This window comes from Paenibacillus kribbensis (assembly GCF_001705305.1).
GTDB classification, from domain to species: domain Bacteria; phylum Bacillota; class Bacilli; order Paenibacillales; family Paenibacillaceae; genus Paenibacillus; species Paenibacillus kribbensis_B.
In genome coordinates this window covers 230,686-288,356 of the sequence record NZ_MCBP01000003.1, presented here as the reverse complement: position 1 = coordinate 288,356, position 57,671 = coordinate 230,686, and the positions used below count along the sequence as shown (strand labels likewise).

At 47.3% G+C, this 57,671-nt stretch carries 54 protein-coding genes, 1 riboswitch and 1 other annotated feature (2 of these 56 only partly in view); of the genes, 26 read left to right on the top strand and 28 right to left on the bottom strand.

Features of this window, described 5'->3' with window-relative positions:
* Positions 1-15 carry the beginning of a hypothetical protein gene (locus BAZ21_RS07235; protein WP_068498528.1) on the bottom strand. Its footprint begins 753 nt before the window's first position, so the window shows 15 of its 768 coding nt (coding positions 1-15); its start codon is at positions 13-15; its stop codon lies off the left edge, out of view.
* A gap of 224 nt (positions 16-239) precedes the next feature.
* On the bottom strand, positions 240-395 hold the full coding sequence (locus BAZ21_RS28890; RefSeq protein ID WP_176718115.1) for a hypothetical protein: 156 nt from the start codon (positions 393-395) through the stop codon (positions 240-242).
* 311 nt (positions 396-706) lie between these two features.
* On the opposite strand from BAZ21_RS28890, the gene BAZ21_RS07230 reads away from it, so the two are divergent.
* The 6 genes from BAZ21_RS07230 (at position 707) to queF (ending at position 5,131) form a co-directional block, all read left to right on the top strand.
* Positions 707-1,147 carry a hypothetical protein gene (locus BAZ21_RS07230; protein ID WP_068498527.1) on the top strand — a complete coding sequence of 147 codons (441 nt, stop codon included), beginning with the start codon at positions 707-709 and terminating at the stop codon, positions 1,145-1,147.
* 39 nt (positions 1,148-1,186) lie between these two features.
* Positions 1,187-1,891 (top strand): AIM24 family protein, encoded by a 705-nt coding sequence (locus BAZ21_RS07225; protein WP_068498525.1) that lies wholly within the window; start codon positions 1,187-1,189, stop codon positions 1,889-1,891.
* Positions 1,892-1,977: 86 nt separating this feature from the next.
* Positions 1,978-2,021, top strand: a riboswitch (PreQ1 riboswitch).
* Positions 2,022-2,155: 134 nt separating this feature from the next.
* The gene (queC, locus tag BAZ21_RS07220) at positions 2,156-2,839 is read left to right on the top strand and encodes a 7-cyano-7-deazaguanine synthase QueC (protein ID WP_068498524.1); all 684 of its coding nucleotides are present in this window, start codon (positions 2,156-2,158) and stop codon (positions 2,837-2,839) included.
* Positions 2,832-3,323, top strand: a complete 492-nt coding sequence (gene queD / locus BAZ21_RS07215; RefSeq protein ID WP_068498521.1) for a 6-carboxytetrahydropterin synthase QueD — start codon at positions 2,832-2,834, stop codon at positions 3,321-3,323. The genes queC and queD overlap by 8 nt, the downstream gene beginning before the upstream one ends.
* Positions 3,316-4,194: a 7-carboxy-7-deazaguanine synthase QueE gene (gene queE, locus BAZ21_RS07210; protein WP_068498519.1), complete on the top strand. Its 879-nt coding sequence runs from the start codon at positions 3,316-3,318 to the stop codon at positions 4,192-4,194. The genes queD and queE overlap by 8 nt, the downstream gene beginning before the upstream one ends.
* 439 nt (positions 4,195-4,633) lie before the next feature.
* Positions 4,634-5,131, top strand: a complete 498-nt coding sequence (queF, locus tag BAZ21_RS07205; protein WP_007429143.1) for a preQ(1) synthase — start codon at positions 4,634-4,636, stop codon at positions 5,129-5,131.
* Positions 5,132-5,279: 148 nt separating this feature from the next.
* Here the strand turns inward: queF and BAZ21_RS07200 are convergent, their stop codons facing one another.
* The 6 genes from BAZ21_RS07200 to BAZ21_RS07175 all read right to left on the bottom strand — a co-directional run bounded on the left by BAZ21_RS07200 (position 5,280) and on the right by BAZ21_RS07175 (position 15,689).
* A complete protein-coding gene (locus BAZ21_RS07200; protein WP_068498517.1) occupies positions 5,280-6,113 on the bottom strand; it encodes a helix-turn-helix domain-containing protein in 834 nt (277 codons plus the stop codon).
* A 226-nt stretch (positions 6,114-6,339) separates the two neighbouring features.
* Positions 6,340-7,716, bottom strand: a complete 1,377-nt coding sequence (locus BAZ21_RS07195) for a glycoside hydrolase family 32 protein (RefSeq protein ID WP_068498515.1) — start codon at positions 7,714-7,716, stop codon at positions 6,340-6,342.
* Entirely contained in the window at positions 7,709-9,967 is a 2,259-nt protein-coding gene (gene bglX / locus BAZ21_RS07190; RefSeq protein ID WP_068498513.1) for a beta-glucosidase BglX, read from the bottom strand. The genes BAZ21_RS07195 and bglX overlap by 8 nt, the downstream gene beginning before the upstream one ends.
* Before the next feature lie 18 nt (positions 9,968-9,985).
* The gene (locus BAZ21_RS07185) at positions 9,986-11,392 is read right to left on the bottom strand and encodes a sucrose-specific PTS transporter subunit IIBC (protein WP_068498512.1); all 1,407 of its coding nucleotides are present in this window, start codon (positions 11,390-11,392) and stop codon (positions 9,986-9,988) included.
* A gap of 320 nt (positions 11,393-11,712) precedes the next feature.
* Positions 11,713-13,482: an acid phosphatase gene (locus BAZ21_RS07180; protein ID WP_068498510.1), complete on the bottom strand. Its 1,770-nt coding sequence runs from the start codon at positions 13,480-13,482 to the stop codon at positions 11,713-11,715.
* A gap of 200 nt (positions 13,483-13,682) precedes the next feature.
* Positions 13,683-15,689 (bottom strand): stalk domain-containing protein, encoded by a 2,007-nt coding sequence (locus BAZ21_RS07175; protein ID WP_068498508.1) that lies wholly within the window; start codon positions 15,687-15,689, stop codon positions 13,683-13,685.
* Between the two features lie 231 nt (positions 15,690-15,920).
* On the opposite strand from BAZ21_RS07175, the gene BAZ21_RS07170 reads away from it, so the two are divergent.
* On the top strand, positions 15,921-17,189 hold the full coding sequence (locus BAZ21_RS07170; RefSeq protein WP_068498506.1) for an MFS transporter: 1,269 nt from the start codon (positions 15,921-15,923) through the stop codon (positions 17,187-17,189).
* Between the two features lie 50 nt (positions 17,190-17,239).
* On the opposite strand, the gene BAZ21_RS07165 is transcribed toward BAZ21_RS07170, so the two are convergent.
* Positions 17,240-18,130 (bottom strand): EcsC family protein, encoded by an 891-nt coding sequence (locus BAZ21_RS07165; protein ID WP_068498504.1) that lies wholly within the window; start codon positions 18,128-18,130, stop codon positions 17,240-17,242.
* Positions 18,131-18,289: 159 nt separating this feature from the next.
* Between BAZ21_RS07165 and BAZ21_RS07160 the strand changes: the two genes are divergently transcribed.
* The gene (locus BAZ21_RS07160; RefSeq protein ID WP_068498502.1) at positions 18,290-18,808 is read left to right on the top strand and encodes a GNAT family N-acetyltransferase; all 519 of its coding nucleotides are present in this window, start codon (positions 18,290-18,292) and stop codon (positions 18,806-18,808) included.
* A gap of 56 nt (positions 18,809-18,864) precedes the next feature.
* Here the strand turns inward: BAZ21_RS07160 and BAZ21_RS07155 are convergent, their stop codons facing one another.
* A complete protein-coding gene (locus tag BAZ21_RS07155) occupies positions 18,865-19,293 on the bottom strand; it encodes an Lrp/AsnC family transcriptional regulator (protein ID WP_068499019.1) in 429 nt (142 codons plus the stop codon).
* 161 nt (positions 19,294-19,454) lie between these two features.
* On the opposite strand from BAZ21_RS07155, the gene BAZ21_RS07150 reads away from it, so the two are divergent.
* Together BAZ21_RS07150 and BAZ21_RS07145 are read left to right on the top strand one after the other, a co-directional pair.
* Positions 19,455-20,207 (top strand): MBL fold metallo-hydrolase, encoded by a 753-nt coding sequence (locus BAZ21_RS07150; RefSeq protein WP_068498500.1) that lies wholly within the window; start codon positions 19,455-19,457, stop codon positions 20,205-20,207.
* A gap of 125 nt (positions 20,208-20,332) precedes the next feature.
* Positions 20,333-21,232 carry a glucose 1-dehydrogenase gene (locus BAZ21_RS07145; protein WP_068498498.1) on the top strand — a complete coding sequence of 300 codons (900 nt, stop codon included), beginning with the start codon at positions 20,333-20,335 and terminating at the stop codon, positions 21,230-21,232.
* Between the two features lie 105 nt (positions 21,233-21,337).
* Here the strand turns inward: BAZ21_RS07145 and mmsB are convergent, their stop codons facing one another.
* The 5 genes from mmsB to BAZ21_RS07120 form a co-directional block, all read right to left on the bottom strand.
* A complete protein-coding gene (gene mmsB / locus BAZ21_RS07140; RefSeq protein WP_068498496.1) occupies positions 21,338-22,501 on the bottom strand; it encodes a multiple monosaccharide ABC transporter permease in 1,164 nt (387 codons plus the stop codon).
* The gene (mmsA, locus tag BAZ21_RS07135; protein WP_068498494.1) at positions 22,485-24,035 is read right to left on the bottom strand and encodes a multiple monosaccharide ABC transporter ATP-binding protein; all 1,551 of its coding nucleotides are present in this window, start codon (positions 24,033-24,035) and stop codon (positions 22,485-22,487) included. The genes mmsB and mmsA overlap by 17 nt, the downstream gene beginning before the upstream one ends.
* Positions 24,036-24,069: 34 nt before the next feature.
* Entirely contained in the window at positions 24,070-25,155 is a 1,086-nt protein-coding gene (gene chvE / locus BAZ21_RS07130; RefSeq protein ID WP_068498492.1) for a multiple monosaccharide ABC transporter substrate-binding protein, read from the bottom strand.
* Positions 25,156-25,452: 297 nt separating this feature from the next.
* Positions 25,453-25,785, bottom strand: coding sequence for a nucleoside triphosphate pyrophosphohydrolase (locus BAZ21_RS07125; RefSeq protein WP_068498490.1), 333 nt, complete (start codon positions 25,783-25,785; stop codon positions 25,453-25,455).
* A 108-nt stretch (positions 25,786-25,893) separates the two neighbouring features.
* Positions 25,894-26,397: a hypothetical protein gene (locus tag BAZ21_RS07120; RefSeq protein ID WP_068498487.1), complete on the bottom strand. Its 504-nt coding sequence runs from the start codon at positions 26,395-26,397 to the stop codon at positions 25,894-25,896.
* Positions 26,398-26,722: 325 nt separating this feature from the next.
* On the opposite strand from BAZ21_RS07120, the gene BAZ21_RS07115 reads away from it, so the two are divergent.
* The gene (locus tag BAZ21_RS07115; protein WP_068498485.1) at positions 26,723-27,070 is read left to right on the top strand and encodes a helix-turn-helix domain-containing protein; all 348 of its coding nucleotides are present in this window, start codon (positions 26,723-26,725) and stop codon (positions 27,068-27,070) included.
* A gap of 64 nt (positions 27,071-27,134) precedes the next feature.
* Here the strand turns inward: BAZ21_RS07115 and hcp are convergent, their stop codons facing one another.
* The 4 genes from hcp to BAZ21_RS07095 form a co-directional block, all read right to left on the bottom strand.
* Positions 27,135-28,427: a hydroxylamine reductase gene (gene hcp / locus BAZ21_RS07110; protein WP_068498483.1), complete on the bottom strand. Its 1,293-nt coding sequence runs from the start codon at positions 28,425-28,427 to the stop codon at positions 27,135-27,137.
* Between the two features lie 96 nt (positions 28,428-28,523).
* Positions 28,524-29,804, bottom strand: a complete 1,281-nt coding sequence (locus tag BAZ21_RS07105) for a response regulator (RefSeq protein ID WP_068498481.1) — start codon at positions 29,802-29,804, stop codon at positions 28,524-28,526.
* Complete coding sequence (locus BAZ21_RS07100) at positions 29,776-31,824, bottom strand: cache domain-containing sensor histidine kinase (RefSeq protein ID WP_176718114.1); 2,049 nt, start codon at positions 31,822-31,824, stop codon at positions 29,776-29,778. The genes BAZ21_RS07105 and BAZ21_RS07100 overlap by 29 nt, the downstream gene beginning before the upstream one ends.
* Positions 31,805-32,812, bottom strand: a complete 1,008-nt coding sequence (locus tag BAZ21_RS07095; protein ID WP_068498479.1) for a substrate-binding domain-containing protein — start codon at positions 32,810-32,812, stop codon at positions 31,805-31,807. Before BAZ21_RS07095 ends, BAZ21_RS07100 begins: the two co-directional genes overlap by 20 nt.
* A gap of 206 nt (positions 32,813-33,018) precedes the next feature.
* Here BAZ21_RS07095 and BAZ21_RS07090 point away from each other — a divergent pair, with 206 nt between their 5' ends.
* The 3 genes from BAZ21_RS07090 to BAZ21_RS07080 all read left to right on the top strand — a co-directional run bounded on the left by BAZ21_RS07090 (position 33,019) and on the right by BAZ21_RS07080 (position 36,704).
* Positions 33,019-34,245, top strand: a complete 1,227-nt coding sequence (locus tag BAZ21_RS07090; RefSeq protein ID WP_068498477.1) for an acyltransferase — start codon at positions 33,019-33,021, stop codon at positions 34,243-34,245.
* 885 nt (positions 34,246-35,130) lie between these two features.
* Positions 35,131-35,586 (top strand): MarR family winged helix-turn-helix transcriptional regulator, encoded by a 456-nt coding sequence (locus tag BAZ21_RS07085; RefSeq protein WP_068498475.1) that lies wholly within the window; start codon positions 35,131-35,133, stop codon positions 35,584-35,586.
* 239 nt (positions 35,587-35,825) lie between these two features.
* Entirely contained in the window at positions 35,826-36,704 is an 879-nt protein-coding gene (locus BAZ21_RS07080) for a (Fe-S)-binding protein (RefSeq protein ID WP_084011536.1), read from the top strand.
* A gap of 233 nt (positions 36,705-36,937) precedes the next feature.
* On the opposite strand, the gene BAZ21_RS07075 is transcribed toward BAZ21_RS07080, so the two are convergent.
* Positions 36,938-37,450, bottom strand: coding sequence for a hypothetical protein (locus BAZ21_RS07075; RefSeq protein ID WP_068498474.1), 513 nt, complete (start codon positions 37,448-37,450; stop codon positions 36,938-36,940).
* A 337-nt stretch (positions 37,451-37,787) separates the two neighbouring features.
* Between BAZ21_RS07075 and BAZ21_RS07070 the strand changes: the two genes are divergently transcribed.
* From BAZ21_RS07070 to BAZ21_RS07055, 4 genes are all read left to right on the top strand, one after another.
* The gene (locus tag BAZ21_RS07070; RefSeq protein WP_068498472.1) at positions 37,788-38,873 is read left to right on the top strand and encodes a glycoside hydrolase family 11 protein; all 1,086 of its coding nucleotides are present in this window, start codon (positions 37,788-37,790) and stop codon (positions 38,871-38,873) included.
* Between the two features lie 85 nt (positions 38,874-38,958).
* The gene (locus BAZ21_RS07065) at positions 38,959-40,029 is read left to right on the top strand and encodes a polysaccharide deacetylase family protein (protein WP_068498470.1); all 1,071 of its coding nucleotides are present in this window, start codon (positions 38,959-38,961) and stop codon (positions 40,027-40,029) included.
* A gap of 237 nt (positions 40,030-40,266) precedes the next feature.
* Entirely contained in the window at positions 40,267-41,202 is a 936-nt protein-coding gene (locus tag BAZ21_RS07060; RefSeq protein WP_068498469.1) for a class 1 isoprenoid biosynthesis enzyme, read from the top strand.
* 75 nt (positions 41,203-41,277) lie between these two features.
* Positions 41,278-41,514, top strand: a complete 237-nt coding sequence (locus BAZ21_RS07055; RefSeq protein WP_068498467.1) for an NHLP leader peptide family RiPP precursor — start codon at positions 41,278-41,280, stop codon at positions 41,512-41,514.
* A 113-nt stretch (positions 41,515-41,627) separates the two neighbouring features.
* On the opposite strand, the gene BAZ21_RS07050 is transcribed toward BAZ21_RS07055, so the two are convergent.
* Positions 41,628-43,517: a sensor histidine kinase gene (locus BAZ21_RS07050; protein ID WP_068498464.1), complete on the bottom strand. Its 1,890-nt coding sequence runs from the start codon at positions 43,515-43,517 to the stop codon at positions 41,628-41,630.
* 312 nt (positions 43,518-43,829) lie between these two features.
* Here BAZ21_RS07050 and BAZ21_RS07045 point away from each other — a divergent pair, with 312 nt between their 5' ends.
* The 4 genes from BAZ21_RS07045 (at position 43,830) to BAZ21_RS07030 (ending at position 47,748) form a co-directional block, all read left to right on the top strand.
* Positions 43,830-44,066 (top strand): hypothetical protein, encoded by a 237-nt coding sequence (locus tag BAZ21_RS07045; RefSeq protein ID WP_068498462.1) that lies wholly within the window; start codon positions 43,830-43,832, stop codon positions 44,064-44,066.
* Positions 44,067-44,110: 44 nt separating this feature from the next.
* Complete coding sequence (locus tag BAZ21_RS07040) at positions 44,111-44,290, top strand: hypothetical protein (protein ID WP_068498460.1); 180 nt, start codon at positions 44,111-44,113, stop codon at positions 44,288-44,290.
* A gap of 189 nt (positions 44,291-44,479) precedes the next feature.
* Positions 44,480-44,753, top strand: a binding site (T-box leader).
* Positions 44,754-44,806: 53 nt separating this feature from the next.
* On the top strand, positions 44,807-45,889 hold the full coding sequence (locus BAZ21_RS07035) for a bifunctional 3-deoxy-7-phosphoheptulonate synthase/chorismate mutase (protein WP_068498458.1): 1,083 nt from the start codon (positions 44,807-44,809) through the stop codon (positions 45,887-45,889).
* 239 nt (positions 45,890-46,128) lie between these two features.
* Complete coding sequence (locus BAZ21_RS07030; RefSeq protein ID WP_068498457.1) at positions 46,129-47,748, top strand: DUF1593 domain-containing protein; 1,620 nt, start codon at positions 46,129-46,131, stop codon at positions 47,746-47,748.
* Between the two features lie 98 nt (positions 47,749-47,846).
* On the opposite strand, the gene BAZ21_RS07025 is transcribed toward BAZ21_RS07030, so the two are convergent.
* On the bottom strand, positions 47,847-48,698 hold the full coding sequence (locus BAZ21_RS07025) for a TrmB family transcriptional regulator (protein ID WP_068498454.1): 852 nt from the start codon (positions 48,696-48,698) through the stop codon (positions 47,847-47,849).
* A gap of 160 nt (positions 48,699-48,858) precedes the next feature.
* Between BAZ21_RS07025 and BAZ21_RS07020 the strand changes: the two genes are divergently transcribed.
* Entirely contained in the window at positions 48,859-49,761 is a 903-nt protein-coding gene (locus BAZ21_RS07020; protein WP_068498452.1) for a DMT family transporter, read from the top strand.
* A gap of 12 nt (positions 49,762-49,773) precedes the next feature.
* On the opposite strand, the gene BAZ21_RS07015 is transcribed toward BAZ21_RS07020, so the two are convergent.
* Complete coding sequence (locus BAZ21_RS07015) at positions 49,774-50,001, bottom strand: aspartyl-phosphate phosphatase Spo0E family protein (protein ID WP_068498450.1); 228 nt, start codon at positions 49,999-50,001, stop codon at positions 49,774-49,776.
* A gap of 145 nt (positions 50,002-50,146) precedes the next feature.
* Positions 50,147-51,382 carry an MFS transporter gene (locus BAZ21_RS07010; protein ID WP_068498449.1) on the bottom strand — a complete coding sequence of 412 codons (1,236 nt, stop codon included), beginning with the start codon at positions 51,380-51,382 and terminating at the stop codon, positions 50,147-50,149.
* Between the two features lie 131 nt (positions 51,383-51,513).
* On the opposite strand from BAZ21_RS07010, the gene BAZ21_RS07005 reads away from it, so the two are divergent.
* Together BAZ21_RS07005 and BAZ21_RS06995 are read left to right on the top strand one after the other, a co-directional pair.
* The gene (locus BAZ21_RS07005) at positions 51,514-51,771 is read left to right on the top strand and encodes a YqkE family protein (RefSeq protein WP_068498447.1); all 258 of its coding nucleotides are present in this window, start codon (positions 51,514-51,516) and stop codon (positions 51,769-51,771) included.
* Between the two features lie 333 nt (positions 51,772-52,104).
* Positions 52,105-52,782 carry a peptidylprolyl isomerase gene (locus BAZ21_RS06995; RefSeq protein WP_068498443.1) on the top strand — a complete coding sequence of 226 codons (678 nt, stop codon included), beginning with the start codon at positions 52,105-52,107 and terminating at the stop codon, positions 52,780-52,782.
* Between the two features lie 178 nt (positions 52,783-52,960).
* Here BAZ21_RS06995 and BAZ21_RS06990 read toward each other — a convergent pair whose 3' ends face one another.
* Positions 52,961-54,394, bottom strand: a complete 1,434-nt coding sequence (locus BAZ21_RS06990) for an N-acyl-D-glucosamine 2-epimerase (protein ID WP_068498441.1) — start codon at positions 54,392-54,394, stop codon at positions 52,961-52,963.
* 215 nt (positions 54,395-54,609) lie between these two features.
* Here BAZ21_RS06990 and BAZ21_RS06985 point away from each other — a divergent pair, with 215 nt between their 5' ends.
* A complete protein-coding gene (locus tag BAZ21_RS06985) occupies positions 54,610-54,822 on the top strand; it encodes a hypothetical protein (protein WP_007429094.1) in 213 nt (70 codons plus the stop codon).
* A gap of 90 nt (positions 54,823-54,912) precedes the next feature.
* On the opposite strand, the gene BAZ21_RS06980 is transcribed toward BAZ21_RS06985, so the two are convergent.
* From BAZ21_RS06980 to BAZ21_RS06970, 3 genes are all read right to left on the bottom strand, one after another.
* Positions 54,913-56,184 (bottom strand): methyl-accepting chemotaxis protein, encoded by a 1,272-nt coding sequence (locus BAZ21_RS06980; protein WP_068498439.1) that lies wholly within the window; start codon positions 56,182-56,184, stop codon positions 54,913-54,915.
* Between the two features lie 432 nt (positions 56,185-56,616).
* Positions 56,617-57,276, bottom strand: coding sequence for an SGNH/GDSL hydrolase family protein (locus BAZ21_RS06975; protein ID WP_068498437.1), 660 nt, complete (start codon positions 57,274-57,276; stop codon positions 56,617-56,619).
* 160 nt (positions 57,277-57,436) lie between these two features.
* Positions 57,437-57,671 carry the 3' portion of an aminoglycoside phosphotransferase family protein gene (locus BAZ21_RS06970; protein WP_068498435.1) on the bottom strand. It continues 569 nt past the right edge of the window, so only the last 235 of its 804 coding nucleotides appear in the window; its start codon lies off the right edge, out of view; the stop codon is at positions 57,437-57,439.

The window sequence follows — 57,671 nt, the reverse complement described above, 5'->3', positions numbered from 1 at the left end:
CATTGACTTTACCACTGGTAATTTCCCCCTAAAAGAACATGTAACTCTAAATTAACAGTGTTATCTGACACTATATTGTCAGGGAACGTACGTTTGCTTGTGAAAATTATACATGGTAATCTTTATGAAAGGGGACCTGCTTCGAAAAATAACAATTTAACCCATTAAAATTGCATAAAAACGCAAAAATAGCCCGACTTATGCCGGACTACATTATAGGCTGGTTCCATATTACAAACTTATGAATTTGGAGTTTCTGTTAATGAAACGTTCGTTTTTGTGCAAATGTCGGATATAGGTGCAAAAGTAGTGCTATCCACTATGAGTTCTTTCGATAATGGTTTTCCATTGACCGTGATTTTTAGAATTTTATAATCTTGCTCTCTCTTGTTCATCTTTCATTTCTCCTTCTATATCTTTCTTCCTATATTTTCAGTTCTGATATTCGTTTTAAGCGCGATCATTTATTGAAGGTTTCGGGTACACTCGGCGGGAAAAATGCTGGAATGCGGATGCTTCCTTGATATACCCGTTTTGAGGTACACTTAAACTTATATATCGACTTTTTATGAAAATCTTTTTCCCGTAATTATCGTCCGTTTATTCTAAAATCTGCATCCTAATCATTATATTGTACGTATCCATGAGATATGGGTAATGATGTGTACCATCTAACATCTTGGTGTATCAGAAGGGGGAACATCTCTTGGCACGACAAACTTGTCGCATTGCTTTCTACCGCCGTGTTGTCTATGCTGTTATAGCACTTCTGTTTATTTTTGGGGCAACTCATGTGCCCGGAGCATATGCTGCCTATTGGGACGATGTATATCAAGGCTTTGAGCAATTTTCCCGGCTGCCCGGCGATGTATATCAGCTCAAGGAAGGCTACCGACAGACTCAGGAAGAACTGCAAAAGGCCCGCAGCAGTATAGAGGCCTATCAAGAGCAAAATGCCCAACTGCTGGAGCAAAATCGCAAGCTGACCGACACGGTTACTGAGCTGAAAAATCTTCAAACCCAGCGCGATCAAGCTTCACACCGAAACAAAGTGCTTTTGATCACGGCTGTAATCCTGCTGGCTGGTTATTTTATAGGTATCCGCCTGTTGCGTTACGGGATGCGTCGACGTTCGGGAAGATACTAGATACTAGATGCTAACTGCCTGAAAGGAAGAAACGTCTGAATGGACATACAAGCAGGACAATACCATGATGAAAGCGTCGGTTCGGTTGTAACGCTCAATTTGGCGGAAGGGGAAAAGCTGCATGTTCTGCATCCGCAGCAAATTATCGCTTACCGTGGCCCCAGCTCAGGTCGCAGTGACAAGCTGATGAATATCAAAGGCATATACCGTAAGCACAAGCTGATTCAGGCCGATTTTACAGGGGCTTGTCGTCTGATTGCCGCACTTCCGCCCGGCTTTAGCCTCAAAATGATTGAGCTTGAAGGAGGCGATGATCTGCTATACGATTTTCGCAACCTGTTCTGGTACAGCTCTGGAATCCATATGCGTACCAAGCTGCTGAGCATGAAAAACATGCTGTTCAGCCGCGATGTTATTAAAATGAAATTTGACGGTGTGGGTCAAATTGGTCTTTTGACTCAGGGTTTGGTATGCCAGGAGCAGCTTCACCCGACAGAGCCGATATATGTCGATGCGAGCAGCGTCATCGCCTATCCCGAAAACGCCAAGCTGGAGCTGACCGTGTACGGCAACCATCTGGCCAGCCAGCATATGAACTATCATTTTAAAATGACTGGACAGGGTACCGTGCTTTTTCACGCCGGGGAGCATCATCGACGTCTCCAGCAGGACATGAACGACGATGGCGTGATCAAACGATTTTTAAGGGAAGTTATTCCCTTTGGCGGAGTGTTTATCAAATAGCCCTGCCATGCTATAATGGCAATGCTATCTGTATAGCAGCTGTCCACGTGGTCGGCATTATAATGAAGAAAATCCATGCATCATGCATGGGAGAGGTTCGCGAACTCCCTCTATAAAAAACTAACGATGCTTTGTCCTCCGTATGAAAAATGAACTCGCGGGGCAAGGCCTGTTTTTTGTTGAAGTCGGTTCAAGAACTCTCCTTCTTCCAAGTGACAAGACGCTGTGTCTTACACCATTCCAAGAAGATCGAGAGGTTTTTTTATGTTTGCAAACGAAAAAGCGGTCGTCGTATTCAGCGGCGGTCAAGACAGTACCACCTGTTTATTTTGGGCGAAAAAGCATTTTGCCGCAGTAGAAACCGTGACATTCGATTACGGTCAACGTCACAAGCAGGAAATCGAAGTAGCCGCAGGAATTGCTCACAAGCTGGGTGTTCCACAAACGGTGCTGGATATGAGCCTGCTCAATCAACTAGCCCCTAATGCCCTCACACGCACCGACATTGACATTACGCAAGAGGAAGGCGAACTGCCTAGTACATTCGTAGACGGTCGCAACCTGCTGTTCCTGAGCTTCGCGGCAGTGCTCGCCAAGCAAAAAGGAGCGCGCCACATCATTACTGGCGTTTGCGAGACGGATTTCAGTGGTTATCCTGATTGCCGGGATTCTTTTATCAAATCGCTGAACGTCACACTCAACCTTTCGATGGACTATCCCTTTGTGATTCATACTCCGCTCATGTGGTTGAATAAGGCTGAAACCTGGAAAATGGCCGATGAGCTGGAAGCTTTTGAATTTGTAAGAACCCGTACACTAACATGCTATAACGGCGTCATTGGCGATGGCTGTGGCGAATGCCCTGCCTGCAAGCTTCGCCGCGCCGGGCTGGAGCAGTATCTCGCGGTTCGCGGAACTTCGTCCCAAGGAGCTGAAGGCCATGCGTGAGCCGGGTACCTTTCATATTGTCGACAAGCTCCAGCAGTTCGGGACAGACATTGAACACGCTCAGCTGCGCTATCACCACAAACGCGTACTGGTCAGCAAACAATTTACGTTTGATGCAGCACATCATTTGCACTGCTATGAAGGCAAATGCAAAAATCTGCACGGACATACCTATATTGTCGTTTTTGGCATAAGCGGCATACCGGACGAGACGGGTCTGACGATGGATTTTGGCGATATCAAGACGATCTGGAAAGAACGAATCGAGCCATATCTGGATCACCGTTACCTGAATGAGACCCTGCCCCCGATGAATACCACTGCGGAAAATATGGTCGTCTGGATCTTTGAGCAAATGGAGTCCGCCCTGACCTCGGATGCATACCGTTCCCGTGTGGAGGGTGGACGTACCGAATTTGTGCGGCTGTTTGAGACACCTACCAGCTATGCCGAATTCCGACGGGAGTGGATGCTGGATGAATAATACGGTGACAGCTCACCAAACAACAACGCCCTCTCGTGTGACCCGAACAGCTCCCATCCCCGTACTGGAGGTGTTTGGTCCCACCGTTCAGGGCGAGGGTATGGTCATTGGGCGCAAAACGATGTTTGTTCGCACCGCAGGCTGCGATTACCATTGCTCATGGTGCGATTCCGCCTTTACCTGGGACGGCAGCGCCAAGGATCAAATCCGTCGTCTGAGTGCCGCTGACATTTGGCAGGAGCTGAAGGCCATCGGCGGCGAACGGTTTTCGCATGTGACCCTTTCGGGAGGCAACCCTGCCCTGCTGCCACAGCTCGGGGAGCTGGTCACCCTGCTGCGCAGTCAAGGCATTGCCACCGCTGTCGAAACCCAAGGCTCTCGTTGGCAGGATTGGCTGTACGATATCGACGAGGTAACCTTATCCCCCAAGCCACCCAGCTCCGGCATGACGACCAACTGGGATGTGCTGGATGATATCGTCGCCCGTCTGTCGAATCGGAAGAGGACTGATTGGAAGACGGTCGGAGAGTCCAGGTCCGCAACACACGTCTCAACCGCAGCATGCACAGAGGAAGCCGTTAATGAATCAGCGAAATTCTACCATGGAGCATGCAGCTTGAAGGTCGTCATATTCGATGATACAGATCTAGCATATGCACGCACCGTTCACGAGCGCTATCCACATGTACCACTGTTCCTCCAGACCGGTAACCCAGATGTGAACACCGAGAACACGGAACAGATTGCGGAATCCCTATTGCATCGTTATGAATGGCTTATCGACCGTGTCATGGACGATTCCCGGCTAAATGACGTAAGAATACTCCCGCAGCTCCACACCCTTGTATGGGGCAACAAACGCGGCGTATAACATTTACATGCAATATATTCCGTATGGGCTGTATGTGATACACAGACACGCCAAATTCGTCAAAGTACACCTCCGACATCTTATAAATCAAGAGAAACCCTCGTCCGTGAGGACGGGGTTTCTCACAAAATGACGCTCCTTAAATATAAGGAGCGAACACTATTCACTTCTGCCCCACCCCACATATAAACGAGTAGGGACTTTATGGTGTTGACGGCGGTCGGCAGCGGAGCGGAGGATTTGAAGCTGGAGAAGCGTTAGCGTTCGCCTTTGAAATGGGATTCTAACCTATACATCTTTCAACTATCAGAAAGAATCCCATTTCAACAGCGATCGGAAGCTCAAATCCTTCGCGGAGCGTCACCTAACCGAACCGAACCTTCACCACCATAACTCCCTACCCCTTTTACCAAACTAATCTTAAGGAGCCTAACCTAACATGACCGGAAGAAAACCCGAAGAAATGACCGACGTTACTCTGCTTGGCAATCAAGGCACTCAATACACCTTTGCTTATGATCCCGCAATTCTCGAAAGCTTTGATAATAAACACCCGTACCGCGATTATTTTGTAAAGTTCAATTGCCCGGAGTTCACCAGCCTGTGCCCGATTACAGGACAGCCTGATTTTGCAACCATCTACATCAGCTACATTCCTGATATTAAAATGGTAGAAAGTAAATCCCTCAAGCTGTACCTGTTCAGCTTCCGCAACCACGGCGATTTCCATGAGGACTGCGTCAACATCATCATGAATGACCTGATCAAGCTGATGGACCCGCGTTATATCGAAGTGTGGGGCAAGTTCACGCCGCGCGGCGGCATCTCCATAGACCCATATACCAACTACGGCAAACCAGGAACCAAATATGAGCAAATGGCCGAACATCGCATGATGAATCATGATATGTACCCGGAGACGGTGGACAACCGTTAAGCTCATTGCTCTCCTGACATAGCATAAAAATACCAAGGGGCTGTCCTGTAAAAGTCTTAAAATGACTCAGGGACAGCCCCTTGGTATTTACGAAGAGAGGGATGGGCTTCAGAGCATGAACTCAAGATGCCGGTCGTGCTTGTGGCGTTTACACACTCAGATCAAATTTTGATTTTTTGTATTCATAAGGTGTTTTACCCATAACTTCCTTAAAAGCTTTTCTAAAAGATTTCTCGTTGGGAAACCCGGCCTCGTAAGAAATTTCTGTAAGTGACTTATTGGTTGATTCCAATAAATCGATAGCCTTTTCCAAACAAAGAATTTGCTTGTACTCCGTAAACGTCTGACCTGTATATTCATGAAACATTCTCGACAAATAGGCCTCCGAATAACCGCAAATTCGAGCTGTTTTCGCCAAGCTAATATTTTCAGTATAATGCTCTTTCATAAAATCCATGATTGTCTTGATCTTTCGCTGCTTTTCACTAAATACCTTCGGCGGGATGTCTGTTACCTGACTAAAATGATTAACGAGCAAATACTTAAGTTCAATAATTCGGCTTTGCTCTAAAATGTAGTCGTATTTGCCTTTGGAGATATGTAGCTCATATATATCCATAAACAACCCTCTTAGTTTAGAGAGGATAGGTTCTTCAACTTGTTTCTCTTGCGTGTTTAATTGAATGATTACTTGTTCATTGGCAAAAAAAGTGTCTGGAAATTGCAGCACAACGACTTGGTTCTCCGTAATGCTCTGTGTGGAATGCGGCACATTGCTATTAATGAACAGTGCATCCTTTTCCATCAAAATGGTTATTTTCCCTTCATGCCACACCTTGAGACTTCCACTTGTGCAGTAAATTAATTCCATATTGCTGTGAAAATGCATGGGGATGACTCTTTCCGTATCTGTCGATTGAAACATAAAGAGGTTAATCATTTTTCTTCTGTCTATTTCAATATGCTCATATATTTTTTTCATACGACACCTCATCAACCAGCTATGAGTAATCAACAGTACCTTATATTGAGTCACATACTCTAATACTCATACTATACCGATAGTAAAATGCCCAGACAAGCTGAAATCTATTCAGCAACTAAGACAAAAAAAGGCAGTTCCTCTCGCAAACGGAGTAATGAACAGCCTTTCCTTGCCTGCTTGCAGCTCTGCAGGTGAATCATTAAACAGAAGCTGCACTCCGCTCTTATGCTGTACGTTCCTGCAGCTGATATAGCTTAATTTCTCCTTCATTGTCTCCTGCCTCAAGCAGCATACTGCGTTGTTCCGTATCTTCCAGGAAATAACGCAGAGAAAACACTTCCTCGCCTTCGTTCACAAATATCTCCAGGCTTGAGCTTTCAATGAATATTTGCATGTCTGCAAGTCTATTCGTTAATGTTGCTTTTCTGTACTCCCTCTGGTTCGTCAACCAGTTTGTTCTCCAGACTGTCAGACTGTTTTGTTCCCAATCATAGTCAATCTGAACAGCTTCTCTTATTATCATTTTGAAACTTTCTGTAAGCATCGAAAAATGAACAATGAATTCCACTTGCAAAGAAGGCAGCAGCCACCCACCACTTTGAATGTTCCCCTTATAATGCGCTCCATCCAGTCTTAACAATTGTAATTCCGGCAATGGTTTCTGGTACAACACACCGTTAATCAGCACTATTTCTCTAGGGAGAGTCAATGCATGAATCCAGCCTTCCTGAATGGTCGGAACAGCCCTTTCCGTTTCTTCATTCATGGCGCTCATCCATCCGAACATAATGGTTCTATCATTCACCCTAAACGATTGTGGCGCATAAAAATCAAATCCTCGATCAAGCTCTTTAAAATCGGATAGGCTTCCGCTGAATTTCCCTGTCTCCAATAATTTCCCAACAATATATCCCGATTGATTAGGATTTTTATAATATTCGCCTACCTCCGGTAAACCCTGAGGCGAGAAAACAAAAATGTCATTTTCCGCAAAATTCAGTACATCCGGGCATTCCCACATATATCCGAACTTATTGTCATGCTCAAAAAATGATCCCTGGCATTCCCAATTGGACAAATCTGTAGATTTGTAGATAAGCGTATCTCCAGTCAAATCTTCTCTTTGAGCTCCAACGATCAGCCACCAATCCCCGTTATGGTCTCTCCATACTTTCGGATCTCGAACATGTCTGGTATAACCTTCGGGATGTTCAAACAAAGGGCCGATTTTTTGAAAATGCTCGCCATCCTCCGAAATGGCTGCGCATTGATAGCTTTCTTTTACTCCATCATCCCTGATTACATTTCCTGTGTAAAACAGATACAGCTTGTCATTATGAACGATGGCCCCGCCGGAATAAATGCCATCCTTGTCATACCATTCCGAAGGCTCCAGTGCGACACTTTTCCTTTGCCAATGCACCAGATCGCTGGAAACAACATGGCCCCAGCATTTATGTTTATGTTCGGTTCCTTTTGGATTCCACTGATAGAACACATGATATTGATGATTGAAAAAGGCAAGTCCATTAGGATCATTTAATAGCCCGTAAGGAGGGGTAATATGATATTTAAGGTTATAAGCGTCACTTTTATTCATGTTTATCCTCCGGTAAAAAAATAAAACTAATGCTCAGCAAAATTTCCTGTGAGCTTGAACCGATATAAACCTCAAATTCGCCAGGCTCACTCTTGTATTCCATTTCACGTCCATAAAATTTAAGCATGTCTTCATGAATTGAAAATTCCACAATTTTGGTCTCGCCACTTTGTAAAAAAACCTTTTTAAAGTCTTTTAATTCTTTAACTGGCCTTGCAACACTTGCAAATTTATCGCGAATATATAATTGGATCGTTTCTTTCCCATCATAGGTTCCAGTGTTGGATACAGATATACGGATATCCACTGACTCATTTGTTTTCATTTCTTTTTGACTGACGGTTAATAGACTGTATTCAAAGGAGGTATAGGATTTGCCATAGCCAAACGGATACAACGGTTCGTTCACTTCATCTATATATCGGGACGCAAATCGATAAGAGCCATTTTCCTTTAGATCCGGTCTGCCTGTGTTCAACTCATTGTAGTACACCGGAATTTGCCCAACGCTTCGTGGAAAGGTCATCGTTAATTTCCCTGACGGATTTACTTTCCCATACAATATATTGGCCAGCGCTTCTCCGCCCATCGTTCCCGGATACCAGGCTTGAACAATGGCATCAACTTTTCCAGCAACATCGGTAAGGATCAAAGGTCTTCCACTATATACGATTAGAATAATCTTTTTGCCCAATACACTTAATTCATGGAGCAGTTTCAATTGCGGCTCCGGAAGCATCGGGTTCGTTCGCGATCCCCCTTCTCCGCTCTGATATATACTTTCTCCCAAGGCAAGAATAATGATATCCGCTTCGTTAGCATTCCGGATCGCTTCGTGCAGCAGAACTTCCTCTTCGACCGTTTCAGCAGCCAGCTTGTCTGCATATTTGCCGAGGGCTTCCCTCGCATGAAGGGGCAGCATATATGCCCCTCTGCATACCGTGAGATTGTCGGGATCAACATGCTTTAACAGCCCTGTTTTCAAATTAACGGTATCCGCCTCATCCCCCTTAATGGCCCACATACCCAGGGTGGAGTTTTCTTCTGCATAAGGACCGATTAAGGCTACCTTGGTATGTTTCGACAATGGCAGCAGTTCATGTTCATTTTTCAGCAGAACAACGGATTCTTCTGCCAAGGACAGTGCTGCTTTTTTATGCTCATCTGACAAAATGCTGCTTGTTGAAAGCTTAACGATTTCCTGTAATCCGCGGAACGGGTCCTCAAACAGCCCCAAATCATTTTTCAGCTTTAAGACACGGTATACAGCTTCATTCAGAAGCTCCAGCATATGGTCGTTACCAGATATTACATTCTTCAATTGATTAGCGTAGACTGCCGTCTTCATATCCACATCCACACCCGCCAGCAGTGCCAGCCTTGCGGCGGAAGCCTCGTCTTCGGCATAACCATGCATGATTAACTCTTCTATAGCGGCGTAATCCGAGATCAACACACCGTCAAAATTCATTTCCTGTCTTAGCACATCTCGGTTAAGCCATTCGTTTCCAGTCGCTGGGATACCATTCAAGGTATTAAAAGCCGTCATGACGAGCTTTGCACCCGCTTCTATTGCAGCTTGATACCCCGGTAAATAATATTCCCGCAATGCATGCTCCGACATATCCACGGCATTGTATTCACGTCCGGCGACAGGCGCTCCATAAGCGGCAAAATGCTTAACGCAAGCGGCAATTTTATTGGCCGGCACGACTGTACTTTCCAAATTCCTTCCCTGGATTCCCAGAACCACGCTTTGCGCATATTTCCTCGCCAGCAATGTATCTTCTCCAGGGGATTCCATCACCCGCCCCCAACGGGGATCTCTAACGATATCTACCATGGGGGAAAAGGTCACGTGAACACCTTCCTCGTAGCATTCCCGAGCAGCAACCGACGCCGCATGTTCTATCCCCTCATAGTTCCAACTGCAAGCTTGTGCAATCGGAATCGGGAAGATGGTTCGATATCCGTAGATAATATCTGCCATGAACAGCAGTGGAATTTTATGAACCGATTTTTCCAAATAGTCCGTTTGCAGGCGGATAATTTTTTCCGGATTGGTAATGTTCAGTATAGATCCAGTATTATAAACATTGTAACTGGTGCTTAACCCTAATTTTTTGAGAGGACCCGTCACAACCGTATCCATATCGCCTTCAAAAAAATCACCGGTCAGTTGGATGAGTTGGCCAATCTTTTCTTCTATTGAAAGGCTATTCAATTTATCAAGCAGTGTTTTGTTGTCCATGATTCTCTCCACCAAATTTTATTTGTTCTCTATTTTTTCTTTAAACCCAAAGATCCACGTCAGTGCAAATGCTACACCAAAACCGATTAGACAAACTAAAATATACAGAAAAATCTGATTATTCAGATACAATAACAATCCAGGGATGGCTGTAATCGACATGCCCGTTGCTTGAACATTAAAGATACGTGCGAAAAATCCGCCAACCGCTCCTCCAATCAAGGCCATCAAAAATGGTTTGCCATATCGAATGTTCACCCCGAAGATAGCCGGTTCCGTAATGCCCAACAATGCAGACAAGGCAGAAGGGTAGGCAATAGATTTGGTTTTTAACCTTCTCGATTTTAGGCCGACGGCCAACGCCGCACCCGCTTGTGCACAAATCGACGCCGAACTGATCGGGTTGACCATATTCCAGCCGCTATCCACCAGCATCTGTATTTCTATCAGGTTCAAAGCATGGTGCAGCCCGGTAACGACAATAATCTGATTAATGCCACCATAAATAAACCCGCCAATGCCAAACGGCAATTTTAAAATAGCTGTAACTGCCGCTAATATTAAAACCTCAACCTCATGGAAGATGGGACCAATCACGAACAAGCCCAGTACCAGTGTGAGCAACAATGTCAGAAACGGTGTCAGAATCAAGTCCAATGCTTCGGGAACGGATTTCCTGATTCTCTTCTCCAGCATCGCCCCGACGATCCCTATAATGAACGCCGGCAGAACCGAGCCCTGATAGCCTGCAATTTTAATGAATCCCAAAAATAAAAGGGGCTCCTTAACATGTTGAGCGACATCCCAGGATGTAGGCAAGGAAGGACTTACCAGCATTAATCCGAGCAATATCCCCAAGATAGGCGACCCGCCGAACACTCTGAACGCTGACCAGCACACCAGCACGGGTAAAAAGGCAAAAGCGGTATCGGTCAGTATTTGCGTAAATAATATAAAATTCGCAGAAATCTGATCCGGTGTAAGCCCAAATAGCTGAAGCAATGCAGGCTGAGTTACCAAGCCCCTAACTCCCATAAACAATCCTGTAGCTACCAATGCAGGTATAATAGGAACGAATACATCCCCGAAAACCCGGATCATTCTTTTGAAAAAGTTGTCATCTTGCGCTGAGGCCTTCTCTTTCAGCTCTGCCTTTGATGTAGCGGATACGTTCTGGCCGACCATCGCTTCGTATACTTTATTTACGGTACCGGTTCCAAAAATAATTTGATATTGCCCGGATGTAAAGAAAACCCCCTTAGCCTTATCAATATTCTCAATAAATTCATCATCAATAATGTCCCTGTCTTTTACAATCAGTCTCAGCCGTGTGGCACAATGTGCCATGGAAATAATATTGTCTTCTCCGCCAAGCCCTTTAATTACATCTTGGGCTATTTTAACGTATTCTTTTTCAAGACTCATCAGTCTCTTCCTTTCCTCTGTTCCTCTTAGTTAGTCTAAACCATTAAAACTTTGACCAATTTGCTCCTTAAGAATATCATGACTACGCTTTCAAACAGCGCGATTATTTTACTACATTAAGGTCAAATTTTGACCTTTTTATACCCTTGGCTATAAATAATTCCGAGAAATGGGCTCAAGTACTGGAGCCTGTCTTTATTCGCTTCTGGAAACCAGCCCCCATCATTAAACAGCAAAATGCACCTCCAGAATGGGCACCGGATAACCTCATGGTTGATCCGGTGTATTCTAAAGGTGCATTTTTTAATCGTTCCGTTTGGTTATTTTGTAACTTTTAACTGAACGCTGTCCGCTTTATAGATAACCCTTACTTTATAGTGGCTTGGCAAACCTGACGTTTCAACGGAAGAAAATGCTCCATTTCGTTTACCATAAGTCAAGATCGTGGCACCGTTAGCCGGTACATATTTGTTTGAAAAATTCAGACGCAATTTTCCGTTGAGTACGGCTGTTCCCTTCGTTTTGAGCACGTCATTTTTACTGTCCAGATGAAGTTCAAGTGTTCCCTTGGCAGTTTGCTTGTAATTACCGCCGATCACCAGCTTACCAGAAGTATTGGTACGGAGGGTTCCTCCATTATTCGTAACATCACCACTTCCGAAGGCCGTCTCCGAGTTCCCCTCCAGAATGCCTTGCTCGAGCTGTGTACCACCGGAATACGTATTGTTGCCCATTAGCTTCAGCGTACCTGTTCCCTTTTTAGTCAGCTTGCCAACGCCGGAGATATTGTTGCGCCAGCGATCCAATGCATTGAAGCCGCCTTTGGAGGAATCCATAGTCACAGTAACATGATTGGCAAAGGCTCCATAACCGTCCGCGGCGGAAAACAGGTTGAGTCGTCCCCATCCTTCGGCATCGTCAAGCACGGGATAACCGGATGGAAGACCTGTCGTAGCCAAAACCCAGCGGCGTTGTGTGCTGTCAAGGTAAGGCAGACGTGTTTCCAGCAGCACCTCGGCTCCCTTAGGTACCGTCATTGGCGTAGTCGTCGGATTAATCTGGCTAAATCCGTAGGTCAATCGTTGGGTATAGTCTTTTTTATTGGCAGCGTAATTGCTGAACCGATCCGAGGCTGTCCCCTTTTGCGTTAACAATTTACTGTGTGCATCCTGATAAGCTGCTTTCTTCAAACTGCTATTGGCCGGATCAGACAGGATGGCAGCCGCCGTCGCCGTTGCCATGACGCGCCCTCCCATAACATCAAGCGGGGAGTGCATACCAGCAACAATACGATTGTTGCCCAGCTCCGAAGCTCGGGTAAGCAGTTCCTGGTAACGCTCTGGTGCGGCATAAGCCATCGCAATAGCAGTCAGATAGGCGGCATTGGTATGACCGCTCGGGAAGCCGCCATCCTTGCTCGGATCAGAATTTTGCGCGGGCAGCAGAGTCGGAACTACGACTGAATTGTCACTCCAGCGAAACGGACGAGGGTAGCTAAAGTAAGCCTTGGCCGAGCTCGTCGAAGAGTAATCACCACGCAGGGTATTGACCAATTTCACGATATTGCCAAGACTGGAGCTTGTACTCCCTGCATTGGTTCCTTCATCTTCATATTTTTTAGTCAGGGCATCTGCCGGAACGTCGTTGATTGTTGTAGTTGCCCCTGCATTCTTTCGATATACATCGGTAAGCGAACCCAGACCGTCAATCACACTGTAGCTCTGATTTCTGCGATCATCCAAATAAGCCGCATCGGCCTCACTGGAAGTGCGGCGGGCTGCTATATCAATCACTTTTTGAATATTGGCATCCAGCACGCTGCTATTTAGCTTGGTACCCGTATCCCAGGTTGCGCCAGGAGTCCAAAGCTTGGTAAATCCAGAAAGCAATCCGAGGGTCGGATTAGAGCTTTCTGTCTTATTTGCAGAGGTATTATTTTTATAGTGGTCTACAAAATATCCTCCGGACGGCTCGGATGGAGATACCGTTGTTGGTAGAGTTGCCGCACTCGCATAGCTTCCTCCCAGGGAACCTAGAAGTAATGGTACAGATAATAAAGCAGCAGATAATGGCTTTCTTAGCAATTTCATTGTGTAATCATATCCTCTCTTATGCTCTTCATACTTGCTTTGTGTTCATCCACACAACAGGTTGTACGGCATAAAAATCATAGCTTGCATTTGTTAAATAAAGAGCATGGTTTTGTTAAAACAAAAAAAGGCATCTCATAAGCCGCTTATGCGGCTCTTGAGACACCCTCGTTCAAGCTATTATGGAAACGTCATTAACCTTACAGCCATACCTCTATAACTTTGCCATTTACGAAACCCACCGCTTTGAAATAAAGACTGCGGTTGCCGTATACCCAGGCTTCGACTTGGGTTCCGTTTGAAGCAGTTCCCTTTTCTCTGACTGTTGGGTTTCCCCATGCGAACTGCACTTGCGTCGTATTCATGCCCAAGCTGACTTCATTATTTTTAATCTTGTTCCAAATGGCTTGAGACCATTGATATTTCTTGTAGGGATCGTAAGTCAGGAATTGATCGGAATCGGACAGCATTTGTGGGATGCGTGAAGCTCCAATCATGGAAAACGTGTTATAAGTTACGCCATTGGCACCCTGAAAAATAACTTCATACGATTTAACACCATTCGGGTCCGTGCTGACCTCGATATCTTTAACAGTTACTTTGCCAAAACGCTCTCCAGCGCTATAGAAGTTATTGACCCAATAGGTTTTGCCAATGAGTTTGGACAGGCTACCCAGATCCATGGCCTTGATAATTTTTGTCGTTTCTGGCGTCTCGATCACAAGCTTGGTAGCACCCACAGATAATTCCCCCTGCTGCCGATCACGATTCCACTTGAATCCACCCAGCTTCAGATCGGTCAGCAGTGTTCCCGGGAACACCACCTGCCCATTGACCGTTTGAACCTTGCCTTTGAGCGCAACAGATTTTCCATTCACCATCGCAGAGGAACTCCCTTTTTGGAGTACGATATTATTATTCCCCAGCTTGATCGTAAAAGTTTGGTTGGTCACCGTAACCGATCCGCCCAGCATCTTGAACACAGACTGCACAGGCAAATACACACTGCCGTTCAGCATAGCCGCCCCAGTCAATGTTTGATCAGACGCTATTTTCAAGGTAAAAGATGATGGTAACCCTTCGGTCCGCAGAGATACGGCTGTGCTGCCAATGCCCCGTACTTTGAGTTTGCCTGAGCCATCCTGCTGTAGCTCGGCAACCTGAGGCTTCTCTACTTCGATTTCACTGGCTTCGGGATGCCGTGTGAGCCGATAGCCATTGGAATACGTCTCCTGTACATTCAATTGAATACTGTCACCGATCGCACCCTCTTTGGAGGTCGTCAACAGAGTCATCCCTGTTAATGTAGGTAAACTTAAAGGAGTCGTGATACCGTCCTTATAGCCGACCCATGTACCATCCTTTAATTGTGCAAAAAGCTCATCAGGCGAATCAACCAGCCGCACAACATCAGACAATCCGCTAAGCTGCACCGCCGGATACTTTTTCAGCCGATCATAGCTCCACACCGTCCCGTCCTGATGTACGGTAATCAAGACATGTGTGCCTTTTTTCCATAATATCGAGGAAATATCACTTCCCACTTCACGCGGCGGTTCATTCGTCAGCATATCCAGCATCGTGACATGACCATCCGCCTTGAGCACCGCAGCATACGCTGTACTCATTTTGATATCGAGCGCATGGTCTACATGTCCTATCTTGCGCGGCTTGGACCCTGTGTAACCTGTGGAATACCATACATCACCGGATCGAGTAAGAACGGTAAAGTAGGTACTCACCTTATCGCCGTCGATGGCATCAGATATTCCCTCGATCTTTGTTCTTCCCCAAGAGACCGTCCCATCGTTTTTAATAGCCAAGCCCTCTCCGGTAATCTCTTTAACTCCTGAGGATTGAGACGCTACTGTTGCATGGTCGGAAATATTATCCCAATTAGCTACCCTTCCGTCCTGAGTCCAGCCGTAATAGTCTACACTTTCATCCTTGCTGCCTATAATTCCCTTCAAATTCAATTTTTCAATCACTGGGCCATCTATACTCTTTCTCCATAAAGAACCGTCATCCAGTAGGTAGTTATCCCGGTCGACCACATCAATGATTTTAGCTGTTTTCCAAGAATTGTTCGTGATTACATCCGTCGCTGTCTCTGCCGCTACCGCTTTTGATCCGTTGTTTAATGTAGTGCCTGCTATCGTTCCACAGACCATCGCTGCGGCTAGTGCAATTATCCCTGTTTTTCTCATGCTAGCTCCCCTTTTCTTTCTCTATTCCATTTATATCGGTTTCAAAAATGATAAACATTTGGATTTCCATAAGACGCAAATAAAATCCGGACTAAATCATGCAATGACGAGTATGCAGCCGTATGAGTTAGCAGCACCGAGCAAAGACAGGCTTTATTCCACTTTCAGCCATTTGCTGCAAACGGATCGCTTCCTATATCTTAAAACATACATACATAACCGGAGGTTGCCATGACTACTAAATCTGCAGCAAAAAAAGAAACGGGTCAATCGCTCCCGCTTCAGGGACCGCAAGCGAAGGGCACCGTTTTTGCAATTCTGATTGCAATCAGCTTCGTCCATCTATTCAATGACTCGATTCAATCGGTCATTCCTGCGATCTTTCCGATCTTGAAGGAATCCATGAGCCTGAACTATACGCAGATCGGCTGGATTTCATTCGCCATTAATTTTACAGCTTCCATCATGCAGCCCGTGATTGGCTTGTTTTCGGACAAGAGACCTACGCCCGCTATCCTGCCCATCGGTATGGGCTTTACCCTGACAGGCATGCTGCTTCTTGCCTATGCCGCGGATTACAAAGCAGTGCTGCTCGCGGTTATCTTCGTCGGGCTGGGCTCAGCGGCTTTTCACCCGGAAGGCTCGCGGGTATCCCATATGGCGGCTGGATCACGCCGCGGGCTGGCCCAATCCATTTTCCAGGTTGGCGGCAATGCAGGCCAGTCGCTGGCACCGATGCTTACAAGCTGGATTTTTATCCCGTTGGGACAATTTGGCGCCATCTGGTTCACAGGTATTGCGGCAGCCGGGATTGTGGTACAATCGTTCATCGCCCGCTGGTATGGTAACGTCCTGCGTACAGAAGGCATCACTCGTAAAAAAGCGGTGGCACGCCGTATGAAGCCCGAAGTACGCAACCGCATTATGTTTGCCATGATTGTCCTCATTCTACTGGTATTTGTCCGTTCGTGGTATTCGACCTCGATCGGAAGCTACTATTCGTTTTACCTGATGGAAGTGTTTAAAATGCCACTGGCTGATGCACAGCTGTATATTTTCCTGTTCCTCGGAGCTGGTGCGCTAGGCACCTTCTTTGGTGGCCCGCTGGGGGACCGGTTTGGCAAACGGAACATGATTTTCCTGTCCATGGTACTGGCCGCGCCTCTTGCACTGTTGCTGCCTTATGCCAACCAATTCTGGACTGCTATCCTGTTGCCAATTATCGGTTTTATCATGCTGTCAAGCTTCTCCATTACCGTTGTATACGCGCAGATGCTCGTGCCTGGCAAAATCGGAACGGTGTCCGGTCTGATCACGGGCCTCGCTTTTGGCCTTGGCGGAGTGGGAGCGCTGGTGCTCGGCAACTGGATCGACAAATTAGGCATCACGAACATCATGTTCCTGTGTGGCTTTTTGCCGCTGCTCGGCATTTTGACCTTCCTGCTGCCTACAGATAAAACCCTGAACCGCTGGGCCGAAGAAAATGGAGCCGAAGTGTAGCAGGTAAATGTGCAGTGGCTAAGATGGCCGCTGCACATTTTTATAGCAAACTAACGTGATTCACTAACGAACCAATCAATTTGGGCTTCAGCCAGACGCATCAGAATACGACGCTTTTTGTACAGCATTTTACCTGCCTCAGCTACGTCTCGAATCGCGCTTCGATTGGCGATGGAGCCAAACAGAATACCCGCAATCGGGACCATCTGAAGCAGCTTTTTCCAGCCAAACTGGTCGCGGTACGTATTTACGACTTCTCTCCATCCCTGCATCTGGGAAAAGACCTGTGCCTGACGTGAAGGATCATCAAACAAGGCCAGTTCCTCCAGCACAGCCTTTTTTCCCACGATGTCGGATGAAGCGAATTGCATACACTTAATGATAAATATGCGTTCCTGCTTATCATCGGGATTGAAGCCGTAGCATAGCGCCATTTCTTGCAGTACTTTGAGCGACAAGCCGAGCAAAATAGGAATATCCGCTGCGATGGTAAATACACCGCCAATTCCCGTTGTCGCTCCCTGAGCGGTGGCAAAAGTAACACGACCTGATATTATTTCGTCAGCGGTCTGATCCATGATCGTGAGCGGCAGCTCAGCCGACTGCTTTAGCCCCCATGCCAATTCAGGGCTGTGGTCCAAATCAGTATCATTTTGCCGAGTGATATGTTCATCAGCCGTCTGTTTCAGCTTGTTCAGCACGGTTTCTTCTTTCACCAAATACTTGCCGCCGTTTTGAATGAAGCTTCCCAACTCGTTAAGCAGTTGCTCCAGCTTGTCTTTAATGATTTTAGGCGTCAGCCGATCCAGTAGCATAAAAGGCCATCTGCCGATTTTTTCCCAGAAAAAAATGTCCTTTTGCTCTTTCTCCCACGCCTCAATGTTTTTCAGCTCATGACGCAATTGGTCCTCACCTTCACGATATTGTGCTGCCTGCTTCATAGAAGTACACGTCTCCTTTTTAACCATGCTTGTTTATGTATGGGTAATACGTAAGTAAGATGAGTTCAGGTTTCTCTTTTTGTATATTTTTTAGTTCAGCTTGTATGGCCCATGAGATGTTATAGTATGTTAAAAAAATGTACAGATTGGAGTGTAAGCATGAATAAACCCACATGCACCTCACAGGCTGCTTCTACCACTGGCGTAGAGCTTGTCCCTTATCATTGTAAGCATGATGCCATTTTACATACGTTTTATTTGCCTGAAGAACAGCGGCAGTTTACCGGAATGCCGGATGAAATGCTGGGACTGGCCAAGCAAGATCCGCACCGTCATCCTGTCGTCATTACGGCTGCTGGCAGACCGGTGGGATTTTTCATTTTATACGATGGAGATGAGCTAGCGGACTATACGAATGCTTCCGAGGCTCTGTTACTGCGTGCTTTCTCTATTCATTATGCAGATCAAGGACAAGGGTACGCCAAGCATGGGCTGCTTCAACTGCCCCAATATATCTCTAAACACTTCCCAAATGTTCGCGAAGTCGTACTGGGTGTCAATGCCCGTAACCGCCCTGCTCAAAAACTCTACCTCAAATGTGGCTTTCAAGATGAGGGCGACACCAAGATGGGCTCACACGGATTGCAGCATATTTTAAAAATGAGCCTGTATCGCTAACCTCTATGCGTCCTCACCAAAACAAAAATTCCCGGCGCTAGCACCGGGAGCTTGTATCATTCGATTTCTCCTAACGAAAAGCTTAGTTTGTAATTGCCGTACTGCGTCAGCTCATCCAGCATGGAATTAAGCTCTGACTGTGACGACATACGCAAGCGCATCCAGTAACAGCCTTCACCACTGACCCGATGAATCTCAACAATAGAGGGATGCTTCCGTGCGAAAGCCAGGAAAGCACTATGAACGGTTCCCGAATTCAAAAATACCGTAATAAAAGCGTGAATGGTCTGCCCCATTTTTTCAGGGTTCCAGCGTATAGTATAGCCTTCGATGATGCCTGCATCCTCCATTTTCCGAACACGCGCTCCTACCGCTTGACCCGTAAGATGAACAAGCAGACCAATCTCCTTGTGGGATAAAGAGCTGTCCTCAATCAGATGATGAAGAATGCGCAGGTCAATCTCATCGGGCACAAATAGTTCCATAGCCATTTTTCCTTTCATCATGAAACGAGAATTCTTGTTTTCCTTTCAGCAGACCATAGCCTGCATCTTTTGTGTCAGATATGATTGTAACAGAAACAATGAACTGCCGAACATATCCGGCTAAAAAATTCTATCGACTATACAAAAGGAGCTATCAATATATGAAAATCACACTGATCCGCAATGCGACCCTATGGTTAGAATATGGTGGAGTAAAATTTCTGATCGACCCGATGCTGAGCGAGCCTGGCGTAAATCCGCCTATTCCGAATACGGCGAATGATCGTCGCAATCCGCTGGTTCCCTTGCCTCCACAATGGGAAACACTCGGGCAGCCTGACGTTGTGATCGTTACGCATTTGCACCCGGATCATTGGGACCCGGCGGCAGTACAATGGCTGGACAAGCAAATTCCCGTCTTCTGTCAGCCCGGTGATGAAGAGCAAATTGCTGCTAACGGTTTTACACAGGTTACTCCGATTTGGATGGTTGGATCTATGGGAGAAATCGAGATCATCCGCACAACTGGACATCATGGTACCGGAGAAATCGGGGAGCAGATGGGGCCCATATCAGGCTTTGTGTTTCAAGCTCCTGGTGAGCCTGTCGTCTATTTGGCCGGGGATACTATCTGGTGCAGTGAAGTTGCGAAAACACTGGACGAATATCGTCCTGACTGGACAATTGTAAACGCTGGAGGAGCGCGTTTTACAGTGGGTGATCCCATCATTATGACTGCCCAGGATGTGACGACGGTAGCGCAGCACGCCCCCTATACACAAGTCGTGGCTATCCACATGGAAGCCATCAACCATTGTCTGCTAACTCGCTCCGAACTTGCGGAACATATCAACCGTGAAGGTTTGGGGAAGCGTGTCCATATTCCGGCGGATGGAGCGACGATTTCGGGATAGTTTGTGATTTGTACACGACTCGCAGTTAACGGAAGCTGCCCGCTTACTGGAAACCGTCGTGAGTCACCGTTTGCGCCCATTTCGAATATATTGGATTTCAAAACGCCCAAAGAAGGAGATTAACAATGAATTGGCAGTATCCTAATTACGGTACAGAAACCCAATGTAAAGAAGTTCCGATTGCTTTTCCTCCCCAGCATCAATACAGACAACCGGGGTTCGAATATCTGATGGTTCCACGCCCTATTTTTGATAATCCAAAATATATCGGCACTGGAAAGCTTCAGGATCGGGTAGCGATTATTAGCGGCGGTGATAGCGGTATTGGTCGTGCGGTTGCTGTGGCTTTTGCCAAAGAAGGGGCCGACCTGGTCATTGCCTATCTCGATGAGCATCGGGATGCGATGGAAACCCGCGATGTGATTCACAGGCTTGGCAGACGCTGTTTGCTAATTCCGGGTGATCTGAGACAAAAAAGCAACTGCTGTCTGGTTGTCCAAAAAACGATGGAAGCCTTCGGACGTATCGACATCCTCATTAACAACATGGGGGTTCAGTTTATACGAGAATCGTATCTGGATATCAGCGAACAGCAGCTTCGTGATACGTTTGACACGAATATTATTTCCTTCTTTCATATGACCACAGAGGCACTGCCGCATATGCGGGCTGGAGCAAGTATTGTCAATACGGCTTCGGTTACAGCTTATGTCGGGCAAAAGAATCTGATCGACTATTCAGCTACCAAAGGAGCCATTGTCAGCTTCACCCGTGCTCTGGCTAATAATCTGGTCGATCAGGGCATTCGTGTGAACGCCATTGCTCCCGGTCCCATCTGGACTCCGCTGAATGCCGCCACCCAGTCGCCTAAAGCCATTCGAACCTTCGGCACCAATACACCGATGAAGCGTGCCGGGCAGCCTTATGAATTGGCCCCCGCCTATGTGCTGCTGGCTTCGGATGACGGCTCCTTCATTACGGGCCAAACGCTGCATGTCAATGGCGGACAAATGGTGACAACTTAAATACGTATGATCGTGTCCTACAAGGTCAAACAAACAAGGAACCTCCAGTATCCACATTTCAAGTGGGACTGGAGGTTCCTTTTATACGACAATGGAATATGAAGCTTAAGCCGATCTTTTGTTTTTGTTGTAAATATCGAAGGCAACCGCCAGCAACAGCACCAAGCCTTTGATACCTTGCTGCCAGTCAATGCCCAAGCCGATCAGAGACATGCCGTTATTCAGTACGCCCATAACCAGACCACCGATAATCGCTCCAAAAACGGTCCCGATCCCACCGGATGCCGAGGCACCACCGATGAAGCATGCCGCGATGGCATCCAGCTCAAAGTTCGTACCTGCTCTCGGCGTAGCCGCATTCAGACGTGCAGCGAAGATCAGACCGGAAATGGCGGCCAGCACGCCCATGTTTACAAATACCCAGAACGTTACTTTTTTCGTTTTGACACCGGACAGACCCGCCGCCTTTTCATTCCCGCCCAGCGCGTACACATGGCGACCCATAACCGTGCGATTCATCACAAAGGAGTAAACGACAATCAGAATGAACAGCAGTACGAGAATGTTCGGAATTCCCGCATAGCTTGCGAGCATAAAGGTGAACAGATTGATGACAGCAGCCACCACAATCAGCTTGAGTACAAATAAAGTCTGTGCCGGAACCTCAAAGCCGTATTTAAGCTGGGAACGACGCTCGCGAAGCTCATTGACGATATACCACACCGTGAGCGCGATGCCGACAATGATGGATACCAGGTTATAACCGGAGGATGCAAAATCCGGCAGGAACCCTGAACTGATTTTTTGGAAGCCCCCCGGAAAAGGAGAGATGGATTGGCCTTCCAGCACAATCATCGTCAATCCGCGGAAGAGCAGCATTCCCGCCAATGTCACGATAAACGCCGGAATCCGCACGTAGGCGACCCAGAACCCTTGCCATGCGCCAATCAGCGCCCCAACCACCAAAGCTGCAATCACGGCGATCCACGCCGGAAGCTGCCAATCGACCATCATAATGGCGGCAACTGCGCCGACAAAAGCAGCAATCGAGCCGACTGACAAATCAATATGTCCTGTGATGATAACCAGCACCATCCCGATGGCCAGCACAAGAATGTAGCTGTTTTGCAGAATCAGATTTGTAATATTAATCGGCTTTAACAGCAGCCCGCCCGTCAGCACCTCGAACAGGATCATAATAACGACCAGTGCAATCATCATGCCATACTGGCGGATGTTATTTTTAAATAATTTAGTTATGGTTTCCATGCTTCACGCCTCCTGACTTGGTCATATATCTCATCAACGTTTCCTGCGACGCGTCCTCACGGCTAACCTCTCCGGTGATTCGCCCTGCATTCATAACGTAAATCCGGTCACACAAGCCCAGTACCTCTGGCAGCTCGGATGAAATGACCAGTACGCCCTTGCCTTCAGCGGCAAGTCGGTGAATAATCGTGTAAATTTCATACTTGGCGCCCACATCAATACCGCGCGTCGGCTCATCGAGAATCAGAATATCCGGCCCGGCAAAAATCCATTTGCTCAGTACCACCTTCTGCTGATTGCCGCCGCTCAGATTGCCCGTTTTCTGTAAAATGCTCGGCGCTTTGATGTTCATGCTTTTTTTCATATCCTCGGCAACGACAACTTCCTCCTGCTCATTGACGACAACACCCTTGGTCAGCTTGTTCAGGCCCGTCAGTGAAATATTGCGCTTGATATCATCCATCAGAATCAGGCCATATTCCTTGCGATCCTCCGTCACATAAGCAAATCCGTTGTTAATCGCGTCCGTGACCGTGTTATTCTGGATCGACTTGCCGTCCTTGATCAATTGGCCCGAGATGTTGCGTCCGTACGATTTGCCGAAAATACTCATCGCCAGCTCGGTCCGTCCCGCCCCCATCAGTCCGGCAATACCGACAATTTCACCACGCCGGATATTCAAATTCACCTGATCCAGCACCTTGCGTTCCGCATGATGCTCGTGATAGACCGTCCAATCCTTCACTTCCAAAATGACTTTGCCGATCTCTGCATGGCGCTCTGGATAACGGCTGGTCAAATCTCGTCCAACCATCCCGCTAATAATCCGGTCCTCGGTGACCTCATCCTTTTTCATATCCAGCGTCTCAATCGTCTTCCCGTCCCGTAAAATCGTGATGGAATCCGATACCTTCGCGACCTCATTCAGCTTGTGGGAGATCAGAATACAGGAAATACCCTGTTTCTTAAATTCCAGCATCAGATTAAGCAGATTTTCGCTATCATCCTCATTCAGTGCCGCCGTGGGTTCATCGAGAATGAGCAGCTTCACCTTTTTGGAAAGCGCTTTCGCAATTTCGACCAGTTGCTGCTTCCCGACTCCGATATTCGTAACGAGTGTATTGGGATTTTCGCTCAAGCCGACCTTGGCCAGCAGCTCGCGTGTACCCACAAAAGTCTCTTTCCAATCAATCACGCCGCCGCTGGCGCGTTCGTTGCCCAGATAAATATTTTCTGCAATCGACAGGTACGGAATCAGCGCCAGCTCCTGATGGATAATGACGATGCCCAATTCCTCGCTTTGCTTGATATCCTTGAACTCACACGTTTTGCCCTGGAAAACAATATCCCCTTCGTAGGTTCCATGCGGATATACACCGCTCAGTACCTTCATTAGCGTCGATTTGCCCGCACCGTTCTCACCGCACAGGGAATGAATTTCGCCTTCCTTGATCTTGAGATTTACATTTTCCAATGCCTTCACGCCGGGAAAGGTTTTGGTAATTCCCTTCATTTCCAATATGATTCCAGTCATGGGATACGCTCCTTTCGCTTTAGATAGCCTGCTCTTATTTCAGTCCAATTTGCTCTTTGGTGTAATAATGGCTGCCGACAATATCCTTTTCGACATTCGTGCGATCTACCGAGATTGGATCAAGCAAATAAGCAGGAACTACTTTGATCCCGTTGTTGTATGATTTAGTGTCATTCACTTGCGCTTGCTTGCCCTGTAAAATGCTGTTGGCCATCACAACCGTCTGCTCAGCCAGCTTGCGGGTATCCTTGAATATGGTTTGCGTCTGCTCTCCGGCCACAATCGACTTGATCGAAGCGAGCTCCGCATCCTGTCCCGTAATGATCGGCAGCGGCTTGTTCGCTGATCCGTAGCCAACCCCTTTGAGAGACGAAATAATACCAATGCTGATTCCGTCATAAGGAGATAACACCGCGTCCAGATTGGCCCCCGAATAGTAGGCACTCAGCAGATTATCCATCCGTGACTGGGCCAAGGCTCCATCCCATCGCAGCGTGGCAATCTGCGCCATCGTCATTTGCTTGCTGCGTACAACCAGTTTGCCTGAATCGATGTACGGCTTGAGGACCGACATCGCGCCGTTAAAGAAGAAATAGGCGTTATTATCATCCGGCGAGCCGCCAAACAGCTCGATATTGAAGGGGCCTTTGCCTTCCTTGAGCCCCAGCTTCTGCTCAATATACGCCGCCTGTAGCACACCTACTTTAAAGTTGTCGAAGGTTGCATAATACGTCAGATACGGCGTGTTCCGAATCAGACGGTCATAGGAAATCACCTGAATCCCCCGGTCATGCGCCTTCTGGATGACGTCCGTCAGCGTGTTTCCGTCCACCGAAGCGATCACCATCACATTGACACCCTTGGTGATCATATTTTCGATTTGGGAAATTTGGTTTTCCACCACGTCCTCGGCGTACTGCAAATCCGTTTTATAGCCTTGCTCCTGAAACAGCCGGACCATATTCTCCCCGTCTCCTACCCAACGCTCGGATGATTTGGTCGGCATGGAAATACCCACATAGCCTTTTTCCTTGCTGCCCGTTCCACTCTCCGCCAAATTACAGGCCGAAAGCATTAAGGCTAAAACCAGAAGCCATATAGCGACAGCTCCTTTTCTCATGTGAAGCTCCCCTTTCCTCATGTGATGCGGGTCATTTTGAAGGTAAGTGCTGATTAGAATAAAAGTTAGATAGCGCTTACAATAGAGCGGCGATGAACGCCTCTCCTTTTCTTATGTGCAACCACATGGTATCATTCCAGGCCGGGAAAGGTCTTTGCAGGTTTTGAACTTTTTTTATAAAATTTTAACCTTTGTGTGGGGGGGAGGGTTCATCGGGTACTCATATATCTTTAAAACGAAAAAAAGACTTTACCTTTTTAACAATGGCAAAGTCCTGGCAACACAGTTATTAACACGCTACATTTCAGCCTCATCGACATCGATTAAAAACACCCGCTCCTGAAAGCCACCTCGTGCCTCGGCTTTGTCTGCCCGCAGTTTGTCCAGCTCTGTCGCATTCGCTCCATGTACTTCTGCCAGTGCCCGGATGACTTCCAGCATATCCGCCAGTTCTTCCAGCGCATCCTGATCTTTTGCCGATTCAAAATACTCCTCTGCTTCTTCAAGAAGCTTCATTCTAAGCGCCTGCTTATATTCCTCTGGCTCCAAAATGCGTACGCTGCATTCCTTGCCCTGAGCTTTAATCATGTGCGGAATCTTATCCCGCACCAGCTTATTGTATGTAGGCATCTGTAATAACAACCCTTTCTGCTATGGAACTTTTAGGCCGCGGCCAATCTCTCCCTTCTCGCCATTATATCACTGGAGGGAGTAGGAGCAGCTATAATCAACAACGATTTAATTGAGCGGTTTTTCTTTAAAAATAGATAGATACTGCTCGGTTGGATGAGCTACCATTCTCCGTGATAAACGCTTTAAAATTTGATCTGTTTTATAAAGCAACATGTCTATTTCCTCCGGCTTCATCGTCTCCTTGGATGCTTCATCCTCTCCGGAAACAAGATAATGCACGGTACCCATAAAAAGCACCATATCTAAACACGGCTCAGTATCCGTGCGAATCAATCTGAGCAGATCATTCATGGATAGGCTAATGGATAAAGGAATGATTTGATTTCGATGAACATACATAGCCTTCCCCATAGAAAACATCGCTCGATCACAAAGAACGAGGCAGTTATAAAACTGCATATGGTTGCGCATGAGCTGGGCAAGCTTCATCTGATATTGGGCAAGCTTTTGAAGATCCATCACGCAATTCAGCAGGTTAGTGTCGCTATAGGTGTGGAATGTGAAATCTGAATCACTATGTAAGCGTGGACTTAAGGAGTCATTTTTCATGAGGAATCAACTCCTGAATTAAATATTCACAAACAGTACGAGTACGTAGTATAATTCGGAACCATAAAAATGTATAATTTTCTATCTATCGGTAAATCCTTATAACAAATATTACTACATAGTAGTTTTTAAATCAATTTACTTACTATAAATCATTAATTAGATGTAACACTTTCTCTACACTTCTAACTAGAGGGTTTTGCAAAAATCCAATACTTCCAATAAACAATATCTAAGATCGAAGTAGTCTAGTTCGTCAATATATTGCGCTTTGGAGCGACTGGAATCCAATTTTGTAAAGTCCTTACTAAAGAGAGGTGTAACCATGTCTGAACTTCTGGAATTAGTCGGTACACGTATTCGCGATATTCGGAAATCCCAGGGGCTTTCTCAAGAAGCTTTAGCCGAAAAAGCAGGATTCAATTCGAGTTATATCGGTTTTATCGAGCGTGCGGAGAGAAATATATCCTTAAAAAATTTGGAAAAAATAGCAAAAGCGTTGAACGTGAGCGTTAATCAATTACTTACATATGTGAAGGAAAATGATGAGCTTACCGAAGAAGATTTGAGTATCAAACATATTTTGTCCCTGCTGAGAACGCGCGAAGCCAAAGATACGGAAATGGCCTTAAAAGTTCTTACGGACATATTTATAAGATTTGATGAACGATGAATCATAAAACAGTAAATCGTAACAAAAAAGGAACTGCGTTTTGCAGTTCCTTTTCTCAATCTCCTTACGACAACGACAGCATCGCCTTCATATCTTCCTCCGCTGTTGTAATCAGCTTCAAGCCAAACATCTCCACCAGCACATCCAATACACCAGATGAGATAAATTCGGGTGGTTTAGGTCCGATGCGGATGTCCTGAATGCCAAGGCTGAACAAGCCTAACAGGATTGCCACCGCCTTTTGCTCAAACCAGGATAACACGATGCTGACCGGCAGCTCGTTCACTGTGCAGCCAAAAGCATCGGCCAATGCCAAAGCAATTTTCACCGTGGAACCGGAATTGTTGCATTGTCCCAGATCAATATAACGCGGAATGCCGGTATCTCCAACGGTGCCGTAATCTACATCATTGAAGCGGAATTTACCGCAGGACGTGGTCAGAATGACCGTATCGTTCGGCAAGGATGTGGCCAGCTCACGATAATAATTGCCGCCTTTACCCGGTGCATCACAGCCTGCAATGACGAAGAAACGGCGGATATGTCCGTCTTTAACCGCCTGAATAATCTCGGGAGCCAGCCCGATGACCGTCTCATGATGGTATCCTGTCGTAAGCACCTGTTCAGACTCTACATCTGCGGCTGGCAGTGCCAATGCGCGCTCAATCAGTGGAGAGAAATCGTCGTTCACAATTTTGGCAACACCCTCCAGCCCGGCTACTTCATAAGAGAAGAAGCGGTCTGCATACGTGCCTTTAATCGGCATGACACAGTTCGTCGTGGCAAGGATCGCGCCCGGGAACTCCTCGAACAGTCTGCGTTGATCGTACCAGGCCTTGCCGATATTACCTTTGAGATGTGCATATTTCTTCAACGCCGGATAACCGTGCGCCGGCAGCATTTCCGAGTGGGTATAGATATTGATGCCCTTGCCTTCGGTCTGCCGCAGCAATTCCTCCAGCGCATACAAGTTATGTCCGGTCACGACGATGCATTGACCTTCGATCTTATTCTGGCTGACCGTAATCGGCTGCGGAATGCCAAAACGATCTGTATGCGCACGATCCAGTACATCCATGATCCGTACGGCTGCATTTCCGACCTTCATTGCCATCTCCAAATGCTCTTGTACATTAAAGTTAGAATTGGTTAAGGTCATATATAACGCTTCGTGCGTAATACGATCCACCTCAGGATCAGTATAGCCCAACTGTCTGGCGTGGGTCGCATAAGCGGCAATACCTTTTAAGGCAAAAATCATCGTATCCTGCAAGCTCGCTACCGTTTCATTCTTGCCGCACACCCCGACTACCTTACAGCCGCCACTCGGCGTCTGTTCACATTGATAACAAAACATATTGTTTTCCTCCAAATATTGATAGGTATTTGTTCGTTATCCTCAGCGTAACAGACCCTCAAATGCTCAGGTGTGATTACACACACATTTTTCATGTCATTCCTGATCCGACACGCTGCCCCCGATTCCACCACCCTTGCGGTACTGAACCGGGGAAACTCCCATCGTCTTTTTAAAAGCGGTGCTGAAATAGTGCTGGCTATCGTATCCGGTACGCTCTGCTATATCGTAGATGGACAACGTGGTGGAATCCAGCAATTGCACCGCTTTGCGGATACGGGCGCGCGTGACGAGGGTCACGAAGCTATCATTAAGCTCCTTTTTGAGCACGCGGCTGAGATACACAGCAGATACCTGTAGCCGCGAGGCAAGGGTCTCCAGTGTCAGCTCCCGATCGGCATAGCCTTCCTGAATGAGCTGCCGCGCCCGGCGCACGAGTGGAGATAGCTGCGATTCGCCGTACACACGGTCACGGCACACCCGGAACGCGTCAATCGCACCTTCCAGCTCTCCGGCGTTGTGCTCCACATGCGTATGAACCGCTATATTCAGATAGCGCCCAATAGCCTGCTCGATGGAAGCACCGATCGTCTCAGGCGCCTCCTGCCACAGGCATATGCCGATCAGCCCGTTTGCATCGCGAAACAGGACATGGGGACGGTCCTCCAGCAGCTCGGCAATGATATTTTCAGCGGCATAAAGAAACAACTGGCGGTCATTTTCGCGCATAATCGCCTGTCGTTTCTCTACTGCAGGCCACCGCACCACACCGATCTGAACAGGCGCCCGGGATGGAAGACGTAAAAACGCCAACTGCTCCATGACGTCTTTTCCTGTATGCTGCCCTTCCAGCAATTCCAGACAAAAGCGCTGGCGCAGCAGCGGAATATTGCGCTGTATCTGCTCGGCAGCCTGTTCTACATAGGCGGCACGCTTGCGCTCTTCACCCAGCCGCTGACTGAGCCGCGACAGCGCAGCGTGAAGCTGCTCTGCATCTACCGGCTTCAAAATATAGTCCTCTACGCCAAGTCGCACAGCCTCCTGTGCATAAGCGAATTCATCATGCCCGGAAATGATCAGGCAGCGACATTCGGGACGTTCTTCACGCAATCGCCGGATCAGCTCAATTCCGTCCATGATCGGCATATTCATATCGACCAGCAAAATGTCGATGTCAAGCCGAACCGCCAGCTCCAGCGCTTCTTCACCGTCCTCCGCCTCATCTGCAACCTCCATGCCGAGAGCCGTCCAGTCTACGCAATCCCGTATCCCTTCACGGATAATCGGCTCATCGTCTGCGATCAGTACCCGATAACGTTCTTCACAACGTTTTTCCATGTGACGTTTTTCAGTCCCTGTAGTCATTGATTTTGTCATCCTGATCCTCTCCTTTTTCATGAGGCTTCCTCAGTTGTCCCATATCCCGCAGCAACGGATGAATGATCGTAACACAGGTACCTGCCCCTTCTTCACTCTCCAGTACAATTCCATATTCCTCACCAAAAGATAACCGGATACGCGCCTGTACATTCAGCATGCCGTAGCTTCTGTCGTTCATATTGTCTCTGCTTTGCTTCTGCTGCTGCTCCATCGCCTCCAGCGGCATTTCCAGCAAATTCTGCAGCTCCCGCAGCCTTGCTGCCGTCATGCCTGCGCCATCGTCACGAACCGTCAGCAGCAGCTTGTCGCCGTCGGCTTTCGCTTCCACCCGAATCGTGCCGGGACCGCGTCTGGCCTTGATGCCGTGATAAATGGCATTTTCCACCACCGGCTGAAGGATGAGCTTCAATACGAACAGCTTCTCCAGCTCCTCAGATACGATCAATTCCCAGCGAAGTCTGTCCCGATACCGGGTTTGCTGGATTTGCATATAGCTTGAAATATGCTCCATCTCCGAGCGAAGCGGAATGAAGTCATCGCCCTTGCTCAGTCCGAGGCGGAACAATCTCGACAGTGCCCCGACCATGTCTGACACGTCGTCTGCCCCATTTTTTCGGGCCATCCAATGAATCGTATCCAGCGTATTGTATAGAAAATGCGGCTTAATATGTTCCTGAAGACTGCGCAGCTCGGCATCCCGTTTTTGCCGCTCCCGGAGCTCGCTGAGCGACATAAGACGGCGAATCTGCCCCAGCATTCGATTAAAGCTCCGACCCAGCAATCCGATCTCATCCCCGCGATCACTCCATGGGCGAACCGTAAGATCCCCCGTCTCTGCCGTTCGCATATAGGACATCAGCCGAAAAATCGGCTGTGCAATGGAACGCGACAAGCGCAAGGATGCCGTTAAGCCAAACAGACATACAATGAAAACAAAACAAGCAACATAAAATTGAATTTGCCGAACCTCCAGCGTTGATTCCCCCGCCGGGAATACCCCCACCGTTCTCCAGCCCGTAAATTCGGAAGCACGGAACATGAACAGCAGTTCCCGACCTCCGGCCTGACGGGTAAACATCCCGCTGTCACCTGCCCCGAACCATTCCAGAGGAATACGCTCAATCAGCGGCATATCCGGCATATAGACGCTGCGCCCCTCAGCATCTGTCACCATTAAATACCCGGTTTTGCCCAAGGTCACGTCTCTGGCCGCCTGCGACACAGCCCTCCGCTTGAGATCAATCATAATCACGCCTAGCACGCGTCCCGTCTCCGAATCTGTGACCGAACGAACGACAGATACAATTTCACTGTCCTTATACCGGACATGAGTGGTCACATTACGGTGGATCGGCTGTCCCAGCACAGTGAAAATACCTGCATGCTGCGCCGCCTGCCGGTACCAGTCCTCTTCGGTCAGGCTGCGCGTGCTTTTCGCATACATTTCGTTGCTGATATAGTCACCGTTTTCGTTCACGATGAGAATCCCCGCAATTTCGGGATATAAGGTAGTAAAGCCCTGCAGAAATTGTTTCATACGATATAGCGTATCCTGTGCCTGTACAGAGCTTGCTGCCTGGTTGGGAAGGATTGCCGAGTTCTGTGCCTGTCCCCCCTGATTTTCCAGCGTTACTGGATTGGCATGACCTGCATGACCGTCGGCCAGCGTCCGACCTTGCCAAAACTTCCCGATGTCCGGATTAAAACCAATCAAATACGTCATGTTCTGCAAATTTTCCATTTTGGTATCCAGTGCCTCGTTCACCTTGCCAATCAACTGCATCGTATGGTCTTCCACCTGCCGCTCAATAATCCGCTCCACCGTCCAGTTGACCAGCAAGCCTAATCCGAGCGAAGGCACGATGCCAAACAACAGGAACAACAGCATGAGCTGATACCGTAAGGGCATATTGCGTAAACGCAAACGCTGCATCCTTTTCTCCGCTTCTGTATGGATGCGCTTCCATATTTTTGAGTTCCAGGTTTGTTGTCGATCATCATTTCGCATAATAATCATCTACATTCTTCCGTGTGACCACCGAAATTCCTGTATCCACCCGCACAGGCAGCGGAGCGTTATCACCGGAGGAGGAAGGTGCAGGAATCGTTAAATGATGATGCAGATGGAACAGGTATTGAAGCGACCAATAGCCCATATTCCACGTTCCCTGTGCAATCGTTGCCGAGATCGTCCCACTACGAATCATATCCAATGTCGCTTTATTCGTATCAAAAGAAATGATTTTCAGCGGGTGGCGGTTCTTTTGGCTCAATACCGCTTCCCCTACCCCTGTAGCTCCCGTCGACTCGGTGACAAACATCCCGGCCAGCTTCGGATAAGCTTTCATCAATCGGAGCGACTCATCCCGGGATACCATCGCGTCTGAGCGGCCGTCTGCCACTTCTACCACCTTCATGGCAGGGTACTGACGCTGGATAGTATCGCGAAAGCCACGCGTGCGTTCCTCATGATTTTGCTGGCCAGGTACTGTCAAAACGGCGACTTCACCTTCCCGTCCCAGCAGCTCTGCCATTTTATCCGCAGCGGTCACGCCTGCCTTATAATTATCCGTTCCCAAAAAAGAATACGCCCGGCTCCCCGGTGCTCCTGCATCAAACAGTACTACAGGAATGCCCGCATCCAATGCCTTGTTAATCGCCGGGATCAGGGAATGCGGATCAATCGCGGAAATCGCAATTCCTGCGGGTTTACGGGCAATCGCCTGCTCAATGACGGTCGTCTGCTCCTGTGCATCATAACGGGTAGCCCCTCGATACTCCACAGTTACTCCCAAGGCATCTGCAGCATCCTCAAAGCCCTTGAGACCGCTTTTCCAATACTCCAAACCAGACTGGAACGTAATCATCATATAGGTTTCTCCGATATTGCCTCGCAGTCCTTTTTCCTCCCAAGTGCCATTCAACGGACCAGATTGTTCATACCTGAACACATAGAGCGCAAAGGCCGCAATCAGCAGCATGTATACCAGTAGCGTTTTTTTCATTTGTCCACCTCTTCTCGCGCGTATCCTTAAGCTGTGAATTTTCTATGATTTTACTTAGATTGTAAACGCAATCATATCAAATTGGAACTACTTACACTCTTCCAACTTTCAGGTAACGTTAATCCTGCACTAATGTTTCTGCGTTACAATACCTACAATTGTGTTACAGGACCCAATACGTATCTTTTGGAAAAGGAGTGATATGGATGAGCAAGCCGCGTATCGCGGAGTGGACAGAACTGCGGGGTCTTGCCTACCTCGCTGTCGTGCTTCAGCATTGTATTGGCGAATATATTTATCGCAGCGACATCCAGCAGCCGGATTCCGTTATGCTTGCGATGCTGTACCATTTGACACGCTTTGGCACACCGACGTTCGTTTTCCTGTCTGCGGCGCTGCTTTTTTATAATGGAAACAAACCGATTAGCTATCCCCGTTACATTGGCAGACGGTTTCGAGATATTTATGTTCCATTTCTCTGCTGGACGGTCGTGTATTGGATATGTACTCAGAACTGGTCGACTGCGCAGTGGGGAAATATTTATTTTTACAAGGGCATGCTTGAGGAAATGATTATACCTGTCAGCGGATATCATTTATGGTTTGTGGTGATGATCTTTCAGTTTTACATTTTATTTCCCTTATTTGCAAAAGCGGCCGGGCAGGTTCAAGCGTTTCTACGTCGTTATAGCACGAAAAGACGCAAGCAGCTTGTTTTGGCTGTCATGCTGATCGCTGCTGCGGCTTATGCGCTGCTGCTACAATGGTCCTATTATGACATGACTGCATGGAGCACCCGGTTGCCGTCCTTTTGGCAGACCCTGTTAGATTACCGCACCTATAACTTTGTTATGTATTTTTTCTATTTTATGCTGGGGGCAGTGTGCGCTTATATGACGAACACCTGGCGGGGACTGGCCCAACAGACGTTGCCCTGGAATGTATTTGTCTTTATTGGTCTGTTCATGCTTATGGGTCACACCATGCTGATCCAGTCAGGCGATACCATCAATCTCAATATTTCCACCTATCTTAAGCCAAGCACCTTTGTGCTGATTGTCTCGCAACTGCTTTTGTTGTACGGACTGCTGCTCCATTTGCAAAAAGACAAGCGCTCCGAGCCGTTTCGCCGCATGCTGAACTGGATCGGACGTTATTCCTTCGGGGGATATCTGGCACATGCACTCGTGCTGTCCTTTATATCCTATTACACACGTCCGCTTTCGCTGGGCGACCATCATTTTACGGCTACGCTGATTACGTTTATCGTCGTGGCAAGTGTTTCGCTGGGCATTAGCTGGCTGTTTGCCCATTTGCCGGGAGGCAACTGGATTGTCGGCTCCAAAGGTCGCCAGCGATTGAAATGGCGTCCGTTTCGTTTTCAGTTCCCTTCGTCCAAACGTGCTTCCAAAAGCACGCAGGAGCTTGGCTAATAGAAAAGGAGGCTCCAGAAGAGCCTTCCAAAGCGAATACATTTTTTGTGGAAAGTTTCTTCTATATAAGTTGAACTTAAGTTACCTATCGTGCCACTACGCAGTCGGATGGTACTTCCCATCGCCACCGCCCCCTGATTTCTTGAATAAAGCCTAAGATCGGGGAAGAAATCAGGGGACAAAAGCGACCGCTTCGCTTGTACAGCACCATTCCGCCTACTCCGTTCCTTGGGTACATTTTTTAAATTCAGCTTATATGTATTTTCCAGTACGGAGTTCTGATTCAAACAAAATCCTATGTAAAAAATGCATACTGGATCTGAAAGGGGATATAGGTGTAAGTCCAATACCTGTCCCTGTTGTTAAGGAACCTACGCATAAAGAAAAACGAGCAAATCGGTCGTCTTCACAACATTTGGTTGAACAACTAAGAAAACTCATGCGCGAGCATCCAACAGCCAAGCATGGTGAATATGCTGAATGGCTTGGCGTATCCCAAGGCCGTATTTCCCAGCTAAAAAAGCTGTTATAGGCATCGCTCAGCTCGCATTCCAGCAAAACTAAATAACCAGTCGCTGTTTGATTTCAAGCGACTGGTTATTTCAACTTTTCATTAGCAGGAAGGACTACAGCATTTTTACTTGGCCAGCACTTCGTATAATGACAGTGTTCCTCTCCGGTTTCCAATCTACTTCTGCTTTAAAAGCTTCGCTGATAAAACGCAAAGGCTTAACAACCCGATAAGACCCGGTGTCCGTTTGCCGGATAAGAAAGAAGCGCCCAACTAGACCGACAGGGCTGACTGCTGTGACAAATCTCCCTGACAAAACCTGTTATTTCTGAGATCGTGTAGATACACGAAACAGTACAAAGAATGGAGAACCTATGGCAACGACAGGGAAGAATAAGAAATCTTCGCAGGAGCGGTCAGCCTCAGTCTGTACCTGCATCAATCTGCGCCGTTCCTCGATGGCTGTTACGGGACTGTATGACCGATATCTGGCCTCGAGCGGACTCAATATTAGCCAATTCTCGCTACTCAAGCACTTAACTGCGCTGGGACCGGCAAGTGTAAGCGAATTGGCGCTGGAGATGCGGCTTGACCGGACCACGATTGTGCGCAATTTGAAGGCACTGGAGCATAGCGGATATGTGGAGGATACATCTGCTGAGGGCAGTCGCAACCGCTGCCTTACTCTGACGGAGAGTGGAAGAACGGTATACAACGACGCGGCAGAGCTTTGGGAGGAGGCGCAGCGTTTTTTGCAGGAGTCATTGGGAAACGGGGAGCTGCAAATACTGACCTTACTCTTATCCAAAATTGAAAATTTGGGTTTGTGATTAGCCGCCTTCTCATACATGAGGTGTTTGCTCAATTCGTGTATATACACGAAAAAAATGAAATGTTTCGCGGTATCAAGGCTAGAGATGTCTTTGGATTGCACTTGGGCATTGTCGGCGGGTCATCGGAGAAATACCGCCAGCTGTAGTAAGAGGTCAGTGATATTCGTTAGCCCGCATAAGGCTTCCGAAAGGAAGCTTTGCTGTGAGCAATAATCACGGAGAGGGATGTGGATAGGATGCTTGAATCCGTACCGGATATGAGAGAAAACATCATAGCCGAGATGAAAACCTATGTGAGTGAAGACAAAGGCAATTTTTGTGAAGAATTACAGAGCCCTTATTACGAGGAGCCGATTATTCAATTTGCCGCGGCCAATGATCCTTTATTTGAGGAGTACAAAAGAGTGGTGGGGCCCGACCACGCCACGCCGCAGGAAGCATTTGAACGTTCCTTTGGAATGGGGAGTTTTGATGGAGGCACCGTTATCAGCGTTGTGCTGCCGATCAGCGAAACGATCCGCAAGGCTAATCGTGCGCAAAAAAATAGAGCCTCAAGGGAATGGGTGCTGCTGCGAACCTTTGGGGATGAATATTTTGTACAGTCTGCGAGGCAGCATTTGACGGGATACTTAGCAGGCCTTGGTTACCGTGCGGTTGCGCCGCTGGATACAGATTGGTACAGTATCCATGGTGCCGCAGGGGGGCCGATATCCAACTGGTCGGAGCGTCACATTGCATATGCTGCGGGTCTTGGCACCTTCAGTATCAACGACGGCTTCATCACCGAAAAAGGAATTGCCATTCGCCTGCTGTCCGTGGTGACCGATCTCAAGGTGACGCCTGATGCCAGAACATCTTCAGCCACAGGCCATACCGGAAACTGCCTGCTGTGCAGCAAGGGCATCTGCGGTGTGTGCATTACCCGCTGCCCTGTGCAAGCCATCAGCAAGGACGGCGGACATGACAAAATCGCCTGCATGAAATTTGTGTACGGCCAGGCATCACGGGACTTTGCGGTTCTAAACGGCGGCGAGGCCAAATCGGGTGCTGGCTGCGGACTGTGCCAGACCAAGGTACCCTGCGAGAGCAGGAATCCGATGCGGACCGCCCGGTGAATCAGTCTTTAAATTGTGGATAAAGACGCTTTGACTATGATTGTGGGACTGCTACCAAACAGACAACTCGCTGGATAATCCTTCAATTGTTGAACATCCACGTCCTAAGTATCGGCGGGTTGCGCATGAAAAAAGGGCGTTTTCCGGATTACTCCAGAAACGCCTATCTTTTGCTTGCCTATTTTTATCTGCGTTGTACTGCAAACAGCCTACCAAACATCGCTTTTTTTAGTTTAGTTTTCGTGAACCGAGGTTGAAGGTGTCCCTGACTCTTGCTTCAACTGAGCTTCATGTGGAGCTCCAGACTTACGCTCAAATGTAATCGGGCCTTTACGGTTAACGATCCGTTTCAGATCGACGGTCATTTCATTTTTCAGTTTATCAATGAGCTGCTCTTCTTTGATTCCTTTGCTTTTTGCAATATCGGCCAACGATTTCCCTTGTCCCAGCTCATTCTCCAACTGGGCAGGAGTGATGCCCAAAAGCTTGGCTACTTTTTCGTTCAAATGATGATTCCAGCCGCCAGGCCGTTGGCCATGCCCATGCTTGTGAGCATGCCCTTGTCGATGGCAGTCCTTTGGCTCCGTATTCCCTTGACCAGCCTGACCTTGAATCGAGTTGTTGGGAGTAGGAGCTTGCATCTGGAGACCCGTTTCTATATCGGAAGCTCCGGCCGTCCCCGCACTACCGTACATCATCACTCCTCCATACAGAGTAGCAGCGATCAATTTCCATTGTTTTTTCATGTTGCAGACCCTTCTTTCATTCTTTTTCATCTAATATTTTCTCTTTCCGCTATTTTTATTCGTTTTCACGCCTGTTACATCCATCCTTCAATCTACTCTGGCTCCTTTTTACCTTGGGCTCCTGATCATGAAGAGTGAGCAGGAATTAAATAACCTAAACTTTCTACAGTATATCTTTATTTTTTGCAGGTTAAATATTAAGGAATCTATGGTAAAATATTTTTCGTAATCGATTACAATTCAATTTATGGAAGTAAATGATGTATTAAGCTTACTACGGGCTGCACAGCATCATAGTCAGACTAAATGCAAATGAACCAAAAAGGAGGAATATCAAATGAAACAAAAAAGAATGAGGTTATTTTTGGCGATTTTAATTTGTTTTTCGCTTACATTACCAGCAGTAACCGCACAGGCGGCAACAACGATCACCTCAAATCAAAGTGGCACCCAAGACGGCTACTACTATGAGTTGTGGAAGGATTCCGGGACCACAAGTATGACTCTCAATAGTGGTGGCACGTTCAGTGCCCAGTGGAGTAACATCGGAAATGCGTTATTCCGTAAAGGCAAGAAATTCAACGAGACCCAGACACACCAGCAAATTGGAAACATATCCGTAAACTACAGTGCCAACTACCAGCCAAATGGCAATTCGTATTTATGTGTCTATGGGTGGACGGTTGACCCGCTCGTAGAATATTACATCGTCGATAGCTGGGGCAGCTGGCGTCCGCCCGGAGCAACGTCAAAGGGCACGATTACCGTTGACGGCGGGACATATGACATATATGAGACTATTCGAGTCGATCAACCTTCGATTAAAGGCACTGCAACTTTTAAGCAGTATTGGAGTGTCCGGACGTCGAAGCGCACGAGCGGAACCATATCTGTTAGCGAACACTTCAAGAAGTGGGAGAGCTTAGGAATGACAATGGGTAAGATGTATGAAACTTCGCTTACGGTAGAGGGATATCAAAGCAGTGGGAGTGCTACTGTGACTAGTAATACAATTACGATCGGCGGCAGCTCCGGCGGCGGAACTACTCCTCCTCCAAGCACAGGTACGAAAGTGGAAGCCGAGAGTATGACCAAAGGCGGTCAGTACACCGGAAATATCAGTTCGCCGTTCAACGGAGTCGCTTTATATGCCAACAATGATTTGGTGAAATATACGCAGAATTTCTCTAGCGGCACCCATAGTTTTTCACTCCGTGGTGCTTCAAACAACTCCAACATGGCCAGAGTTGACTTAAAAATCGGTGGACAGACAAAGGGCACCTTCTACTTCGGCGGGAGCAATCCTGCGGTCTATACCCTAAACAATGTCAGCCATGGAACCGGAAATCAAGAGATTGAGCTCGTTGTAACAGCCGATAACGGGACATGGGATGCTTACATTGATTATCTGGAGATCAACTAAAATACCTAATCTAGTAGAGAGTGAAGCGGTTCGGAGTGACTTGAACAACCATACTAGCTATTCAAAATTGCTGGGAGGTAGAACCATGTTTATGGCTAAAGCAGGAAAATGGGCGGTGATCGGGTCGCTCATCATGTCTTTGTTCATGGGCTCGTTGGTGATTTTCGACGACGAGGCGCTTGCAGCCGATTGTTCAAACGGCTATGTAGCATTAACCTTCGACGATGGTCCGAATTCCTACAACACCACAACGCTGCTTAACACACTGAAGCAAAATGGCTTGCGAGCGACGCTCTTCAACGTTGGACAGAATGCGCAGAATTACCCGTCGCTCGTACGCGATCAGCAGGCAGCAGGCATGTGGATCGGCAACCATTCATGGTCACATCCACATATGACTCAACTGAGCACCTCACAGATGTCATCGGAAATTACACGCACGCAACAAACGCTGCAATCCATTACCGGCACGGCACCGAAGTTGTTCCGTCCGCCGTACGGCGAGACCAACGCGACCTTGAAGTCCATCGAGACCCAAAACGGTCTTACCGAAGTGCTGTGGAACGTTGACTCCCAGGACTGGAACGGCGCCACCACCGCCCAGATCGTAGCCGCTGCGGGCAGGCTGCAAAACGGCGACGTGATCCTGATGCATGACCAGTATCAGACTACGCTCCAAGCGATCCCGCAGATCGCGCAGAACCTCAAGAGCCGGGGCCTTTGCTCTGGCATGATCTCGCCAAGCACCGGCCGGGCGGTCGCGCCTGACGGCGGAAGCGGTGGTACGCCAAGCACAGGTACGAAAATGGAAGCCGAGAATATGACCAAAGGCGGTCAGTACACCGGGAATATCAGTTCGCCGTTCAACGGAGTCGCTTTATACGCCAACAATGATTTGGTGAAATATACGCAGAATTTCGAGAGCGGCACCCATAGTTTTTCACTCCGTGGTGCTTCGAACAACTCCAACATGGCCAGAGTCGACTTAAAAATCGGCGGAGTGACAAAAGGGACCTTCTACTTCGGCGGGAGCAATCCTGCGGTCTATACCCTAAACAATGTCAGCCATGGAACCGGAAATCAAGAGATTGAGCTCGTTGTAACAGCCGATAACGGGACATGGGATGTTTACATTGATTATTTGGAGATCAACTAAAATCCCGAAGCGGTAGATGATCCTTTTGAGTTGTTGATTTGATTTCTGATCGTTTTTTCAAACAAAATCCCGGCGGGATGTTCCCTGCCGGGATTTTTGTCGGTATCCCCGGCATGAGTGATAGCTGACGGCAATGTAAAAATAACAAAATCTTGCAAAATCGCAATCTGTTATACAATGGCGGGTAACAACTAGAAATCGCTATAAATATATTCATAAGAGATGCAGGTGATAGCGATGGAATGGTATTTTGCATACAAACAGGAATTAGAGGACGTGTTTCGTCAAGCGGAGGAGCGAACAGCTACGTTCCCTGCTCCGTTTCAGCATCAGGGCCTGGACTATCTGGCCCGTTTTAACCCATTGCGGGAAGACAGCACACGGAACTACATATGCTACTTGCTTCCCTTTTGGCTGCAAGAAATTACCGGGCTGGCTCCCGAAATATGCCGAAAGCTCTCGCTTGGCAACGTGTTTGTCATGGCTCACTATTTAATTCAGGATGATGTGATGGACACAGCAGCAGACAACCGTAAAACACAACTCGCCTTAAGCCAGCTATTTTATACCGAATGTCTAAGCATTTATCGGGACCTTTTTCCCGCGTCCTCCCCTTTTTGGTTACATTCCAGGACGTATGTCGATGAATGGGCCGTTAGTGTGACATCCGAGGGGACAGAGGACTATTTTCAAGGGAAACGACTTCAGGTGGCTTTGAAAGCAAGCCCGCTAAAAATGGCCGGGACGGGCGCTTTGCTGCTTGCAGGCCGTGCCGACCTAATCGAGGTCATTACAAATATGACGGATACGGCACTGCTTGTACTCCAAATGTCAGATGATTGGGCAGATTGGGCGGAAGACTGGGAGGAAAATAGCTACAATTGCCTATTATCTCATATCAGTGCCGAACAAAAGACGGTTTATCGTGAAGGCTTGAGTCCAGAAAAGATTCAGGAGGCGATTTATGTACGCGGCATACTTGCCAGTTATGCAGGTATTGCTGATCAGGCAGTCCAGCAGTTGGAATCTATGGAGCCTTCCGTCCCAGACCTGCGTATGTTCGCACGTTCCATTGCGGAGGAACTGGGCGCAGCAGCCACAGAAATAGAAAGCGGGCGCTCGCATTTGAGAAGAGGCGGACTCGATTTTTGGCTCTCCAAAAATATGAAGTAATGCTAGATTTTGATGAGTCTTTCGTGGTATACTGACTAGGTAAATATAACCAATTGAATGAGAGGGTGATTTTTGATGGCTACTGAAGTTCTTCAAACACAAGTCATTCAAAAAGCTTGGGAGGATGCCAGTTTCAGAGAAAAACTAATGACAGATCCCAAATCTGCAATCCGTGATGTGTTAGGAGTCGTGATCCCCGATCATATCCAAATCAAAACGTTAGAGGAAACATCTGATCAGTTTTATCTGGTCATCCCTCCAGCCCCTTCTGGCGTGCTCGCTGCATCCCAGAAACCTCGCTCGATGTGGTAAACGGCTTTTGTAGTACATTTGTACCCTAGTTCTTAATAACAAGAGGCCTTCATTACAAGCGGGTGGGTCCAGCAAGCTTACTTCCGTTTTCTCCGAACGCAAAAAGCCGGATATTATCCGGCTACGGGGAAGCGGATGGTCGCTTCTGTTCCCACCCCTTTTGCACTTGTGAAAGATATTTTGCCATTCATCGTTTCAATAATCCGAAAGGTCACCATCATCCCCAAACCTGTGCCTTTTGTCTTATTCGAAAAATAAGGCTCACCTAGTCTGGATAAGGTCTGAGCATCCATTCCTTCACCATTATCCCGAATATGAATGACAGCTTCTCCATTGTCTACATATGCCCATATCTGAATATGACCCTGATCTCGCAGCGCTTCAATGCTGTTTTTGATGATATTGATGAACGCCTGCTTGAACTTGGAGGAGTTCCCGCGTACTTTGATTTCCTGGGGAATATCCAGCGTAATTTTACCGCCTTGCAAATTAGCCATCGGACTAATAATTCCTTCAATATGCTTGAATTCGTCCAGTATAGTCAGTGTTTTGGTTTGTTCAAATTCTGGCTTGGCAAAGGTTAGAAAGTCGGTAATAATCGCGGAAGCCCGATCCAGCTCCTCCAGCGCGATATGCAGATAATCTTTGTTTTTGCCATCCTCCTGCTTGCTCATCAACTGAAGAAATCCGCGGGTAACTTGAAGAGGGTTGCGTACCTCATGCGCTACAGATGCAGCCAGATCGCTGATGATCTCCATTTTCTCCGAACGTTGAAGCTCATTATTGAACATCTCCAGCTCTCTGGAATAGCGAACCACCTGCTTATGTTTTTCTGCCAGCCTTCTGCCCAAAATCGCAATCAACGCCAGCACAAAGCCGAACACGCCCCATTTCCACAGAAACATATTATAGTGTCCTTCCCGGATAAAGAACCAGGTCAGCTCACCAACGGAAATGACTGCGAAAAAAGCAAAGCCTATCGATAAAATAATCGCTTCGTAATCCCCCTTAAGCGCCCTACGAACCGAAGCAAACACCAGCAGTGCAAGCAAAGCCACGAGCAATACGTACAGAACGGTTACACTTAAAAAATAATATACATCGTTTAACCGCTCCTGTGCACCCAAATTCACAATCATCATGGTGAAGCAGAACAGGGAGTAAGCAGTTAACACCTTTCGAAACTTGCGAATCAGTAGAATCGAACTGATATTTTGTTCAAAGAAGTACGCTAATGAAGGCAACAAAATGAACATTCCCACATCAAAGAGCTGTAAATACAGCTTGCCAAAGCTGCGATAGAACGTGTATAGAAAAGGCGAATACGTCACAATCATCAGACCAATGGACAGTACAATCGCGCTGAGAGACAGCCACATGGCCATACTCGGACGAAACAGAAAGAACGAGCAGATCAGCAGCACCAGAGCAATAAAAATGAACGTACTGCCTAGTACGATATCCAAAACATCCATTCTGACCAAAGTTCCGAGCAAGTCACGATAATCGCCAGTGATCACATTTCCGATAATACCCAGTCTATTCCGGCTGCTTTCCGTCCATATGTATAATGTTTTACCGCTATCTTCCGGTTTCAGCGGAATCAGAATACGGTTGTTTTCATAGTTGTACCCACGGTAGGATTCGTAAAAATTGATGCCATCCTTATACAGCGTAATATGTCGGCCATAGATATTTTCAAAAAGCACCGCCGGCGTTTCATCATATAGCGATGGCAGCTGAATACGAATCCAGGCGGAGCCGATATTGCCGGGTTGCTTGGGCAACTGTGAATCGTCCTGAATATGCATCCAGGTCTTGCTAGAATCCCTTACTTCATCTAAAGATCCATCCTCCCCTTCCGCTCCCCATCTCATATCCCACGAGGGTATCTCATATTCTCTTTCCGGGGTCGTCTTCGCCGCATAGGCGGGGTGGCCCAGCGACAACAGCATCACTATGACCGCTAGCAGGGCGGCGACAGCTTTGGGCACATGCCTCATATTAAGCACCTCAAAGTTACAAAGTAGGATTTACAAATTTGTATGCATTTTTACATTTTTTAAACGTCCTGAAATAATATTATTCTATAAGATGATGTGCATACCTTCTTCAAGAGAAGGGGTATCCTCATATATATTTCTCCCTATCCTCTTTATCATATCACAGCGGTTACGAAAAAAACGGTTAAAGAGATTGAGCATATCCCTATTCGCATGATTTTAACCTCTGACAGACACACTAAACTCAAGGTTTAGCCATTCTGCTGTTTGGGTAAGGTCGAAATAAGCAATCAAAGTAAAGGAGCTGAGCACATGGCCAAACGTGACGATCGCACAACCGAGCTGCATGACCATGATTTTGAGCCCTCCCTGCAAAATGCGGAAATCAACTGGGAAAATCTGATCGAAGAACCGGATACCCCATTGGAAGACGTTCCTAATGCCGATGAACTGACACCGGACAGCCCTGTCGACCCTTCCGCTCCTGTCGAATTCCTGCATGGGACGGATTTGCTGAACGGCACTGACGGGGATGAGGATGAAGGGTGACGAGGTAATAACATGTATGAACTGAAAGGAGTCGACTGATCCCTATGTATAAAGATCCGATGTCTCAGGCCGATATGGCATACAAACGTTACAAAGCATTAAATCCTGTGGAAGAGGACGACCGCAGGTCTTCGGACAAGCCGACTACAGATGATTCCATGCGGGATTTTGCCGAAAACAACCCTCGAGGAGTCGCATCGGCAAAGCCTGTGCCCAGAGATTAAGGCAGAATCTCATTCCATACCGCAGGCTTGTTCCGTATAGTAACGACGCAGGTATGCAGAAGCAAGGGATTCCCGTTGCTGTCCACATTATAACCGATTCATAACAGGGCGAAAACTGAACCGGATAATCAGGGCTTGCCTTCTGCACCTACTTTGTTTAAAATAAGGTAAATCTTTTGAATACCATGAACAAAGACATGGACGGAGACAAGTAGACGTCTAACCGGATTCCCACAGAAAGGTACGAATTGCTGAGAGCGTACCGTAATCCCGCGTTGAAATTCACTCCCGAGTCGAGCCTTGAACCGATAGAAGGATTCATTCCTTTGTCTGCATTAGAGGTTTCCGGAAGCCCCCGTTACGGGCATTAAGCTCAGAAGTTACTGCCGTCAACTGAATTGACGTTGACGACTCGTATGTATACTTCTGTAATTAGGGTGGTACCACGGCATTCGTCCCTTGCGACGAGTGCCTTTTTGTGTTAAAAACAAATTTTATTCGGGAAGGGTGTACTGTATGTCGAACAATGAAAATTCTTTGGAGCTGCTGCGGGAACAGCTCGATGCTACAAACCTGCAATTGCTGGAGCTGCTGTCCCAACGCGCTGAACTGGCGGGACAACTTGGAAAATTAAAGGAAGCACAAGGGGTACCTGACTTTGATCCGGTGCGTGAGCAACAAATGCTCGACAAGCTGATCGCGGCTAACCGTGGACCTTTTGACGATGCTACGATTCGCCAGCTGTTCAAAAATATTTTCAAGGCTTCGCTGAACTATCAAAAAGAAGAGCATAAAAAGCATCTGATCGTCAGCCGGAAAAATCAGCCGGACAGCACGGTCATTAAGGTCAAAGACACATTGGTGGGCGGCAAGGCCTCCATCATGGTTGCAGGTCCATGCTCGGTGGAAAGCTACCAGCAAACTCGCGAAGTGGGAGCGGCTCTCAAAGAGGCAGGTGTACCGATTCTTCGCGGTGGTGCGTTCAAACCGCGCACGTCCCCGTACGATTTCCAAGGGCTGGGCGTTGAAGGTCTGCAAATTCTCAAACGCGTAGGCGACGAATTCGGGCTGGCGACGATCAGTGAAATCGTCGATCCAAGACATTTGGAGGAAGCCGTCCAATACATCGACATCATTCAAATCGGTGCGCGCAACATGCATAACTTTGAGCTGCTCAAGGCTGCGGGTGAAACGAGAACTCCGGTTCTGCTCAAGCGCGGACTGGCTGCAACCATGGAAGAATTCCTTCATGCCGCGGAATACATCGTTTCTCGTGGCAACACACAAGTCATGCTGATTGAGCGCGGTATTCGTACGTATGAAAAATGGACCCGCAACACGCTGGACATTTCCGCTGTACCGATTTTGAAAAAGGAAAGCCATCTGCCTGTGCTGGTTGACGTGACTCACTCCACAGGACGTAAGGACATCTTGGCCCCTTGTGCCAAAGCCGCACTGGCTGCTGGAGCTGACGGTATCATGGTGGAGGTTCATCCGAACCCGGCAGTCGCTCTGTCCGATGCTCAGCAACAGCTGAACATTCCTGAGTTCCATACATTCATGTCGGAAGTAAAAGAATCCGGTTTGTTCAAAGCATAAAACGATTTTTGTGCAAAGCTTCATAAATCGCTTTCATTTTCTCGAATTGTGTTGTAGAATCTAAACAGGATTGTGACTGATTATGCAGGCAAAACCTAGATATATGTATGCACCATTTGTATGGATGCGTATATATATTTAGGTTTTTTTTATATCCTAAATCATGAATAAAAAGGATGCCGGCATGGTTATAATCCTAAAATATCCTGGAAACGTTCAGAGAGGGGAACAGAACAGAAATGAAAAAAAGAAAAGGGTTAAGCGCTTTTTTGTTAGCTATGATATGTATTTTGATCATCAGTGGTTGTAGTGGAAAGGCTCCCGCTGCTGTCAAGAATGAAAGCGCTGCTCCGCCAGAAAAACAAACGGAAAAAGCAGAAAACAAAGTGGCCAAGGCCAGAACCGTTATCACTACCGATGGAGAAGTAGATGACATGAACTCTGTGATTCGCTTCCTTCTCTATTCCAATGAAATGGACTTGTCCGGAATCGTACTGACCAGCTCTGTATATCATTATGCGGGTGACGAAAAGGCCGGCATCAAGCCATTTAGATGGACCGGAACACAATGGGTAACGGATATGATTAATGCCTACGGAGAAATCTACCCCAACTTAATCAAGCATGCCGAGGGGTACCCAAAACCTGAATACCTTAAGAGCGTTACCAAGATAGGCAACATTTCAAATAAAGGTGAAATGGACAAGGAAACGGAAGGCTCCAATTTCCTTAAAACACTTTTCCTGGACAATGACAAAAGAGATTTGTACGTGCAAACTTGGGGTGGAACCAATACCACAGCCAGAGCACTAAAATCCATTGAAGACCAATATAAAAATACAGATCAATGGGAAACGATTCGAAAAAAAGTAAGTGATAAGCTCGTGCTGTATATCATTTTGGACCAAGACGACAGCTACAACAAATACATTGCAAAAAATTGGCCTGACATTAGAATTATCAATGATCAATCCAACTTCTGGCATTTCGCCTATGCATGGAAAATGCATACAGAAGAAGTAAACAGCAAGCTGCATGGAGAATGGAATTTCAAAAATATCAAAGATGGTCACGGCAAGCTGCTGAGTATGTACGCTTTGATGGGTGATGGAAATATCATCAAAGGTGAATTGGATGCAGAACAAAGAGGCACTGAGGCCTACTTGAAGAAAAATCCTCAATACGACAAGTATGACTTTATTTCGGAAGGGGATTCTCCGTCCTTCTTCTATCTGATTGATAACGGCTTGCGGAGTATGGAAAATCCAACCTATGGAGGCTGGGGAGGCCGCTTTGGTGTCGTTAACGATAAATTATTTAGAAATACTGTGTTGGATTATGATGTATACACGAAAAGATTCGAAGCAGAATACTCTCTGATGCGTTGGTTTGATGATATTCAAAATGACTTTGCTGCTCGTGCGGATTGGGCGATTGCATCCGACTACAAAGGTGCCAACCATAATCCAACGTTGACTGTTAAAGAAGGATTGAATCTCACTGCGAGTCCAGGGGAAAAAATTACGTTGCATTCGGAAGGCTCCGATCCAGATGGGGATCAATTAACCTATAAATGGTGGAGATACTTTGAAGCAGATACGTATGAAGACTCTAAAGTAAAACCAGCACCGGTTAAACCTGAAATGCTGGGTAATATGCAGCTCGGACTTCATCAAGAAGTAGCGAAGGGCGAAAAGGTAAACACCATTGACTTGCAAGGCAGTGACACGAATACCGTGAGTTTCACCGTTCCTGCAGATGCGAAATCAGGAAATACGATTCATATCATTGCAGAAGTGCAGGACAATGGAAAACACACTTTAAAACATTATCAACGTGTGATTGTAACTGTAAAATAACAGACAAAACATTCAATACAAAGGCTCATGGAAGTACAACACTCCATGAGCCTTTTATTTATGCATATCGTATCATCCCGGGGGCATCCACTGCACGTTCAGGACTTTTTTTCAGTCATAGGAACATAATAGCCTTTACCATTCGGGCCCATGGCGAATTTATTGCGAAGATGGATCAGATTAGGGCCGAACTTGGCCTCCAGCTCTTCACGGAACTCATGCAATATTTCCATGATATAAATATCATGAATAATTACTTCCGTAATCGGCATCACAAGGCCAGGATGCAATGTCCATGCAGCGCGGCTATCGTCACCGAGCGAAAGTATACCAGCTACAACCTCCCGGTCGTCTACGCTGAGTACAATCCACCGACCGCCAATTTCAGACGTAATCTCCTCACTCATATCATGATGGTAAACGTTAGCGAAATCAAAGTTAAGTTCCCCATACGCTACAATAATAACCTCAATTCCCTGTTGGGCGGCTTGCTCAAGGGCATCCCTGAACACCTCGGCATCCTCTTTCCAAATTTCCAGCAATATCCGGTGTTTGGCCCGCTTTACCCCTTCATTTATGCGATTGATAATGGCTTCATAACCTGAGATATTCCAAATGTTCTCTCTGTTTTGAAACGATGCTGTGTACTGCTCAAGGCTCTCTTGCGCCACATTGAAAATCTGCTCTGCTCTGCGTTTTCTTTGGGCAATCAATTCATGCGGCGGGAGCGGCACATACAGAGGCGTATTTTCTTGACTTACGATGATATCCCCGCGGTTGACCATTCCTGACAAAACCTCATAAATTTTGGATCTCGGTACTCCGGAATTCAATGAAACGGCATACCCCGAAAGTGGGGAGCTCTCCAGTAAGGTCACATAAGCTTTGGCTTCATATTCACTAAAATTCAGATCACGCAGAATGTCTAATATATTGGATTTTGGTTTCATGACGGATTCTCCTCAATTCATGTTCATCCTTACTATATCATTTCCCCTTGACAAAATCCGGTATACACACTATCTTTTTAATAGTAGTCATTATAGTAGTTACCTTAGTAGCTACTATTTTTTTTATTCCACAAGAGGTTATCTCAGGGAGGATTTTCACTTGAACAAGGTCATCGCTAACCACAGCCCAAGCAGCCGAATCTACTACGGTTCTACGATTCTGGCCCTGCTGATCTGGAGTACGTCGTTTATTGCCACGAAAGCAGCCTATACTACTTTCCCCCCTCTTACATTGGGTCTGTCCAGATTTATCATAGCTTCCATTGTGCTAGGTATCGTTTTACTTATCAAAAAAGAATATGTCAAAGTGAAGCCAAAGGATTTGGCTACGATTTCATTTAGTGGTGTGTTGGGAATCACTCTTTATTTCTCTATGGAGAATATAGGGGTTAGCCTGACTACCGCTTCCAATGCAGCATTAATTGTTGCGTCATATCCCGCGATTACATCGCTGCTTGAACTTATTATATATAAAGTGAAAATATCCAAATATAAAGTCTGTGGCATTGCACTGGCCATGATAGGGGTATATTTCTTGACCTCGGTAGGGGAAAGTTCGGATGGACAAAATCAACTAATTGGGAATTTGATATTGATTGGAACAGGTTTTGCATGGGCCTTTTATACTTTCATGACGCGCAGGGTTGTGGACAAATACCCGCCCGTGACGTTATCTTTTTATCAAACCGTTGCAGGCAGTATCTTTTTCATACCACTGGCTCTATTGGAAAAAGATCGTTGGCAAGCTCCGACAACGGTATCATTAACTTTGTTAATATATCTGGGTGTTTTCTGCTCTGTTATTGCATTTTTGCTGTACAACTATGGCTTAATCAAGCTGTCACCGAGCAGCTCCGTTTCTTTGATGAATTTGGTCCCGATATTTGGAGTGCTATTCTCTGTGTTATTATTGCAGGAGACGATTACATGGCGCCAAATCATTGGCGGTATAGTCGTCATTATCGGTGTCCTGCTAAGTGCACATCAAACGAACAGCAAATAAAGCTGCCAAATGCTAAGAACTTAGGACTTCATTAAAGGTTTCTCGCTCAGCCGATTGCATTGGTGCAGTCGGCTTTTTTTCTTTTATATAAAAATGGCGGTTATATTGATTGATGAGGTTATCCAGAATTACAGACTGTCTAAGCACACTGGCATGGCCGAAGCCATGTTCTGCTTGTAAAACATACAGCTTTTGACGAGCTTTCTCCAGTTTTTGACGTAAAATGTCGTCTCTTATCATAATATATCCCTCCTTGTCATATCATCAGTTTAGAGGGTTATGAATAAGTTTACTAAAAGTAAAAGTTTGGGATTAAATATCTATTAGCACAAAAAAAGACCTGCTTTGAGAGCAGATCTGTAAAATGAATTAGATATTCCAGCACCTATCCAGCAGAATGGACATCCCCATCCGTTGCCTTATGGGAAGCTGAAGCTGTGAAAACTTCTTTTCCTTTCGCCCATAGCAGCAGCGCCACAACCAGCAGCATGCCACCGTTCAGCACAAAAATCCAGCGAATCGGCATCCAGCTGCCGAGCAAGCCACCAACCAGCGGAGCTGCCATCGTCGCCAGCTGTGTAGCCGATTGATTCAAGCTAAAGGCACGTCCGCGGAATTCCGGCTTGGTGACCTCCACTGTCATCGCATTGATCGCCGGGATGACGGACGCATAAAACAAGCCGTACCCAAAGCGAAGCGCACCAAAGCCAAAAAAGTTGGTTACAAAAAATTGCAAAATGTTCCCGATTCCAGAACCAATCAGTCCGATCAGCAGCACTTGTGCAAAACCGATCCGTCCGCCGATTCGCCCCCATCGCGGAGCCATGAGCACGGCCGCAATGCCTACGGCTGAGAATACAATCCCCGAGCTTAAAGACGCCTGGCTGCGAACAACTCCCATCTCAAGCACGTACACCGTAATGAGCGGCTCCAAGATCATGACGGAGAAGGTACTCAGTCCGGCCAGAATAAGCAAGAAGTACAATGGTCGATTAGCCATAGCTTCCTTGATATCGTCACGGACATGCGAGCGGGTGTCCGTTTTCTTAAAGCTGTCCTCTCTGGTACCAAAGGTCGCGATTAACGCAGAGATCAGCACCAGCGCCGCAGAGAACAAAAAGGCATTTCGATTACCATAATAATGACTTACCACCCCGCCAATCAGCGGGCCTATAATGCTGCCGGTTGCCCCGGCGGTCGCCATAATGCCAAGTGCATACCCCGTTTTGTCCTCGGGCGATCCCGTACCAACCAGTGCGATGGCTGCAGGAATAAACCCGGAGAGAAGGCCCTGAAACAGACGTACTCCTACGAACACATAGGGGTCTGTCACAAAAGCACATATCAGGTACAATACCGCCAGACTAAAGCCGGAACGAATCAGCATCGGCTTGCGTCCATACTTATCTGCAAGCGAGCCCCAAAACGGTGCAATGAGCGCACTGGCTAAAAAAGTGATTCCAAAGGCAATCCCCGACCACAGCTCCAAATGATCATTGACGCCCATTTCCGTATTCAAAAAAATAGGTAAAAACGGAATGGATACCGAATAGGCCATGCTGCAAAACAATACCCCAATCCACAAAATAACCAGGTTTCGCTTCCAATATAGATGATACATGCTGCCACACGTCCCTTCTGCTCATACCATTATTACCCTCTCCATTAGAAAAGTCTACTGCAAGCCTCGTTCTCCAAGCATGGAACAACCACGAAGAAGCTGATATAATCAAAAGGAATGGAGATGATGACATGGCTAAAAAGAGAAATTCGTCGATTCCCGCTCCAGCGGTTCAGGATAAACCTGCTACGTTAAAGGATCTGCTGAGCCAAGATGTGCTGAATAAGCTTAAGGCTCAGGCCAATGAAGCCCAGGCAGAGCAGGACAAACGCAAGGAAGACGAACGACAACGTGCCCTCGAAGCCAAAAAGGCAGAGCAGAAGAAGCTGGACAACAACTTTGAGCATTTGCTGAATAACAGTGATTTGGACTGGCACAAATACAAATAAGCCAAAACCATCGCGGTTTTGGCCTATCTTTACGCTCTATGTGAACTACAGCCAGTCACGAATATGCTGCACCGAGTACAACACCCCTATCCAAACCGGAAGACTGAACGCCACACCCCATATGAGACCTTTAGCCAGCTTTTTGTCTACCTCCATCATGATCCTGCCCCTTTCCTTGGGAATAGCAGCAGTATGGGTCAAGAATACGGCTTTCAAACCAGTATTTCCATATCCCAGCAAAAAAGGTATGATAGAAAATGGAAAAGTGCTCTGCGCTGCCCCCAAACTATAATTTAGGATGTTACACCATCCAACCTTTCAGGAGGAATATCAATGAACCGAAAAACGATACGCCCATGGTACATGTTGTGCCTTCTGGCCATCATGCTCGTGCTTGTTGCCGGATGCGGCACAAAAGCGACCGACGTGGAAGCCGCAAGCCGGACAAGCAATCCAGCTCCTGCTGCGACTAAAGACAAAAGCAAGGCTGTATCCCATCCCATCGTTACGATTGTCATGAATGATGGTAAAAAGATTAAACTTGAGCTGTACCCTGAAGTAGCGCCAAACACCGTCAACAATTTCATCTCTTTGGTGCAAAAGGGGGCTTATAACGGTACCATTTTCCATCGTGTAATTCCGGGCTTCATGATTCAAGGTGGCGATCCGCAAGGTAATGGTACAGGTGGTCCCGGCTACAGTATCAAAGGTGAGTTCAAGAGCAATGGCTTCAACAATACGCTCAAACATACACGCGGTGTATTATCTATGGCCCGCTCGGCGGATCTGGATTCAGCCGGATCACAATTTTTCATCATGGTTGCCAATGCGGACTACCTCGACGGTCAATATGCTGCTTTCGGTAAAGTGACGTCCGGGATGGAAGTGGTCGATGCCATCGTCAACTCCAAACGGGATAGCAATGACAAACCGCTCAAACCAGTTACAATGAAAAAAGTAACCGTGGACACGCTGGGTAAAAAATATCCGGCTCCAGTCAAAGTAAAATAAGATGAAATAAAATTACATTCAAACTCGTCTTTCAAAACGAGGAGACAGCAACGACCTTGTGCATGTGCATGAGGTCGTTGTTGCATCTCCCCTGGCTGGTGCTTCCTAAGCTGCAGTCTCTGAGGTGTAGTAAGAGTATATACACACAGGGAAGCGTTTTCAATCATTATTTTAAAACTTAAGGAACATCCACTTCATGTTCTGGCAGGTTGCGGTGTGCCTTCCTGCCCTTGAGCAGCCATAGCTCCGGTGTATCCTGAACTCCCTCAAGTCTCAGATGAAACGTCCGCTGCGGCAAATGGCGTATGCGCAGCAGTAGACGATTTCCATCTGCCACTGCATCCACAAGCTCCAGCGGTGCCGGGGAAGCGCTGCTCACTGTATCACCCAACTGGCCAGTTGCACCCATTGCGCTCTCCCGGCTCCAGAGGCGCAGCTCATCTACTGACGGTATGGCAATCCGCTTGCTGAAAGAAACCATCAGCTCATCTGCGGCCGTTCGCTCTGCCCTAAGTGGTCTGGGCGGCTCATCATACATATAGCCGCCCAGATGGTATTCATAGGCGGCCCAGGTGTCGTAGTCGCCCTCCTGGGCGACAGCCCCAAACCGCCGTATCCACTCGCGATCTCGAACCATGTTCGCGAGGGAACCGATATCCGCCTGCACCCCGAGGGGCAGGCCCGGATAAGCGGCGCGTATCGACTGCGCCATGCGGGCATAGCCGCGAATATAATGCGGCGGCAGGCGGCGGCGCATCCAGTCCGGCCAATGGGTCTGGAGCACATGCATATCCGGGGCGACGCACCGGATCATCGCTACTGCGTCCAGGCCCTGCCATTCCCGCAGCTGGCCGGGAACATCGCCGCGCCCATTCACAGCAAGCGACCATGTCGCCACGCAGATGTCCGGCCGGACATCACGCACACCGCCTTCGCCGTTCACCAGCTCGTCAATCAGCCCGTTCACGGCGTCCACGCGCAGATCGACCCACTGCGCGTACAGCTCCGGGACCTTCCGGTAATAATTCCGCGCATGCTTATCTCGGAAATCCGGAATGTCCTCACCGCTGCGCTTGCGGAAGGCGCGCTGTGCATGCGGTCCGATATCCCCGTATACTCCACTGCGCAGCCCGTTCCATTCGGGAAAATAAGGCTCCGCCACCTCGAATCCGTCGAACGGAATGTCGGTGACGAGCCGGGCAGCGGCTTTCTTTTTCCACTCCACATACTCGTGTGCAAAATGCGAAAGCCGCTGAAACCCGTCGTCTGGTTCACGCAGCAGCTCCATGCGCCATCCTTTCCACTCCGGGGGCAGATGTAACACGCCAAAAGAGCCGTTGCCCAGCACCATCGCCCACACGGCTATGCCTCTGCGCTGAAAAGCGGCGACAAGCGCTCCATCCACTTCATTTTCACGAACAACAAAATAATGGACGGTCTGGTAGCCCGCAAGAGCGATTTCATCTGCTATACTGTCCCGCGAACGGTTGGCGTAATAGGGAAACAGCGGATCGATTTGAATACTGGGGCCACTCAGCGCCCACGGTTTCATTTTTCCGGTCAGTGCTACAGGATCTGTCGATTCAGATCTGCCATTTGTGTGATAGCTCATTCGATCCACCTCCGTTACTCGCGTTTTCTCCGCCACAGATTCTTTTCAATATGTATTTCTATACAGTGCTATGACCTCTTCCGCCAAAATCTCTGTTCCCCTTTCGTTGCATTCTATTTTATACCAGAAAACCGAACATGTTCTAGCCGCCCTTCTTGCTTGTTCCATACCTCAACCTTTATGATAATAGATATCATATTCAAAGGAGATCTCTCATGCCCATTAATCGCCGATTAATTACAGATCAGGATTTCAGTGAGGCACTGGAACGCCATCTTCGTGTCCGGGTATTTCAGGACGACCAGTTGATTGGCTCGGGCGGAACCATCATCCGTTTTGACGATCAGACCATCGTCGTGCAATCCAGTGTCAGTGATGTGGCTTACCATCCAAGAAAACAATGTGAATTTTTTGAAATTAAAAAATAGCCACCACGCACCGGGGAACCATTTTGCTTCGTTTTCCGGTGTACAGCGGCTATATTTGGCTTTAGACATCATGTCTCATGGCTGTTCCTGCTATAGTTGAATTCCACGTGTTTTCATCATAAGTTTATTCGTAAGCACTTTCAAATCCTCGGAAGAAGACGAAATTTCCTGCATAATCGCGGTTTCCTCATGAGCCGCCGTATAAATCTTGTGTGCACCTTCCGAGAAGGCCCCTGACATTTGCTGAATACGACGAATTTGTTCAAAGGTTTGATCTACCCGGTTCGTCTGCTCGGTTACGGCTTCTTCCATTAAGCGGATGCTCTCGACAAATTCGTGTACAATAGCGTTCAAGCGATTCAACGTCTGATCCACAGAGCTTGTCCGTTCGGCCTCAGCGCTGACCAACGACGTTTGCTGATGCATCAGCTGCACCGTTTCTACGATTTGCGACTGCACACGGCTAACGATGGCATTAATTTGCTGTACAGACTCCGTACTTTGGGCTGCAAGTGCACGAATTTGGTGAGCCACTACGGCAAACCCGTTACCTTCTTCTCCCGCGCGGGCGGCTTCGATGGAAGCGTTCAGCGCCAGCAGATGGGTCTGTTCCGCGATATCCTTGACCGTGCTTGTAATCGCTTCAATTTGGGAAGCTTCCTTTTCCAGACGTGCAATAACCTGCTGCGAACGACCGTGTGAAGCTGTCAGCTCTTCCATTCCATTCATAAGGGATGAAAATACGGTCTGCGTTGAATCCACTGAATTCTCCATGTGACCTGACAGTTCCAGCATATGTCCCGATTTGCTACGCATCATTTTAAAATCACCCAGCATTCGATCCGCTGTTTCAATGGACTGGGAGGAAGCTTGCTTCTGCTGCTCCACGCCATTCAAAATATCTTCGACCACCGAAGACATGGCCTCAATCTGTGTCGTAGCCTGTACAATAGCCAAACTCAGATTTTCCGCACTTTGCGAAGTTGTTTTGGTACTGTACGATATCTCGTTAAACATATCCTTAATGTTCAGCATCATATGCCGGAATGCATCATAAAGCACCTTGATTTCATCATCCGAACGACGTTCCGGAATGACAACCGACAGATTTCCCGCTGAAGCTTCCTCTGCCGCCTTTGCCAATCTAACGATTGGACGTGTGAGTAATTTTGAGATCAACCAGCCCAAAATGCCACTCCACAGGACACCCAATAACAGAATGATCGAAGTGTACACCCATTCCTGTGCATCATGAGCGAGCCAGTCCTTGAGTACAAAAATAAAAAAAGCGCTTGTTCCATAGGTTATTGCAGAAATCGCTACAAATGCAGCAACCATTTTCGTACCTAGTGACATCTTCATGTACCGTAGCCCACCCCAAAAAACTCAAATTTGATTCCATTTTACCATAAAATTGCTACAATTCTAGTAGTATTTTTCACAGACAATTTTAATTATGAGCATAAAGATAGGGAGACTTAAGCCCCGCGGCCTAACTGTAAAAACAATCGATTAACAGGCCGCAGTCCGCAACAAAAAACTGGACGAACCGCGCTGCTACTTACTTTACAGACATTCGTCCCATTTTTAAATCAACGATTCATCAACAAGCTTACATCCATCATTCGGAATTACTGTCATTTTCCTGACTGACAACTTCTTTCTTGACCGCTTCAATTGTGTCTATTTGGTGACTGTTTTTTTCCAGCACAGTAAACTCCCATTTTCTAAGTAAGTATGTCCATAATCGTGTATTACTCAAAAATGACAAGGAGTAGACTATGATTCATCACGCTAGCGGATTGCCAACCGGCTCTGTTGCACGACATCTATCCATTGATCGGCTATCAACTGGTTCCCAACCGCTGTCGGATGAACCCCATCATGCAGCCAGTAGGAGGCGTCTGCCTTGGTAGCTGCCTCGTTCAGCATGCCTTGCAGCGGCACAAATACGGCCCCAAACTCGTCTGCAAGCTGACGTACGAGCTGCTGATAGCCCGTTATTTTCTCCTGCCAAATATCCCACCGTACTTCGGTAGCTCCCGTTTTCAAAATAAACGGCTCACACAGCACTAATCCGGTATCCGGCAGCACCTCGCGCGTTTCCTCCAAGATGTGGCGATAGGCTCGTTCAAATCGGTCCGTCACCCCGGACGGCTCCTGCTCCACGATTCGCCAGGCATCGTTCACTCCGATCAGAATACTGAGCAGGTCCGGCTTCAGGCTAAACGTATCCTCATTCCAGCGTGCATACAAATCCGAAGCCCGATCCCCCGAAATTCCCCGGTTCACAAATTCCGGCTGCGTTGTAGCCAAACGACTCCCCAGTGCACCCGCGATCAGATACACATAGCTATGACCCAGCCAATGGTTCGCGTCCTCATTCCGTCCTCTTCCCCCATCTGTGATGGAATCCCCCTGAAAAAGAATACGTATATGTCCTGTACTCGCCATCTCCCTAATTTCCTCCTTCATCTTTTCCAATAATACCCTTATCATACCTCGTATCTTCTAAATTAGAAAGCGATTTCAAAACATGGGAGAATTGTAGATTTGCCATATAGCCATAGCTCGCTTGTTGTAATTTTATAAGGGATGGATTGTACAGCAGTACCTACATGTATTGAAGCCGATGATTAATGAGATGTAGTAGCCACTCTTGCTCACCGGGAATGCCATCTCTTAACCTAGCAGCCGCTACAGGTAATATCCAGCTATTCATGCTATCAGCACTTATATTGGAGCTCCTGCAATATTCATTCAAGTAAGCTCTGTGTAATATTTTTTTAAATACACGCAACAAAGGCTCCAGCATTCTCGGTGTCCCTAGTGGATTATACGGAGAAAGC

Bases quoted from the DNA above. Each gene is read 5' to 3' on its own strand.
- chvE (WP_068498492.1), bottom strand. From the start codon at position 25,155: ATGAGAAAAGGAGCTGTCGCTATATGGCTTCTGGTTTTAGCCTTAATG.
- BAZ21_RS07075 (WP_068498474.1), bottom strand. From the start codon at position 37,450: ATGAAAAAACAATGGAAATTGATCGCTGCTACTCTGTATGGAGGAGTG.
- BAZ21_RS07010 (WP_068498449.1), bottom strand. From the start codon at position 51,382: ATGTATCATCTATATTGGAAGCGAAACCTGGTTATTTTGTGGATTGGG.
- BAZ21_RS07050 (WP_068498464.1), bottom strand. From the start codon at position 43,517: ATGAGGCATGTGCCCAAAGCTGTCGCCGCCCTGCTAGCGGTCATAGTG.
- BAZ21_RS28890 (WP_176718115.1), bottom strand. From the start codon at position 395: ATGAACAAGAGAGAGCAAGATTATAAAATTCTAAAAATCACGGTCAAT.
- BAZ21_RS07155 (WP_068499019.1), bottom strand. From the start codon at position 19,293: ATGGAACTATTTGTGCCCGATGAGATTGACCTGCGCATTCTTCATCAT.
- queD (WP_068498521.1), top strand. From the start codon at position 2,832: ATGCGTGAGCCGGGTACCTTTCATATTGTCGACAAGCTCCAGCAGTTC.
- BAZ21_RS07120 (WP_068498487.1), bottom strand. From the start codon at position 26,397: ATGAAAAATGACTCCTTAAGTCCACGCTTACATAGTGATTCAGATTTC.
- BAZ21_RS06995 (WP_068498443.1), top strand. From the start codon at position 52,105: ATGAACCGAAAAACGATACGCCCATGGTACATGTTGTGCCTTCTGGCC.
- BAZ21_RS06980 (WP_068498439.1), bottom strand. From the start codon at position 56,184: ATGAAGATGTCACTAGGTACGAAAATGGTTGCTGCATTTGTAGCGATT.
- BAZ21_RS07160 (WP_068498502.1), top strand. From the start codon at position 18,290: ATGAATAAACCCACATGCACCTCACAGGCTGCTTCTACCACTGGCGTA.
- BAZ21_RS06985 (WP_007429094.1), top strand. From the start codon at position 54,610: ATGCCCATTAATCGCCGATTAATTACAGATCAGGATTTCAGTGAGGCA.
- BAZ21_RS07100 (WP_176718114.1), bottom strand. From the start codon at position 31,824: ATGATTATTATGCGAAATGATGATCGACAACAAACCTGGAACTCAAAA.
- queE (WP_068498519.1), top strand. From the start codon at position 3,316: ATGAATAATACGGTGACAGCTCACCAAACAACAACGCCCTCTCGTGTG.
- BAZ21_RS07065 (WP_068498470.1), top strand. From the start codon at position 38,959: ATGTTTATGGCTAAAGCAGGAAAATGGGCGGTGATCGGGTCGCTCATC.
- BAZ21_RS07055 (WP_068498467.1), top strand. From the start codon at position 41,278: ATGGCTACTGAAGTTCTTCAAACACAAGTCATTCAAAAAGCTTGGGAG.
- BAZ21_RS07105 (WP_068498481.1), bottom strand. From the start codon at position 29,804: ATGACAAAATCAATGACTACAGGGACTGAAAAACGTCACATGGAAAAA.
- BAZ21_RS07225 (WP_068498525.1), top strand. From the start codon at position 1,187: ATGGACATACAAGCAGGACAATACCATGATGAAAGCGTCGGTTCGGTT.
- BAZ21_RS07165 (WP_068498504.1), bottom strand. From the start codon at position 18,130: ATGAAGCAGGCAGCACAATATCGTGAAGGTGAGGACCAATTGCGTCAT.
- BAZ21_RS07095 (WP_068498479.1), bottom strand. From the start codon at position 32,812: ATGAAAAAAACGCTACTGGTATACATGCTGCTGATTGCGGCCTTTGCG.
- BAZ21_RS07180 (WP_068498510.1), bottom strand. From the start codon at position 13,482: ATGAAATTGCTAAGAAAGCCATTATCTGCTGCTTTATTATCTGTACCA.
- BAZ21_RS07035 (WP_068498458.1), top strand. From the start codon at position 44,807: ATGTCGAACAATGAAAATTCTTTGGAGCTGCTGCGGGAACAGCTCGAT.
- BAZ21_RS07145 (WP_068498498.1), top strand. From the start codon at position 20,333: ATGAATTGGCAGTATCCTAATTACGGTACAGAAACCCAATGTAAAGAA.
- BAZ21_RS07030 (WP_068498457.1), top strand. From the start codon at position 46,129: ATGAAAAAAAGAAAAGGGTTAAGCGCTTTTTTGTTAGCTATGATATGT.
- BAZ21_RS07080 (WP_084011536.1), top strand. From the start codon at position 35,826: ATGCTTGAATCCGTACCGGATATGAGAGAAAACATCATAGCCGAGATG.
- BAZ21_RS07185 (WP_068498512.1), bottom strand. From the start codon at position 11,392: ATGAGTCTTGAAAAAGAATACGTTAAAATAGCCCAAGATGTAATTAAA.
- mmsA (WP_068498494.1), bottom strand. From the start codon at position 24,035: ATGACTGGAATCATATTGGAAATGAAGGGAATTACCAAAACCTTTCCC.
- queF (WP_007429143.1), top strand. From the start codon at position 4,634: ATGACCGGAAGAAAACCCGAAGAAATGACCGACGTTACTCTGCTTGGC.
- BAZ21_RS07125 (WP_068498490.1), bottom strand. From the start codon at position 25,785: ATGCCTACATACAATAAGCTGGTGCGGGATAAGATTCCGCACATGATT.
- queC (WP_068498524.1), top strand. From the start codon at position 2,156: ATGTTTGCAAACGAAAAAGCGGTCGTCGTATTCAGCGGCGGTCAAGAC.
- BAZ21_RS07085 (WP_068498475.1), top strand. From the start codon at position 35,131: ATGGCAACGACAGGGAAGAATAAGAAATCTTCGCAGGAGCGGTCAGCC.
- BAZ21_RS06975 (WP_068498437.1), bottom strand. From the start codon at position 57,276: ATGGCGAGTACAGGACATATACGTATTCTTTTTCAGGGGGATTCCATC.
- BAZ21_RS07040 (WP_068498460.1), top strand. From the start codon at position 44,111: ATGTATAAAGATCCGATGTCTCAGGCCGATATGGCATACAAACGTTAC.
- hcp (WP_068498483.1), bottom strand. From the start codon at position 28,427: ATGTTTTGTTATCAATGTGAACAGACGCCGAGTGGCGGCTGTAAGGTA.
- BAZ21_RS07070 (WP_068498472.1), top strand. From the start codon at position 37,788: ATGAAACAAAAAAGAATGAGGTTATTTTTGGCGATTTTAATTTGTTTT.
- BAZ21_RS07005 (WP_068498447.1), top strand. From the start codon at position 51,514: ATGGCTAAAAAGAGAAATTCGTCGATTCCCGCTCCAGCGGTTCAGGAT.
- BAZ21_RS07170 (WP_068498506.1), top strand. From the start codon at position 15,921: ATGACTACTAAATCTGCAGCAAAAAAAGAAACGGGTCAATCGCTCCCG.
- BAZ21_RS07015 (WP_068498450.1), bottom strand. From the start codon at position 50,001: ATGATAAGAGACGACATTTTACGTCAAAAACTGGAGAAAGCTCGTCAA.
- BAZ21_RS06990 (WP_068498441.1), bottom strand. From the start codon at position 54,394: ATGAGCTATCACACAAATGGCAGATCTGAATCGACAGATCCTGTAGCA.
- BAZ21_RS07200 (WP_068498517.1), bottom strand. From the start codon at position 6,113: ATGAAAAAAATATATGAGCATATTGAAATAGACAGAAGAAAAATGATT.
- BAZ21_RS07060 (WP_068498469.1), top strand. From the start codon at position 40,267: ATGGAATGGTATTTTGCATACAAACAGGAATTAGAGGACGTGTTTCGT.
- mmsB (WP_068498496.1), bottom strand. From the start codon at position 22,501: ATGGAAACCATAACTAAATTATTTAAAAATAACATCCGCCAGTATGGC.
- bglX (WP_068498513.1), bottom strand. From the start codon at position 9,967: ATGGACAACAAAACACTGCTTGATAAATTGAATAGCCTTTCAATAGAA.
- BAZ21_RS07090 (WP_068498477.1), top strand. From the start codon at position 33,019: ATGAGCAAGCCGCGTATCGCGGAGTGGACAGAACTGCGGGGTCTTGCC.
- BAZ21_RS07195 (WP_068498515.1), bottom strand. From the start codon at position 7,716: ATGAATAAAAGTGACGCTTATAACCTTAAATATCATATTACCCCTCCT.
- BAZ21_RS07025 (WP_068498454.1), bottom strand. From the start codon at position 48,698: ATGAAACCAAAATCCAATATATTAGACATTCTGCGTGATCTGAATTTT.
- BAZ21_RS07175 (WP_068498508.1), bottom strand. From the start codon at position 15,689: ATGAGAAAAACAGGGATAATTGCACTAGCCGCAGCGATGGTCTGTGGA.
- BAZ21_RS07045 (WP_068498462.1), top strand. From the start codon at position 43,830: ATGGCCAAACGTGACGATCGCACAACCGAGCTGCATGACCATGATTTT.
- BAZ21_RS07115 (WP_068498485.1), top strand. From the start codon at position 26,723: ATGTCTGAACTTCTGGAATTAGTCGGTACACGTATTCGCGATATTCGG.
- BAZ21_RS07150 (WP_068498500.1), top strand. From the start codon at position 19,455: ATGAAAATCACACTGATCCGCAATGCGACCCTATGGTTAGAATATGGT.